Here is a 54563-nt window from a genome sequence, read left to right on the forward strand (position 1 = left end):
GGGTCGTGCAGTCCCTCGGCGAGGTCGATGAGTTCCGAGACGTCGGGGAGCAGTCCTTCCGGTGCTGCCGCGTCGGGCGGGGGTGCCGTGTCGAGGGTGTGGGCGCACAGTTCGGCCAGTGCTTCCAGCTGGCGCTGGATCTGCGGGGGCTGCGGGGGCAGGGGCTGCGGCCAGCAGACTTCCAGTACGCCGTGTACGCGCCCGCCGGTGCCGGCGGGGACTGCCATCCGGCCGCCCGCGGGCCATTGGAGGTGTCCGATCGAGGGGATGCCCTCGTGTCCCGGGTCGGCGATGGTCACCGGGGTGCGTTCGCGCAGGGCGAGGCGGGGGACGGTGGCGACGCCCGGGGGTACGTGCCGCCAGCGGGAGGCTTCCTCGGCGGGGAATCCGGCGTGGGCGGCGAGGGCGAGCGAGCCGTCGGGGGCCGCGGCCCACACGGCGACGGCGACGGCCCCGAGCGGGGTCAGGGCGTTGGCGAGCAGGGATTCCGCGACGGCCTGGGTGTCGGCGGCCGCGGCGAGGACGCCGCTCTCGGCGGTGCGCAGGCGTACCGAGAGGGTGGAGGGCCGTGCGGTGGCCGGCGCGGTGGCGGTGCGTTCGACGAACTCGGCCGCGACCTCGCTGACGTGGTCGCGGGCGGCCTGGTTCACGATGTCGGCGGCGAGTTCGAGGGGGGAGAGCCCGGCCTCGCAGCACAGTTCGTCGAGCTGGCGGGCGGCCGCGGCCGGGGTGCAGTTGAGCCGCCCCATCAGGATGCCCTTGGCGAGTTCGACCAGGGCCCGGCCGTCGGCCGCCGCGTGGGCTTCGCGTACCTCTCGGCGCAGCCGTTCGACGGTGGCGACGAGCCTTCCGAGCGGGGGCGGTGCCTGGTTCGGCAGGGAGGGCGGCGGCGCTTCCCCGACCCGCCCCTCGGGGGTGCGGGCGGTGTGCGGGCGGGTCACCGGGCGGCCTGCCCCGCGTCGCGGCGGCCGGGTTCGGTCAGCCAGTGGCGGACGCGGCCGATGAGGTCGTCGGCGTCCACGGGCTTGGTGACGTAGTCGCTGGCGCCGGCGGCCAGGCTCTTCTCCCGGTCGCCGGGCATCGCCTTGGCGGTGACGGCGATGATGGGCAGGCCGGCGTGGGCGGGCATGCGGCGGATCTCCTCGGTCGCGGCGTAGCCGTCCAGCTCGGGCATCATCACGTCCATCAGGATGAGGTCGATGCCGGAGTTGCGGGTGAGCGCCTCGATGCCCTTGCGGCCGTCCTCGGCGTGGAGCACGCGCACTCCGTGGAGTTCGAGGATGCCGCTGAGGGCGAAGAGGTTGCGCGCGTCGTCGTCGACGACGAGGACGGTGCGTCCCGCGAGGTCCCCGTCGGGCGCGGTGCTCTCCCCGGCGCTGTGCGCCGGCGCCCCCGCGTGGGGCCCCGGCTCGCCGGGCCGGTCGGCGGACAGGTGCAGGACGATGCGTTCGCGGAGTTCGTCGAGGCTGCTGAGGAGTTCGACGCGGTGGGAACCAGCCCGCTCGCGCAGGGCGTCTTCCCGGCCGTGCCCCAGGCGGGGGTTGCTGTGCGCGAGGACCGGCAGCGTGCTGAGCGCCGGGTCCCCGTCGAGGGCGTCGAGGAACCGCAGGGCCTCGCCGCCGGGCATGTCGAGTTCGAGGACGACGCAGTGGAACGGCTCGGAGGCCAGTACCGCGGCTGCTTCGCGCGAGCTGGTGGCGCCGACCACCTGGACGCCGCCGTGCTCCTGGCCGGAGGCCGGAAGGGGTACGAGTTCGCGTTCGGCGCTGGCGGCGACGAGGGAGAGCAGGCCGCCCTGGCGTTCCTCGATGACGAGGAGGCGGCGGGCCTGGCGCTGCCGGCCGCCCGGGGTCCCGCTCTCGCCTTCGCGCCGCTGGTCGGGGAGTCCGCGGCGGGCGGGGGCGGGATCGAGCACGGGGGAGGTGGTCTGGAGGGCGGGGCCGTCCTCGAACTCGGCGTGGCTGACCGGAAGGTAGAGGGTGAAGGTGCTGCCCTGGCCGGGGGTGCTCTCCGCCGCCACGGCGCCGCCCAGCAGTTGGGCGATCTCACGGGTGATGGAGAGGCCGAGCCCGGTGCCCCCGTACTTGCGGCTGGTGGTCCCGTCGGCCTGCTGGAAGGCTCCGAACACGGATTCCAGCTGCTGTTCGGGGATGCCGATGCCGGTGTCGCGGACCCGGAAGGCCATCACGCTCCCCCGGCGGAGCAGCCGGGCGGGGACTTCGGCGTCGGTGGCCCGTTCGATGCGCAGCTCGACGCCGCCGCGCTCGGTGAACTTGACCGCGTTGGACAGCAGGTTGCGCAGGACCTGGCGCAGCCGGGAGTCGTCGGTCAGCAGGTCGGCGGGGGCGTCGGGGGCGGTGGTGACGGTGAAGTCGAGGCTCTTCTGCGTGGTCATGGGCCGGAAGGTGGCCTCGACGTAGTCCAGCAGCTGCGGCAGGTGGACCCGTTCGGGGTGGATGTCCATCTTGCCCGCCTCGACCTTGGAGAGGTCGAGGATGTCGTTGATCAGCTGGAGGAGGTCGGACCCTGCGGAGTGGATGATGCCCGCGTACTCGACCTGCTTCGCGGTGAGGTTGCGGGTGGGGTTCTGGGCGAGCAGCTGGGCGAGGATGAGCAGGCTGTTGAGCGGGGTGCGCAGTTCGTGGCTCATGTTCGCGAGGAACTCCGACTTGTACTTGGAGGCCAGCGACAACTGCTGCGCACGGTCCTCCAGTTCCTGCCGGGCGTGTTCGATCTGCAGGTTCTTGGCTTCGATGTCGCGGTTCTGGCTGGCCAGCAGGGCGGCCTTCTCCTCCAGTTCCGCGTTGGAGCGCTGGAGTTCCTCCTGCTGGTCCTGGAGTTCGGCGGAGCGCGCCTGGAGTTCGGCGGTCAGGCGCTGGGACTCGCCGAGGAGTTCGTCGGTGCGGGCGTTGGCGACGATGGTGTTGACGTTGACGCCGATGGTCTCCAGCAACTGGCCGAGGAAGTCGCGGTGGACGGGGGTGAACGCGGAGAACGAGGCGAGTTCGATCACCCCGAGGACCTGGTCGTCCACGACGATCGGCAGGATCATCAGGCTTCCGGGCGCGGTGTGGCCGAGGCCGGAGGAGATGACGTAGCCGGCGGGGACCTGGTCGGTGGTGATGGTCCGGTGGCTGCGGGCCGCCTGTCCGACGAGGGACTCTCCGAGGGCGAAGCGGACGGCGACCCCGTCGGCGGCGGAGCGGCCGTAGGAGCCGACGAGCGTCAGCACCGTGCCGTCGGGGGTGTCCTCCGCGAGGTAGAAGGCGCCGTACTGGGCGGCGACGAGCGGCGTCAGCTCGTCCATGACGAGTTCGGCGACGACCGCCAGGTCGCGGTGGCCCTGCATCAGGCCGGAGATCCGCGCGAGGTTGGACTTGAGCCAGTCCTGCTCCTGGTTGGCGCGGGTGGTCTCCCGCAGTGAGCCGACCATGGAGTTGATGTTGTCCTTGAGGTCGCCGACCTCGCCGGGCGCTTCCACGGTGATGGAGCGGGTGAGGTCGCCCTCGGCGACGGCGCTGGTGACGGCGGCGATGGCCCGCACCTGTCGGGTGAGGTTGCCGGCGAGCTCGTTGACGTTCTCGGTGAGGCCCTTCCAGGTGCCCGCCACGTTGGGCACGCGTGCCTGGCCGCCGAGGCGGCCCTCGGTGCCGACCTCGCGGGCCACGCGCGTGACCTCGTCGGCGAACGCGGACAGGGTGTCCACCATGGTGTTGATGACCCCGGCGAGGACCGCGACCTCGCCCTTGGCCTCCACGGTGATCTTCTGCGACAGGTCGCCTCGGGCCACGGCGGTGGCGACCTGGGCGATGGAGCGCACCTGGCCCGTCAGGTTGGACGCCATCACGTTGACGTTGTCGGTGAGGTCCTTCCAGGTCCCCGACACCCCGCGGACGGTGGCCTGGCCGCCGAGGTTGCCCTCGGTGCCGACCTCGCGGGCCACGCGGGTCACCTCGTCGGCGAACCCGGACAGCTGGTCGACCATCGTGTTGATGGTCGTCTTCAGCTCCAGGATCTCGCCGCGCGCGGTGACGGTGATCTTCTGGGAGAGGTCTCCCTGGGCGACGGCGGTGGCGACCTGGGCGATGGAGCGCACCTGCGCGGTGAGGTTCCCGGCCATGAAGTTGACCGAATCGGTGAGGTCGCGCCAGGTGCCGGAGACGCCCTTGACGTCGGCCTGGCCGCCGAGCAGTCCTTCGGTGCCGACCTCGCGGGCCATGCGGGTGACCTCGCCGGCGAAGGAGGACAGCTGGTCGACCATCGTGTTGATGGTGTTCTTCAGCTCCAGGATCTCGCCCCGGGCGTCCACGGTGATCTTCTGGGAGAGGTCCCCCTGGGCGACGGCAGTGGTCACCTGGGCGATGTTGCGCACCTGGTCGGTGAGGTTTCCGGCCATGAAATTGACCGAATCAGTGAGGTCCAGCCAGGCTCCGCCGACGCCGGGGACCTCCGCCTGACCACCCAGCGTGCCCTCCGTGCCGACCTCGCGGGCCACCCTCGTCACCTCGGAGGTGAACTGGGAGAGCTGGTTGACCATCCCGTTGAAGACGGTGGCGATCTCCCCGAGGAGACCCTCCGCCGCATCGGGCAGTCGCGTACGGAAGTCCCCGTCCCGTACGGCCGTCAGCCCCTCCAGCAGCAGGCGCAGCTCCGATTCGGCGATGCCGCCCTCGCCCGGTTCCACCGACGCTCCGCCCGGTGCAACCGCGCCGGTCCGCTCAGCCATCGCCAACCCCACTTCCGCCGTACTTGACGGGTGAAGGCTAACCCTCTCCCCCGGGGCGCCCGGGAGCGTCAGGGGCCGAGGGCGTCCTGGACACCGGGGTGGAGCGAGAGGACCGTGTCCGCTCCGGTGAGGGCGAACAGGCGGCGCAGCTGTTCACCCGGAGCGGCGATCCGAAGCACCGTCAGGCGGTGTACGCGCAGCAGCAGGTTGAGGAACGAGGAGTCGCCGAAGGTGACCGAACTCGCGTCCAGGACCACCATCGCGTGCCGGTCCGCGGCGGCCGTCAGGGCTTCCTCCAGCGCGGGCAGGGTGTCCTGGTCCAGCTCGCCGCGCGTCTCGACGACCCAGCCGGGCCCGGCCCGGTAGCCGTCCCCGACCACGCTGCCGCCCGGCGCGTCCCCTGCTCCGGTCATGTCCGCCTCCCCGGATCTCACCTGTACGGGTTCCGGAATGGAGTATGCACGGTGGATCACCGGGGGCCGACGGCCCCCGGTGGAGCGGGCCGGTGTGGCGGGCGCCACGTCTCGGTGTGCGTAGGACGCCGATCCGGGGGCAGGAGCGCGGCGGCAGCCATCGACAACAGGGAGGGACCCGCCACCATGCCTCGTTCGGCAGCAGTCGTAAGCCCTGATCGTGCGACGGACCACCGGGCGCCGGCTCCCGCCCCGGCCGCGGGCGGGGCGCCGTCCGCCGGATCGCCGCTGCCCCGTGTGGAGCGGGCCCGGGAGGTCGCGCCCGCGGACGCCCGGGAGCTCTCGCGGCTTTTCTTCCGGGAGCTGCGCTCCCTGGAGGAGGGCACGCGGGACTACCAGTACGCCCGGAACACGCTGATCGAGATGAACCTCTCCCTGGTGCACTACGCCGCACGCCGGTTCCGTACCCGGGTCGCCGGGGGCGGGCTCGACCTGGACGACATCATCCAGGTCGGCACGATAGGCCTGATCAAGGCCATCGACCGCTACGACCTTGACCGCGAGGTCGAGTTCTCGACGCTCGCGCTCCCCTACATCACCGGTGAGATCAAGCGGCACTTCCGCGACACCACGTGGGCCGTGCACGTCCCGCGCCGCCTCCAGGAGATGCGCTCCGAACTCGCCAAGGCCCAGGAGTCCCTCACGGAGACCCTGCGCCGGGCCCCCACCGTCAAGGAGGTCGCCGGGCACCTCGGGCTGTCCGAGGAGGAGGTGATAGACGGCCTGGTCGCCGCGAACGGCTACACCAGCGGCTCGCTCGACACCGCCGACGACGCCGAGGAGGCCCAGGGAACGGGCCGTCCCGCCCGCGCGCTGGCCGAGAAGCTCGGCGAGAGCGATCCCGCGATGGAGCTCTTCGAGGACTTCCACACCCTCGCTCCGCTGCTGCGGGAGTTGCAGCCGAGGGAACGGCTGATCCTGAGCATGCGGTTCGGGCAGGAGAAGACGCAGGCCGAGATCGGCGCGGAGCTCCACATCTCACAGATGCAGGTGTCCCGGCTGCTCTCCCGCACACTGGCCCGTCTGCGCGCCGGAATGCTCAGTTCCTAGGAGTCTTGGTGGCCCTGACAGCCGTACCGCCGTGCCGCGCCGGAGGCCGCAGCACGATCTCGGTTCCCGCGGCCGGCGGCCCCGGGGCCTTCGTCCACCGCGCGCTCCTGTGCCGCGGTCCCGACGAGTACCTGTCCGGCGTGGGCGGTTTCGTGCGTGCCGCCCTCGCCGCGGACGAACCCGTCCTGGTGGCGGTTCCCGGGCCCCGGCTCGGGCCGCTGCGGGAGGTCCTCGGCGGCGGGGCGGGCGTCGAGTTCGTGGACATGGCGCGCCTGGGCCGCAATCCCGGCCGGATCCTCTCCGCCCTGCGGGATTTCGCCGGGCGGCACGAGGGCCGGCCCGCCCGGATCGTCGGCGGGCCGGTCTGGCCGGGCCGTACGCCGGCCGAGGTGCGGGAGGCCAGGCGCCACGAAGCCCTCGTCAACACCGCCTTCGCGGGCCGCGACGCCACCGTGCTGTGCCCGTACGACGTGGACGCCCTCTCCCCCGGCGTGCTCGACGGCGCCCGCCGTACGCACCCCACGCTGATCGAGGGCGGGCGCGTGCTGGCGAGCCCCGACTACACGGACCCGTCCGTGGTGAGCGGCGCGTGCGACACCCCGCTGCCCGAGCCGGGCCCGGGTGCGGTCGGCCTCGAGTACACGGGCGGAGACCTGGCCCGGGTACGCGAGTTCGCCGGGGCTTGGGCCGACGGGTCCTCCCTCGCCCCGGAACGCCGGGGCGACCTGCTGCTCGCCATCGGCGAGGCCACCGCCAACTCCCTCGCGCACGGCGGGGGTCGGGGCACCCTGCGGCTGTGGCGGACCCCGGGGGGCCGGGGCGTCGTGGCCGAGGTCCGCGACGGCGGCCGGCTGGCCGACCCGCTCGCGGGCCGCTTCCGTCCCCCGCTCGCCTCCAGCGACGGCGGGCGGGGCCTGTGGATGATCCACCAGCTGTGCGACCTCGTCGAGATCCGCTCCACGCCCTCCGGCCTCACGGTGAGACTGCACATGGCCGACGTCTGAGAGCCCGGCCGCCGTAAACTGTCCCGGCACTCGACGTCACCGGAAGGTGGCCGGCGAGCCGGGACAAGCCGGAACGCGGGCGGTCGCCACGCGAAGAGAGCCGTACCAACGGCGGGGGTGAGCCACAGTGAAGAGCAGCGGACCTCAGACCGGTCATCCACCACGGCCCGGCGCGGCCGGCCAGCGCCGGCTCCTGGCACTGACCGGCGTCCGGGGCCAGGTCGCGAAGGGCCGCGACTTCGCGCGGCAGGCGCTGCGGGACTGGGGGTGGGACGGGACCGAGACGTCCGAGGACACCCTGCTCGTCGTCTCCGAGCTGGTGACCAACGCCGGCCTGCACGCGGGCGGCTGCCTCCAGCTGGTCCTCACCGGCGGTGAAGCCCTCCGCATCGAGGCGTACGACGGCTCCACGGCGTTGCCGCACCGCCAGACCTCGCCCCGGCCGGGCACCCCCGGCGGCCACGGGCTCCACATCATCGACCGCCTCTGCGACCGCTGGGGCGCCGAGGTCCATGAACGGGGCAAGGTGGTGTGGGCCGAGATCGAGGCGGCCCGACTGCTCTCCGGCCGGCCCGCGGGGGCCTGAGCCGGCCGACGGGGCCGTTTCGTTTCGAGGACGGGCGGCGCGGATCCGTTCGCGCAGCGGCTTTCGCGCGGGGGCCCGGGCGGCTGGAGTGGGGACACGCCTTCCACTCCTCCCTCAGCGACCCGGGGAGGAGCTGCGCGGGATCAGCGCGCCGGGAACAGCACGGGAGGGCTACCTGTGCCTGGTCAAGGTGGCCACCAGGACGACGAGGGCGAAGGCCGTCACCAGCAGGTGCGGCCACACGGGTCCGGATCCGGCGGCCTGGGCGAGCGCCGCGCTCGTATTCGGTGTCATGTGGGCGCGCTTGCCCGCGCAGGGGCGACCGACACGGTCGGGGGCGGTCCTGTCCCGGGCCGGCCCCGGCGGGCTCGGCCGCCCGCCGGCAGTCAGCTGGACGGGGTGATCGTGACCTTGTACGTGGTTCCGGTCCTGTCGTGGGTGGTCACGGCGGCGGTCCGGCCGTGGCCGTTCCACCTGGCGTTGCCGCCTTCGACCGTGACGCGGTAGCCGTTCGGGTAGGTGTCCTCGGGCACGGTGATCTGGGTGGGCCCCCCGGCGTTGGCGCGGGTGCGGAAGGTCAGGGTGTAGGTGCGCGTGGCCGGGTCGTACGCGGAGCCGAGCGGGTCTCCCGCGACGGCCCGTGCGTAGGGCTGGATCAGGAGCCGGGCGTTGGGCTTGACCGCACCCGTCTGGTCGAGGAAGCAGTAGCCGCCGCCCCGGCACCACTGCCACCAGGCCCAGCCGCTGGAGAAGCGGTCCATGGCGGCCGTCATGTCGGTGACGAACTGGCGGGCGTGCGGCACGTAGGGGTTTCCGCCCCATTCGCCGACGATCACCGGCATCCGGTTGCGGGTCGGGTAGTCGCCGATGGCGGCCTCGTAGGCGCGGACGAACGTGCCGTCGGGGTCGTAGTCGGCGCCGGTTTCCATCCCGGTCTCGTAGAAGTGCGGTGCGTACGCGGCGTGCGGGTCGTCGATGGGGCCCATGCGGGTGGGGACGCCGAGGCCGACGATGACGGTGGGCTCGACGAAGACCCACGACGTGCGGTCGACCAGGCGGATGGCGCGGGCCAGGCGGTTCCACATCTCGGTGAGCTCGCCGGCCTCGAAGCGGGCCGCGGCGGCGGGGAGGTCCTCGCCCTCCAGGAACTTCGCGAAGGGCTCGTTCATCAGGTCGTAGCCGAGCAGGGCGGGGTGACCGCCGAGGGAGGAGGCGACCGTCGTCCACATGCGGGCGTGCGCGGCGCGGAGGTCGGTGTCCTTGTACAGGTGGTCGAAGGCGGCCTGCACGGACGGCTCGAAGTACTGGGAGAACCAGTCGTCGGGTATCGGCGTGAACGGCAGTCCGTCGTCGCGGGTGGCCCAGCCGGGGATGCCGCGGGCGCCGAAGTACGGGCCGTACACGTCCTGGTGGGCGTCGAGTACGACCTTGACGTGGTAGCGGTCGGCCCAGTCGAGGATGCGGCGCATCTTGGCGAGGTAGCCGCGGTCGTAGTGGCCGGGGGTGGGTTCGAGGTCGTCCCAGAAGAACGCCAGGCGGGCCAGGTTGAAGCCGCGGGCGGACATGTCCCTGAGGTCGCTCTCGTGGATGTCGGCGAACGCGTTCGCGCCCCGGCTGCTCTTGTCGGCGAGGTTGAAGCCGCGCCACTGCAGTGCGCGGCCCTGGCCGTCGGCGATGTAGGTGCGGTCCCCGACCGTGACGCGGTCGGGGGTGCGGTCGGGGCGGGTCTGGGCCTGCGCCGGGACGACGCCGAGCAGGAGGGCCGCCACGGCGAGGGCGACGGGGGCGAAGCGGGAGGTCCGGCGCATGCGGGAGGGCCTTTCGAGGGTGGCTTCTCGGAGGGCGTGCTACTGGCCGGTCGGATGTTACTGATGGGTGGGTCAACTTCCCACTGGTGCGCATGGGTTGGCGAGGAAGGCTGGTCCTCGGGGCTCCGGCCCGGGACCGCGGGGCCGGACCGGAGCCCCGCCACCGAGCCGTCAGGGGCCCTGGTGGAAGGGGATGGGCATGTCGTGCGCGTTCAGGGTGAACAGCTCTGCCTCGGTGCGTTCCATCCGGTCGTCCAACCTCAGGCCCGCCCTTTTCTCCACGCGCGGCCCGGCTGATTCCGTGCGGAACGAGCGCGGGGTCACCGGATGCCGGGGAGCCGTTCGCTCCCCGGCGGGGCGGGCTGCTGGTGAGGTGGTGGGGCGGTCAGCCGCAGTGGCCGGGCTCGCTGGTGACGGTCACGCTGCCGATCGTGCCGGCGAAGGCGATGCAGCTGTTGCGGCCGTCGATGTAGACCGGGCCCGCGTACTGGGTGTAGGAGCCGTTGTCGACGTCGCCGCCGCCCGTGGCGAGGCGGGTGACCCAGACTTCCATCCACACCGCGGGGCCCGTGCTGTTGCGGATGGTGACGGCGCAGTTCTTGCCGGTGGAGGCGTTCCACGTGAGGTAGACCTTGCCCAGCGAGCCGACGTTGAGCGTTTCGACCACGTTGTATCCCGCACCGCAGACGCCGGGGCCGACGGCGTGCGCCGTGCCGGTGGCCGCGAGGGTCGCGGCGGCGGTCAGGGCGAGCGCCCCGGCGGCCGATGCGGCGCGCCGCCGCAGCGCGTTCACCGGGCGCCCGCCGTCCGGTTGCCGCAGTGGCCCCAGCCCGAGGTGGCGGACGTGGAGGCGACCTGTCCGTTGAACAGGACGCAGGTGCCGCGGGCGTCGAGGCGGACGGGGCCGGCGTAGTACCTGTAGTCGCTGCGGCTGTCCCAGACGCCCTTGTTGTCGCTGGCCCGGAACAGGCCCACGGCCATGAGCTGCGGGGTGCCGCTGCCGCTCTTGGGCGCGGTGAACGCGCAGTTCTGGCCCGTCGCGGAGTTGTAGTAGAGGTAGGTGTAGCCGGTCGCGAACTCCAGGGTGTCGACCCTGGTCCCGTCGCAGACCGCTGCGGCGGCCTGTGCGGTGCCGGCGGTGCCGATCACCGCCCCGGTCAGGGCGAGGACGGCGGCGGCCGCCGCCACCGCGCCCCGCCGGATCACTTTGCCCGTTCCCTGCTGCGCCGCGCGTAATCGGGAAGACACGTTCACAACTCCTCGTCCAGGAGGCGACAACGTCGCGGCATTCCCTCACGCGGGGCCCGGGGTCACAAGGCGCTCCCGGCACCCACACCCCGAAATGACCGGAATCAGGTGGAGGTGGGGCTTATTCCGGCAGATGAGAGCGCGGACGCCGCCCGGTCACCGTCCGGTGGCCGGCTCGGTCGCGTAGCGGCCCATCGTGTCGATGTTGGCCTGCGGGGTCAGCGGGCTGCCGTCGGCGAGCGTCTTGTGCAGGTCGCGGAAGTAGCCCACGTACAGGTCGGGGGTGAAGGTGCTGAGCATGACGGCGGGCTGGTCGGTCAGGTTGGCGAAGGTGTGGGGGGTGCCGGGGGGAACCATCACGAGGGTGCCCGTGGTGGCGTCGTGGTGCTCGTCGCCGACGGTGAAGCGGACGGTGCCGGAGAGGACGTAGAAGCCCTCGTCGTGTTCGGCGTGGCGGTGCTGCGGCGGCCCCTGGGTGTGCGGGGCGAGGACGGACTCGGCGATCGCGAGGCGGTGCCCGGTGTGGGTGCCGTCCTCCAGGACGCGCATGTGCGTGGTCCCCAGGACGATCGTTTCCCCCTCGCCGGGGCCCACCACCGATACGGCGGGGGTGGTCGGCGGGCGACTGCTGGTGTGCGGTTGTTCGGTCATGTCCACGAGTGCACCGTCCGGGCCCCCTCGGTGTCCAAGACCCGTTCCGCGGGCCCGATACCCCGTGGGTATCGTTGCAGCGTGGAGCTGAGGACCTTGCGCTACTTCGTGGCGGTCGCCGAGGAACTCCACTTCGGGAGGGCCGCCACCCGACTGCACATGACCCAGCCGCCGCTGAGCCGGGCGATCAGGCAGCTGGAGGCGGACATCGGCGCCGTGCTGTTCGCCCGCTCCCCCAGTGGGGTCGCGCTCACCCGGGTGGGCGCGGTGCTGCTCGACGAGGCGCGGGCCCTGCTGGAGCACGCCGAGCGCGTCCGCGTACGCGTGGGTGCGGCGGCCGGCGTCGCGACCCTGACCGTCGGCATCCTGGGCGACGGCACCGACCCGGGGGTGTCCAGGCTGGCGGCCGCCTTCCGGCGGAGCCACCCCGGCGTCGACATCCGCGTCCGCGAGACCGATCTGACCGACCCGACGTGCGGGCTGCGGGCCGGGCTGGTCGACGTCGCCCTCAGCCGGGCGCCTTTCGACGAGACCGGCCTGACGGTCCGTGTGCTGCGGGCCGATCCGGTCGGTGCGGTCCTGCGCGCCGACGATCCACTGGCCCGCCGCGGCCGGCTGCGGCTCGCCGACCTGGGCGAGCGCCGCTGGTTCCGGTTCCCGGAGGGCACCGACCCCCGCTGGCAGTCGTACTGGAGCGGCGGCGAGCCGCGCGGGGGTCCCGTGGTGCGGGCCGTACAGGAGTGCCTGCAGGCCGTGCTGTGGAACGGGACGGTCGGTCTGACGCCGCTCGGGCACGACGTGCCCGCGGAGCTGGCCGTGGTGCCGCTGGCCGACATGGGGCCGAGCCGGGTGGTGGCGGTGTGGAACGAAGGTGACGCCAACGCGTTGGTGCGGTCCTTCGTCGAGCTCGCCGCGGTCGCCTACCGGGGCTGAGGCCAGGGGGCCGCTCAGCCGACCGGGCTCGTGGCGGGCCGGCCGCCACCCGGCCAGACCGGCGGGTGAGCGGGCTGTCGCCGGCCCCGGACCTCGTACAGGAGGAACCAGGCACCGGTGGCGCACGTCATGGCGAAGGACGCCAGGACGACGGCCGGCCACCAGAGGTTGTCGGTCCCCGCCGCGAGCGGCCAGATCAGCGCCGCGCCGGCCGACAGGACCGGGAGCAGCACGCTCCTGGCCCACAGGGGCAGCCTGCGGCTCGCCAGTACCAGGACGAATCCGAGGAGGACGGCCGGCAGCACGACGGCGCCCAGACCCACGGCGACGATGAGGAGCAGGATGATGATCATGCGGCTGGCCTCCGTGGCGCGACGGACCGGGCACACGGGCGTGCGCGGACGGACCGGCCCGTCCTTGGGGGGCGGGTCCGTCCGCCAGATCATCCTGCCAGAGGGTTTGAACGCGTTCAATGCCGGGTCGGCCGGGCGCGGAGCTCAGAGAAGGTTCAACGATTGACGCGGCAACCACTCCTGGGCGCCCGCCCGTTCGGCTGAGCGGGTTGCCGGAGCCTGTGCCCATACTGGATCGGGGAGAGGGTCGCGACGTCCGAGCGGAAGGGTGTGGACGAGGAGGCGAGCCGAGATGACAGTGGAGCAGTTGTCACGGACCGACAAGGGCTTCATCGAGCAGATGGAGGACGCCAGTCGGCGCTACGCGGCCCGTGCCGCCGAACGTGACGGCCACAGGGAAGCGCTGGAGCGGCACGGCATCCTCTTCGCCGACACTCCCGAGCGGGTGAACAGCAGGCTCAGCCGGCTGGGCGTCGACTGGGCCATGGCCACGGCGGTCGAGCGGACACCGGGCACCGCCACGACCGGCACCAGCCTGAACCTGGACCGCGAGCTGGTCAGCACCGACCTGCTGGCCCTGGAAAGGTTCATGGGCCGCAACGACCTCATCGGAATCGACTACCTCGAAGGCGGCTCGCTCGCCGCGCGCTCGGTCGGCCGCATCACCGTCCGGAGCCCCGGGTCCGTCCTCCACGGAACCGGGTTCCTGGTGTCCCCGTCGCTGCTGATCACCAACAACCACGTGCTGGGCTCCGCCGAGGAGGCGACCGCCGGAGTGGTCGAGTTCAACCTCCAGGCGGGCACGGACGGGCGGCCGCTGGTTCCCGTCGTGTTCCAGCTCGATCCGCAGAGCTTCTTCGTCACCCACCGCGACCTGGATTTCACCGTGGTCGCGGTGTCCGGACGCTCCCGGGACGGCGAGCCGCTGACGTCCTTCGGGAGGCTGCCGCTCAAGGAGGCCCGGGGAAAGGCCGTCATCGGGGAGCTCGTCAACATCATCCAGCACCCCAACGGCGAGCCCAAGCAGCTGGCCCTGCGTGACAACCAGATCGTGGACGTACTGGACGACCACCTGCACTACTCGGCCGACACGGCGCACGGCTCCTCCGGCGCCCCGGTCTTCAACGACCAGTGGGAGGTCGTCGCCCTGCACCACTCGGGTGTGCCGCGCAGGGACCTCGACGGCAACGTGCTGGCCGTCGACGGCACCCTCTGGCAGCCGAGCATGGGCGAGCACCGGGTGGACTGGAAGGCCAACGAGGGCGTACGGATCAGCCGCATCCTCGGCACGATCCAGCAGTTCCCCCTGTCCGGCGCCGCCGCGGCGCTCCGGGCGGAGCTGTTCGCGGCCGGCTCCTCCCTGCACGCCGTGGAAGTCCCGCCGTCGCCCGCGACGGTCCTGACCGGCCGGACGAACGGCTCCGCGCCCCAGGGCCCGGCGACGGACCATGGCGGTCAGCAGCACCACGCCACGGCCGGCACCATCAGCTGGAGCATCCCCCTCCACATCAGCGTCGGCCTCGACCCCGCGGCCCCGCAGCCGCAGGTAGCGGTGTTCGGCACGGCACCGGCCCGCCCTGCGGCCACCCCGTCGCACGTCGGGGCGCCGGCCGGGACCGGGAGCATCGACGGCCGGTCACCCGCGGAGCGGGACCTGGCAGCCGCCCTGCTCAACCTCGCGGCCTCCAGCACCCTCCCCTACTACGACCAGGCCGGGGACCAGGCGGCACGCGAGGCCTACTACGCGGGCATCGGCGTCGACGACCCCACGGCGCTGCGCCTGGCACTGACCCAGCGCCTGGAGTCGACGCACGAGCACCGCCCGGCGTACAAGCCGATGCGCATGCTCTACCCGTGGGTCGACCTGCACCCCGACAAGCTCCTCCACGGCATCTACTCGGGCAACTCCTTCACGCCGCAGGAACTCATGGAGGCCGATGCGGCCGCGGAGGCGGCCCGGATCGGACGCTGGCAGGAGTTCATGCTGCACGAGAGCGCACCCGGACCGGAGGCCATCGAGGCCGAACTCGACCTCCTGGAGGCTTCGCTGCCGTTCAACTGCGAACACGTCGTGCCCCAGTCCTGGTTCGCCAAGAAGGAGCCGATGCGCGGCGACCTGCACCACCTCTTCGCCTGCGAGCCGCCTTGCAACAGCTTCCGCGGGAACATCCCCTACTTCGACTTCCCCGACTTCGAAGAGGCCGTCATGCAAAGCTGCGGACGGCGGGAGACGGGGAAGTTCGAACCCTCGAAGGGGAAGGGGCCGGCAGCCAGGGCGACGCTCTACTTCCTGCTCCGCTACCCCGGCAGGATCGGCGACGAGGCGCGCGAACTGCAGCGGGGCGCCCTCCAGATGCTGCTGAACTGGCACCGGGACCACCCGGTGGACCTCTACGAACAGCACCGCAACGCGGCCATAGCCGAGATACAGGGCAACCGGAACCCGCTGATAGACCACCCGGAGTGGGCGGAGCGCATCGACTTCGCGGGTGCCTGGCCCTGACGCCCTCGTTCAGCCCTTGCGGGTCAGCGGGCGGCCGGTGAAGGACACCCCCGCCAGGCCGTGGGCGATGAGGTTGCGGATGTTGCCGTGATCGGTGCCGTCCGGCGTCGCCAGCACGCCGCGGTAGTACTCGCCGAACGCCAGCAGCGCTTCCTCGTCGCTCAGGCCTTCCAGCACGGCCAGTCCCAGCGTCTTGCAGGAGCCCTCGTTCTCGCCCGCGGCGTTCTCCAGGTCGCCGTTGCGGAACGCCTGCGGCTGGTAGTCGTAGTGCGCGGCGACGAAGGCCAGGGTGTCGGCGAACACGTGCTCGCCCGACGCGAGGCTTGCGCGCAGCGAGGTGAGGTCGGTCATGGTGGTTCCCTCGGGTTGGACGGTGGACGGACGGTCCGTTGCCGTCCGCGACCGGATGACGATACCCCCTCGCGGCCGGCCTGCAGGGATCGCGCCACATAGCGGAACGGGCGGCGTTTGCGCAGGTCACGGCGTGGCGACGAGGTCCGGGTTCAGGTCGGCGTGCAGCAGGTGGTGGTCCGAGTGGGGGCTGGGGCGGACGCTGTGCGTGCGCGCGGTGACGCCGCGCAGGAAGACGTAGTCGAACTTGCTGTTCCAGTCGGTCGTCACCGTGCACGCGTCGGTGTTCGAGGGGCGGCAGCCGGGGTCCGCGTCCGCGGCCAGGGCCCACATCGGGCCGAGTTCGGGCGCCTGCGGGACGGCGTTGAAGTCGCCGAGGACGATCGCGCGGTCGTGGCGGGCCACCTCCGCGGCGAGCACCCGCACCTGGCCCACCCGCACCTCGCCCTGCCGGCGCTGGGCGAGGTGGGTGTTGAAGACGCGGACCGGCCTGCCGCCCACCAGTGTGGTGACGGCCAGGTAGCCGCGGGCCTCGGAGCCGCCGTCGGGGTACGTGACGCTCACCCGGTCCGTCATCGGCGCCGCCGAGAGGATGGCCTGGCCGAAGCCGCCCGGCCGCCACGGCAGCCCCCCGCAGCGGTTCCAGTTCCGCAGGACCGACCCGTACTCGACCCGGTAGGCCAGGCCGTAGACCTCCTCCAGGTACGCGCGGATCTCCTCGACGTCACGTACGCACGCCTCCTGCAGGCCGATGACCTGCGGCGCAGCCTTGGCGATCTCCGTCGCCCGGCCGAAGTTGTGCCCGCTCCCGCCGCACGGATTGCACAGGTTCCACGTGCCGGCCCGGTCCGGTACGACCTCCTCGGCGGCGAGGCGGGTGCCACCGGTCGGGGCGCTCGGGCCCAGGAGCAGCAGCATGCAGGCCGCGGTCATCGCGCCCGCGGCCCACCGCGCGCCCCTTCTCAGCACCATCGCCTCCCCGGATCGGACGGACATCATCACACGGCGTCCTCGACCCGTGATCGAGGTGCGGCCCCTCTCCCATCGGACCCCATCCGTGGAGGGCGACGGGTAGCGTGCCGGTATGACGAGCGGACAGATGCCCGTGACGGTGCAACAGATCGCTGCCGCCCTCGGCGCGTTGGGCGCCTACGAGGGCGAGAACACGCCCGCCGAGCACGCCGGGAGATCGGCGGGGCTGGGCGCTGACGTCTACCGGCTGCGGTTGCTCAACACCCTGCTGGGCGCGGTGCAGAAGCAGGCGCAGTTCGCCGACGAGACCCGGGAGGACAGCGAGGAGCTGTTCAGTGCGTGGGGCGAGCAGCTGAAGGCCGCCGTCGACCCGGAGGACGCGGCGAAGCAGATGGGCTTCCTGGGGTGGCAGGTCCGGCGGGCGGGCGTACCGCTGTACTCGGTCGCCCAGGACCCGGAGGCCGGGCCCGGCGTGGTCGCGGCCTCGCGCGCGGGCGAGGCGCTGCACACGCTGCTGGGGGTGATCGTGGCGGTCGACGAGGCGCTCCCGAAGGGCGACGTCGACACCGTCGTCCGCCAGTACGGGGTGCTGCACATCGCCCGGGAGTTCCTGGTGGACGCCCTCGACAACCTCGACACCCTGCTGGGGATGGTCGAGGCGGGCCAACCGTAGTCTCCCCTTTCGCCGTCCCGGCGGCAGCGTGCCGCCGGGCGGGGGTGGATGATGTGCCTCCGGCCCTGACAGGGGGCGCCCGGCGCCGCACAATTGTGCTGAACCGGGCGATGGGGAGGCGCTGATGGGTCGGGCTCTTCGGATGGGCGTGCCTGCGGGTGTCGTGGTGCTGGTGGGGTGTGCGCCGTTGTACGCCCCCTACTACTCCACCGTTCTGGTGTGGGAGCTGCGCAAGCTCTTCGCCTGGCTGGCCCTGCCGCTGCTGGCCTTGGGGCTGGTCGCGCTGGTGGGGATCGTGCGGTGGTTCGTGCGCAGCCGGCGCGGCGGGGGCGGGGCGGGGGGTGCGGCGGGGGTCCTGGGCTGTCTGGGCGCCGTCGTCGGACTCGCGCTCGCCGTGTGGTGGCTGGTCTACGGCGCGTACCTGCAGGACCGCGGCTACATGGCGGCCACCGAGGTGGTGACCGAGCCGGTGCCCGTGCTGGCACCCCGCTCCCCCTACCTCGTCGGCAAGGCGCAGGCCGCGCCGCACCTGGGTGATGTCACCGGTGAGATATCCGACACCACGTACCTGCCCGACTCGGACCGTTTCGCCACCCTCGTCGAGCGCAGGGGCTGGCTGTCCGGGTACGAGGTCGGCCTCGTGCAGGAGGTTCCGCTCGGTGGCAGCGGCCGTGCGCAGCAGCGCTGTTCGTTCGACGTGGACGTGGCGGACGCCCGGATCGGCGGCTGGTTCGGCCACAACCTGGGCCGGAAGATCTCCGCGCAGAAGCGCTGGGTCCGCTTCGAGGCGGACGACGCGTACGTGACCTGCTCGGGCGATGTGCCCGTCGTGGTCGTCCCCCTCAAGCGGCAGACCGGGACCCTGGTCGTGACGGAACGTCCGGCGGGGGTCGCGCTCTACGACGGCCGGACGGGGAAGGTCACCGTCACCACGGAGACGGACGCCGTTCCGGGCCCCTCCTATCCGCTGAGCCTCGCCGCCCGTCAGCGGGAGGCCGTCGCCGCCGTCGGCGGCTTCACCGACTGGTGGTTCGAGCGCAGCGGCTGGGACGCCTCGGAGGACGGCGCGAACGAGGGGAACGACTCGGAGTTCACCCTGCGCCAAGCCGATGCCGGCGGCCGCAGCGTGTACGTCACCCCCCTCACCCCGCAGGGCGAGGCCAGCTCGGTCGTCGCCGTCGCGACGGTACCGGCCCGCCACCAGGGCGGCGGGCTGGCGCCGCTGACCGTCCACCGGCTCGATCCGACCTGGTCCTCCCCGCAGGCGATCATCGCGCTGATCAAGGCCGAGTACCGGGACGTGTGCTGCTACAACGACGACCGGGTGTTCGAGGTGGTCCCCACGGGCGGCACCACCTGGACCGCCACGATCGGCAGCGAGCAGCACATCCGCTACCGCGTGGAGGGCCGGGGCCAGGTCGCGGGCCGGGAGGCGACCTGTCTGAAGGCCGCCGACGGCGCGCTGATCCGGTGCGCGTTCGCGGCGCCCGGCTCACCGGAGGAGCAGGAACTCAAACGGCGCGAGGAACGGGCGAAGGGCAAGCCCCGGGCCGAACCGCCGGACCTCGGCGACCTCACCGCCTACACCCCCGAGCAGCTGGCCGAACTCAACCGGCGCATCGGCGAGGAGGTCAACCGCAGGCTCAAGGGCTGACGGGGGCGCCGGGGCGGGAACGCGACCGGCCCGGCTGTCCGAGGAGCGTCTTGACGGCGGGAAACCCGGCGAGATCCACTGAAGGCATGACACCCGCCCATATGGGCGGGTACCGGTGGGGTTTCGTCGCATGGGGGGCGAGGGGTGGGTCTTCGGCGTGCGCGGGGGTTCGCGGTGAAGGCCACGGCGCTGTTCCGGCTGGCGCACCTGATAGCCGCGGCGGGCGTGGTGCTGGAGCCGGACCGGGTGGACGGGCGGAGCGTCGCCCTGCTGGCCTGCGTCTGCGCCCTGTCGGTGGTGCTGTACGTGCCCGCCCTCGTCCGCGGCTGGTTCCGCGGGCCGGGGGTCTGGGCCGACGTGCTGGTCACCGGGTGCGTGCTGCCGTGGATCGCCGTCGCCGTCATCGGCGAGGGGCCGGCCGTGGAACCGCACGGCTGGCTGATGGTGCAGAGCCTGTCGGCCGCCGCGGCCGCGGTGGTCGCGTTCGGGCGGTGTGAGGCCGCCCTCGCGGTGGCCCTGCCGCTGGTCACCTCGCCGGCCGTGCACGGGGTGCTGCCGGAGCCGGACGCGGCGGGGGTCTTCGATCATTTCAGCGCGGTCGCCACCAGTGTCGCCCTGGCCGGTGCCGGCTGGTGGTACACGCGGCGCCAGGGGGCGCTGCTGGACGCCGCGCACGACCGGGCGGTGGCCACCGAGGCGGCCCGCGCGCGGCAGGCCGAGCGCATGGCGCACCACGCGGCCCTGCACGACACCGTGCTCGCCACCCTCACCACGATCGGGGCCGGCCGGGTGGACGCCAACGCCCCGGCGGTGCGTGAACGCTGCGCCCGCGAGGCCGCGTACCTGCGGCGGCTCGTCGAGTCCGAGGAGGGGTACGACGACCGGCCGGACGGGCCGGCCCCGGGCGGGGCGGAGGGCGCGCGCGCCGCGCTGGAGGAGGCGGTGCGCCGGGCGGAGGGTCTCGGGCTGACCGTGAGGGCGCAGTACCACGCCGTGCCGGACCTGCCCCGGGAGGTCTCCGAGGCCTTGGCCGCCGCGGTGTCCGAGGCCCTGAACAACGTGAGCCGGCACGCCGGAACCGACACGGCCTACGTCACGGTCGTCGGGAGCGCGCGCGGCGGTGCGGAGGTGACGGTGGCCGACCGCGGCATCGGTTTCGACGTCGGCGGGCCCGGCCGCCGAGGTGCGGGCGGCGGTACCGGGCTGCGGCGTTCCGTGCGCGGCAGGCTGGCCGCCGTCGGCGGGGTGGCGGACGTGGACAGCCACCCCGGTGAGGGGACCGTCGTCGAACTGCGGTGGCCGGCGTGATCGACATCGCCGTGGTCGACGACGACCGGATGCTCCTCGACGGGCTGGGCTCCTGGCTCACCGGCCGGCGGGAGCTGCGCCTCGTCGGTACCGCGGCCACGGTCGGCGAGCTGCTGGCGCAGCCGCGGGCGCCGGCCGCGGTGGTGCTGCTGGACCTCGTCCTGGGCGACGGGTCCGCTCCGGAGGCGAACGTACGGCGGGTACGGGCGGCGGGGAGCAAGGTGCTGCTGATCAGCACGGTGACGGACCGGGCCCGTATCGTGGCGGCCGTCGCGGCCGGAGCGGACGGCTACCTGACGAAGGACCACGCGCTGGACGCCCTCGTCGAGGCCGTGGAGACCGTGGCCGCGGGCGGTACGGCCCACTCGCCGGAACTCGCCTTCGCCTGGGCGAACGACACCGGTCCGGCCCGGCCGCACCTGGCGCCGCGGGAACGCCAGGTACTGCGGGACTACGCCTCGGGGCTGACGCTGAAGGCCGCCGCGCGCCGGGCGGGCATCAGCTACCACACCGCGAAGTACTACCTGGACCAGGTCAAGGAGAAGTACCGGCAGGCCGGCAGGCCCGCCCGTACGAAGATCGAACTGGCCCGGCGTGTGCACGAGGACGACCTGCACCGCTGAGGCCGTTACGCGGTGCGCGGTGTGGGTTCCGGCGGGGCCGGCGGCAGGGGGGCGGCGGTGCCGTCCTCCTCGGTGCGCGGCCAGTAGCGTCCTTCGAGGGCCTCCGCGCTGCGGTTGAGCCGCACCAGGACGTCCTCCAGCTCCCGCACCTCCTCGGGGGACCAGCCGGCGACGATCCGGGCCAGGCAGGCCCGGTTGACCTCGCGGTCCCCGCCGAGCCGGCGTCCGCCCTCGGCGGTGATGCGCAGCTTGCGGGCCATGCCGCCGTCCGGGTCGGCGACGCGCTCGGCCAGTCCGCAGCGCAGGAGTGCGGCCGTCTGGCGGTTCACGGTGGAGGTGTCGAGCCCGAAGGCCTCCGCCAGCTGGCCGATGGACATGGGGCCCTGGGTGTCGATCCGGCTGAGGAGCAGGTACGCCGACCGTTCCAGGCGCTCGGGGTCGCGTTCGCGCCGGCCCAGCACCTGGTGCCGCGAGAGCAGCATCAGCTCCCGCTCCAGTTTCTCCAGCACTGCGCCTCCCGCTCCCTCCGGCGGTCCATTATCGCCGCCCCCGGACCGGCATCGACCGGCGGGCCGCCGCCGGGGTGGAGCGGGCTGGGGCGAGCCCTGCAATATGCATGATACACAGCATGTGTACTATGCACTTCTCGTTGCCGTCCGACGAGCCACAGCCTCAACCCGGAGGACCCGCATGACCGTCTCCACGTCCACCGCCTCCCGCGCGGCGGAGATCCTGTCCCGGCCCGTCCAGCTGAACGGCCTGACCGTCCCCAACCGCATCGCGATGGCTCCGATGACGCGGATGTTCTCCCCCGGCGGCGTGCCCGGCGAGGACGTGCTGGCGTACTACGCCGGCCGCGCCGCCGCGGGCGTGGGCCTGATCGTCACCGAGGGCACCTACGTCGGCCACGAGTCCGCCGGGCAGAGCGACCGGGTTCCGCGCTTCCACGGCGAGGAGCAGCTGGCGGGCTGGGCGAAGGTCGCGGCGGCCGTGCACGAGGCGGGCGGCACGATCGTTCCCCAGCTGTGGCACATAGGCATGGTGCGCAAGCAGGGCGATGACCCGTACCCCGAGGCGCCCGCCGTCGGCCCGTCCGGCATCCGCGTCGACGGCACCGAGGGGACCGGCAGGGCGATGACCCGCGCCGACCTCGACGACGTCATCGGCGCGTTCGCCGACGCCGCCGCGGAGGCCGAACGGATCGGCTTCGACGGCGTCGAACTGCACGGCGCCCACGGCTACCTGCTCGACCAGTTCCTGTGGGAGCGCACCAACCGCCGCACCGACGCCTACGGCGGCGACGCGGTGGCCCGTACGAAGTTCGCCGCGGAGGTCGTGGCCGCCGTCCGCGAGCGCGTCTCGGCCGAGTTCCCGGTGATCTTCCGCTACTCGCAGTGGAAGCAGGAGGCCTACGACGGCCGGCTCGCGCAGACCCCGCAGGATCTGGAGGCCATCCTGGCCCCGCTGGCCGAGGCGGGCGTCGACGTCTTCCACGCCTCGACCCGGCGTTACTGGATCCCGGAGTTCGAGGGCTCGGACCTGAACCTCGCGGGCTGGACCAAGCAGCTGACCGGGCGTCCGGCCATCACCGTCGGCTCGGTGGGCCTCGACGGGGACTTCATCCGCTCCTTCGCCGGCGAGGGCGCGGCGCTCGGCGACATCGACAACCTCCTGGACCGCATGGAGCGCGACGAGTTCGACATGGTCGCCGTCGGCCGGGCGCTGCTCCAGGACCCGCAGTGGGCGGCGAAGGTCCTCGGCAACCGCTTCGACGAGCTGAAGCCGTACGACGCGGCTTCGCTCGGGTCGCTCAGCCGGTAGCCGGCAGCCGACGGTCGGACGGACGGTCGGTCGGTCGGTCGGTCGGTCGGAGCGCGAACGCCTCGCGGGGCGTTCGCGCTCCGTCATGGCCGAAACCATATCTCCCGGGCATGTGCCTCATTGACCCCGCAGCACCGTCGCGATTGCATGCTCTGGCCTTCGGCAGGGAGCCGGAGGCGGGACTTCGTCCTGGCTGGGGGGAACATGAGGGGAACCACGAGCAGGGTCACCACCAGACGCGTACGGGCCGCCCTGGGCGCGGCCGTCGCGGTCTGCGCGGTCACGGCCGCCTTACCCGGAGCCGCCTGGGCCGGACCCGCGGGGGCGTCGGGTACGGCGGGTACGGCCACCGTGGGCGTCGAGAGGATCAGCGTCGCGCCCGACGGCACCCAGGGCAACGGCGGTTCCGGCGCCGCCTCGATCACCCCCGACGGCCGCCGCGTCGTCTTCTCGTCCGCGGCGCGCAACCTCACGCCCGACGGTGCGGCGGGCAACGAAGCCGTGTTCGTCCGCGACCAGCAGACGGCGCTGACCAAGCGGATGGGGACGTACACCCCGCTCCAGCCCCCGGCGATCAGCGGCAACGGGGCGTACGTCGGCTACTCGCTCCAGTGGATCAACGACGTGCGCATCCGCCAGTACCAGGTGAGCAGCGGCGGGACGGCCTCCGCCAACTGCTCGGCCTACAGCTGCGACCAGCCGTCGCTGAACGGGGACGGCCGGTACACCGCCCTCGCCCTCCTCATGAGGAAGCCGGCGCCCACCAACCGCCAGCGCGTGGAGGTCCACGACTGGAACACCGGCGGGGTGGTGACCGTCGCCTCCTTCGAGCACACCTACCCGGCCCGGCCGTCCATCAGCGGCGACGGGCGCTACGTCGCCTACCAGGACGGCGCGGCGAAGGACGTCTTCGTCTGGGACCGGACCACCGGCACCAGCACCGGCCCGGTCGAGGGCCCGGCCACGACGGCCTCGCTCCTCCAGCTCAGCGACGACGGCGGCACGGTCGTCTACCTCTCGGGCTCCGACACCCACGTCCGCGACCTGCGTTCGGGCACGACCCTGACGGTCCCCGGCGTGAAGGGTCTGGCCATCGATCCGACCGGCCGGCACCTGCTGTACGCCCCGGACGGCACGGGCGGGCCGTCGCTGGTCCTGCGCGACCTGGAGACCGGCACCGACCAGGTCGTCTCGGACCGGCCCGCCACGGCGGGGATCGACGCGGTCAGCACGGGAGGACGCGACGTGGTCTTCCAGTCCGCGGCCGACGACATCGTGCCCGGCGACACCAACGGCACGTCGGACGTCTTCGTCCGCCACCTCTTCTGACCGGACCGGTCGGATCTCGCCTTGTCCGGTCAGGCGGACGGGCGGGAGAATCGCGGCATGTCCAGCGACCGGCTCATGCGCATCCACAGTCCCGAGTTCCAGGCCATGGCCGAGAGGGTGCTGGAGGTCACCCGGCTCACCTCCCGCCTGAACGTCCTGCCCTTCGAGGACGAGGAGGCCAAGGCCGAGCTGTTCGAGCGGATCCTCGGCAAGCCGTTGCCGCCGAGGGTCACGGTCTATCCGCCGTTCTACACGGACCACGGTCTGCGTCTGGAGCTCGCCGAGCGCGTGTTCATCAACCAGAACTGCACGTTCCTGGACTACGCCGGCATCCGGCTCGGCGAGCGCGTGATGGTCGGCCCGAAGGTCACGTTCATCACGAGCGGGCACCCGGTCGACCCCGAGGAGCGGCGGCTGTACCTCACCGGCGCGCCCATCGACGTCGCGGAGAACGTGTGGATCGGCGCCGGTGCCACGATCCTGCCCGGTGTCAGCATCGGCCGTGACGCCGTGATCGCCGCCGGCGCGGTCGTGGCCGAGGACGTTCCGCCGGCCACCCTGGTGGCCGGCGCGAAGGCCGCGGTGAAGCGTCAGTGGTGACGGGAGGGCCGCGCGGTGGTCACCGCGCGGCCCGTCCGGTTCCGGTCAGGAGCGCGGCGAGAGCTTGACGATGGCCTCGATCTCCACGAGCTGGTCGGGGACCGACATGTCGGAGACGCCGACGATGGTGTCCGTCGTACGGTGCTTGCCGACGTACTCCTTGTGCAGGCGGGCGGCCGTGTCGAAGTTCTGGCGCAGGTCCTTGGTGAAGATCTTCATGCTGATGATCTGGCTGCGCGGCACCTTGTAGTGGGCCAGGACCTTGTCCAGGTTGCCGAACGACGTGCGCACCTGCTTCTCGAAGTCGCCGGCGCCCACGAAGTTGCCGGCGGCGTCGTGGGAGACCTGGCCCGAGATGTAGAGCACGTCCCCCGCTCTGATGCCCTGCGAGTACCCGTACGACTCCTCCCACGGCACACCGAAGGTGAAGTGGTCCCAGCCCCGGCGCGCCGTCTCGTGCGCACTGGCGCCCTGCGGTCCCGTGAAGGTGATCGTGGTGGCCACGACCGCGGCCAACACGGCGCCAATGCCGAACCTGCGCCTTGACTTGGTCATTCCTCGTGTCCTTTCGTCCCCGGTTGAGCCCGTGACCCCGAAGCTGTCAGAGCGGAAAGGAGAACGCCTCGAACGGGGATGGACCGGTGGACCGGCCGGGGCGACGGGCGGGTTCGTCAGGGGGTTCCGGGGCTCGGGGCGGTCTCGGTGGCGGTGATCGTGCGGCGCAGGAGGCGGCGTGCGGTGTCCAGGTCGGCGGCCCGCCGGTCGAGGACGTCCAGCTGGTCGCGGAGGCTGCCGAGGACGCCGGGGCAGGGGCGCAGCGTCGCGTCGCCGGAGGTGCAGGGCAGGAGCCGGCGGATGACGCGGGTGGGCAGGCCGGCGGCCAGCAGGACGCGCACGCGCAGCACCGTGTCCACCGTCCGCTCGTCGTACTCGCGGTAGCCGTTGGCACGGCGCTCCGAGTGGATCAGCTCCATCCGCTCGTAGTAGCGGAGCAGGCGCTCGCTCACTCCCGTACGACCTGACAGCTCGCCGATCAGCACCGGGCCGCCCCTTTCTCCGACTTGACCTTCCAACGGTGTCAGGGAGCAACAGTGTGCCGGTCGGCCGCATTCCGGGCGTGCCGTCGAGGAAGGGAACGACCGTTGATCATCGATGCGCACAGCCACGTCCACGATCCCGTCGGGGCGCACCTCGCGCTGCTGGACGAGGCCGGGGTCGACCGCGCCGTCCTGTTCGCCACCCGCCCGCATCCGGAGCGGGCGCGTGACCTCGTCTCGCTGCGCCGGGAGATGGCGGTCCTGGACGAGGCCATCGGCGGCCGGGCCGGGACGGTGGAGGCGTACCAGGGGGCGTGGCGGGAGCTGGACGCCGCGCTCGCGGCGCGTCCGGAGCGGTTCATCGGCTTCCTGTCCGTGCCGCTGGACCTGGAGCCCGGCCGGATCGCCGCGGTCGTGGAACGGGAGGTCGTCGGGCGGGGGATGCGCGGGATAGGCGAGCTGACGCCGCCGCCTGGCGGGGCGGGGCTGATCGAGCCGGTGCTCCGGGCGGCGGCCGATCACGGCGGGCTGCCGGTGGTCGTGCACGGATCCGCGCCGGCCACGGCGGACGACGTGCGGACGCTGGCCGCGCTCGCCGCGCGGTATCCGTCGGTTCCGCTGGTGGTGAGCCAGCTCGGCGGGCTGAACTGGATGGAGGCCGTCGAGCTGGTGCGGGAGACGCCCAGCATGTACCTGGAGCTGTCCACGGCCGGCATCGTCTTCGCGGTCCGCCTGGCGATCGGGGAGGTCCCGGAGCGGACGCTGTTCGGCTCGGACGCCCCGTACGGGGATCCGGTGCTCTCGCGGGCCCTGGTGGAGCGGGTCACCGGCCCGGGTGAGGTCCGTGACCGGGTCCTGGGCGGCACGATGGCCGCACTCGTCGGCCTGGGCTGACGCGTTCCCGGGCGCAGCGGCGGGACTGGCTTGATTCCGGCGCCTGCGGATGCCGGGGAGGGTACGGGGCTGGCAGCATCTGCTGGTGCTCGGAAAACGTGGTGTCGTACTGACGGTGGTGGCGGCCGCGTACGGCATGTCCTCCATGGGGGACCAGATGGCGCTCGTCTCCCTGACCCTCCGGCTGCACGACCAGGGGGGTTCGGGCGTCGCCATCTCGGCCCTGGTCATCGCCGGGGTGCTGCCGCTCGTGGTGGTCGGGCCGCTGGCCGCCCCGCTGGTCGACCGGGTCGAGAGCAGCCGGCTGGTCGTCGCGGTGACGGTGCTGCAGGCCCTGGTCAGCGCGGGGCTGGTGGTCGTGACCGACCTGGCCGTCACCCTGGTCCTGCTGGTCCTGCTCGGGACCGGGCTGGCCCTGGCGTCGCCGGCGCTGCTGCTGCTGGTGCCGCGGATCGTCGGTGCCGACGACACCGCTCGCGGCTACGCCCGGCTCGACGCCTTCCGGTCCGCCGGCAACGTGGCCGGGCCGGCGCTGGCCGGAGCCCTGATCGGGGTGTTCGACGTACGGGTGGCCCTGCTGGCGAACACCGCCACCTTCGTCGGCCTGGCCGTGGTGCTGTCCTGCCTGAAGGTCCGGCGCGAGCCGGTGGAGGGGGCGCGCGGGAGCTGGCCGGCGCAGGTCCGCGAGGGCGTGCGGGTCCTGGGCGGGGACAGGCTGCTGCGTACCGCGATCCTCGCGCTGGCGTCGGCGATCGTGTTCACCGCGGTGTTGAGCGTGGCCCGGGTCTTCTTCATCCGGGACGACCTGGGCGTGTCCGGCAGCGGGTACGGCTTGCTGGTCAGCGCGCACACCGTGGGGATGCTGGCCTCCTCCACGCTGATCGCGCCGCGCGTCCCGCTGGGGTGGCAGCCGCGGGTCCTGGTCGGGGCCGGGGTGCTGATGGGGACCTCGCTCGCCGTCGGGGCGGCCGTGCCGGTCTTCGCGCTCTCGCTGGTGTCGTTCGCCCTGACCGGCGTCGCCAACTCCCTCCAGGGGCTGGCGATCCGCAACCTCATCCACGCCCGGGTCCCCGAGCAGGTGCGGGGCCGGGCCTTCGCCACCTCGGGGGCGACGCTGAACGGGGCCAACCTGGCCGGGACCGCCCTCGGCGGACCGGCCACCGCACTCCTCGGCGGAGCCGGCGCCCTGGAGCTGGCGGGGGCGGGGACGCTGCTCGCCACGCTGGCGGGCAGTCCGGTGCTGCTGCGCCGCCGCGTCGGCGCGGACGCGCCGGAGGGCGCGCAGGAGCGGGCGCGGGAGTAGGAGCGGGGGCGGAAGTAGGCGCGGGGGCGGGAGCGCGCGGGCACAGGGACAGGCGCAGGGGTGGGTGCTGGAGCGCGTGGCCGGTTTGCGCTGCTGCGCGTTGACGGGTCGGCGAGGCGTCCCTAGCGTCGAAAATCGACCGGTAACGGTCGAGTACGTCGTGTCTCTGATCTCAGAGGGTGCCAGGCGGGGCCTGCCACCCATCAGAGGGGGAAACCCATGTCCAGCACGATACTTCCCGGCAATCCCGTCATCCGAGAACTGGTGCTCCTGGGCGACTCCGCGCCCGGACGCCGGGGTGCGCGCACCATCATCGCCCAGTCCCACTGCGAGATCGACCTCGGCTCCGACGAGGCTCTGGAGCGCTGCGTCCGGGCGTTACGCGCCTCCGACGAGCGCCTCGCCGAGCAGTCCGACGGCCCGTACGACTGGCAGCGGACCTGGGTGGAACGAAACGGCCAGGCCGGCGGCAAGGTCATCTTCGACGTGGCCTGGTACAACGAGGAGTTCTTCCAGGAGAAGAAGGACACCTTCCTCGCTGCCGAACACCTCGCCATGTACGCGAACATCGGCGCCGAGGACGGAGCGGTGCAGGTAACCCACTGGCACAAGGTCGACTGACGCACCGTCGGCAGCCCCCGGTGGGGGCCCGGCCCGGACTCCGGGCCGGGCCCCCACCGTCGCGATCGCGTCCCTTGCGCCGATCGGGTTGGACGGGGCGGCACGCGGGGTGGGCGGCCGGGGCGCGGGCACAGGAAGCGGTGGGAACCCACACTTCGCAAGCCGCACACCTCGGAGGCGCTCCACATGTCCGTGCTCTTCTTCGACATCGGGGCCACGCTGGCGGATGCCCGGCTGGAGCCCGACGGCTCGCTGACGCTGCGGCCCCGGCCCCGCGTGGCCGAGGTCCTCGACGGCCTCGCCGGCGTACCCAAGGGCATCATCTCCAACCCGGGACCGGGCGCCGGCGCGGCCGGACGGGCGGCGGCGGCCCTCGAAGGGGCGTTTCCCGGACGGTTCGCGGAGCCGGGTCTCGTGCACTGGGCAGTGAAGGACAGCCGCGGGCCCTTCGACCTGGCGGTCGCGAGCGCCGGGGGCGTGCCGGCCGACGGCTGCGTGTTCGTCGGCGAGGACGCCGGGGAGCGGGGGTTCGCGCGGGAGTCGGGGATGCGTACGGCTCCCCATCCGGTGTTCGCCGTCGCCGCGATGGAGGGTCGTCCCGTGCTCTTCGCGCGGGTCGGCCTGCCGGAGGGGCGGGGCCTGCCGGAGCTGGCGGCCGTGGCGGACACGACCGAGGTCGTTCCCGTGCACGTGGCCTCGGAACGGCTCGTGCTGGTGATGGCGAGCGCGCTCGGCGCGGAGGTGCTCGAACGCGCCGGGTTCACGGTGGACCTGCGGGATCCGGTGGAGGACAGGTCGGCCTTCCTGATCCGCGACCAGGGCTCCGCCGGGGCCGCGGAGCCGGCCGGAGCGGGGGCGGGAGCAGGAGCGGGAGCGGCGGACCGGCGGGCCTCGGCCGTGTACGGCGCGGTGGCCGACGCCCTGGCCGCGAGCGGTGCACCGCCGGCCCTGCCTCTGGGGCCCGCACCGGGTGGTGCGTACCTCGCCGTGACCGCCGGTGCGCGGGTCGAGGAGGTGCACCTGCCGGGTGCCAGGCCGGGAGACACGGAGTGCCTGCTGCCGGACCCGGCGCTCCTGTGGCGGCCGGGCGGGCCGGCCGGGGGCCCGCGTTCGCAGCCGGGCCTGACCGGTGCGGAGGCCGGCGGGGGCCTGCCGTCCCCCGAGGTGATCGCCGCGGTGCGGGCGGGGGTGACCCCGGAGGTCCTGCGGGGGCACGTGGCACGGATCTCCGGGGCCGAGCCGCTGGTCGAGGGCGGATCGTCGCGGGTCCGCAGCAGGGACGCGGCCGCCGAGGACAACGCGCTGGTCGTCGAGGCGCTGGCCGACCGGTTCGGGGAGCTGGGGCTGCAGGTCCGCAGGCATCCGTTCCGCTGGCGGGGGCGGCAGCTGTTCAACCTGGAGGCCGAGCACCGGGTCGCCGGGGCGGACTCCGCGGTCCTGATCACGGCCCATCTGGACTCGACCGCGTCCGGCGGCGAGTTCACGGACGGCGACGGCGGTCCCCGGCCCTACGACCCGGCGGTGGACCCCGCGCCGGGGGCCGATGACGACGGGAGCGGGACGGCGGGGGTGCTGGCCGCGGCCGAGTGTCTGGCCTCCCTGCTCGCGGACGGCGGGCGGCCGGCCCACAGCGTGCGCTTCGTGCTCTTCAACGCCGAGGAACAGGGGCTGGTGGGCAGCAAGTTCTACGCACGGGCCGCCGCGGCGGAGGGTGACCGCATCGCCGGGGTCTTCCAGATGGACATGATCGCGGGACGGCAGCCGGGCAGCACGCCCAGGGTCGAGATCCATGCCGGGTCCGCCGTGCCGGGCCCGGTCGTGGGGGCTTCCGACGCGCTCGGCGCCCTGGTCGCCCGCACCATCGCGGCCTTCGACCCCTCGGTGACGGTGCAGCAGCTCACGGGGCCCGGTGATCCGGCGGTGGGCCGCAGCGACCACGCGAGCTTCCACGAGCGGGGATGGGCGGCCGTCGCGGTGTCGGAGGACCTCTTCTCCACCCCCGAGGGAGCACCCGGGACCGGAACCCGGCAGTACCACACGCCGGGTGACACCCTCCTCGACCAGGACCACGACTCCGGTTTCGCGGCCGTGATCGCCGGCTCGGTGGCCGCGACGGCGCTGTCGTTCGCCGGGCTGTAGGCCCTGGCCGCCCGAACCCGTACGTACACGGCCTAGCGGGGGTCCTCGGGGTGCGGGCCCGTGGCGTACGGGTTCGTCTCGCCCTCCGCGAGGACGCCCACGAAGGGGTCGCCCTCCCCCGCGAAGGTGTAGGCGCCGCTCTCGATCCGTTCGATCAGGCCGCGGGTCCATGCCGCTTCGCTGTCGGCCGAGTGCACCCACATGTTCATGATCTCGCCGATGTGCCCGAGCTGTCCGGGGCCGCCTTCCGGCGTGTAGTACTCGGTGACCGAGGCCCGCCACTGCCGGAGCCGCTCGGTCCGCTCCTTCAGGAGCGCGACGGCCTCGTCCCGCGGCAGGTCGACGATGAATCCGATGCCGGCCGAGAGGACGTCCGTCTTCTGGTCGTACGAGGTCAGCGCCTGGCGCAGCAGGGCGAGGTACTCCTCGGTGCCCCGGTCGGTGATCTCGTACTCGACGCGGGGCGGGCCGCCGGCGGTGCTCGGCGCGACCTCGTGGGCCAGCAGGAGGCCTTCCTTCGCCATCTGCTTGAGGGCGTGGTAGATCGAGCCGGGCTTGGCGTTGGACCATTCGTGGGCGCCCCAGAACTCCAGGTCGTTGCGTACCTGGTAGCCGTGTGCCCGTCCGTGCTGGCGGACCGCGCCGAGGACCAGCAGCCGGATCGCTGACATGGACGTCTCCCTTCAAGACAAGTTTGACTAGCTTATGGCTCCGCGTGTCCGTTCCGAGCGTCCAGCGCACGTAATCAAGTTTGACCAATCGGGTCCGGCCTCGTACGGTTCGATGGTAGTCAAGTTTGATCAGTGAATGGGAGAGCGCCCCTGTCCCCCACCTCCGGCCACGACCGCCCCGCGCTTCGATCACGTACCGAGGGAGAATCCGTGCCCCTGCCCGAACCCGTCTCCGGTGGTTTCACGACCGCGCTGCCCCCGCTCGCCGTCCAGGCCGAGCGCCTGATCGAGCTCGGGGTGCCCGAGCTCGCCGGGATCCCCGCCGCCGGGCTGCGGGCCTTCGCGGACCGGGGAGGAGACGACGTGCTGCTCGCCGTGCACCCCGACCGGATCCCCGCCTCCGCCCTCGCACCGCTGCTCCGGCGGGAGGGGAAGCCCGGGTTCGTCGTCGCCGACATGCACGACGTCGACCGGTTCGCGCCCCACCAGGTCGAGCTGCCCGACGCGCCCCTCTACCTCGCGGCCGGCCCGGACCGCGGCGACCGCATGTCCAACTGGAGCCCGGACGAGGCGCTTCCCGTCCTCGCCGAGGAGGGCCGCACGCCGCTCCTGCTCACCGAAGGCATCCACTGGGTGCTCCAGCAGCCGGCCGTGCTCGACCGCAACCACTGTTTCATGACGATCGGATCGCGCCTGGTCAAGGCCAACGGCACTGCGGATGCCCGCACTCCGGCGATCTGGATCAGCAACGGGACGGGCCGGGACGGCCGCGAGCGGCGCAACGCGCCCAAGGTCGGCTGGTGTTGGTGGAACAACCGGCACACCTGGCTCGGCTTCGCAAGCGCCGCGCAGCGCAGGGCGTAGCCACGAGGAGGGCATGCCGTGCGCCGCCCTCGGGCGTTGGCCGGGCGGCAATCCTGCTGCTCATGGCCAAAGTTGCGACCCTCCCCCGTGGAGATCGCTGCCCTCGGGCGGCGCGTACAGCCATGAGGAAGGCCCCTCGCGAGAGCGGGGGGCCGCCCCATCGGCGGCATGGGCAAGATCCTGCTCCACCATCCCCCGAGTGTCAACAATAGTTTTCACATCCCTCAACTCCCGGCCCGGTCCTGTGCCTTGTCCGCCACTGCGCGCCGGAACCGGCCACCGCCGGGCCGGTGTCGACGCAGAGGGCTTTAGGCCCTTCCCAGTCACGGTGAAAGCGGCGATGATCGTCGCACTCGCCGTCCCGGCCGCCGAGCGCGCCCGTGCCGGCAGCCGATCGAACGAGCAGGAAAGAGACCGATGAGCGGCACGGGGGACGAACGGGCGTCGCTGGTCTCGGCACGTCTCGGGTTCCTGTTCGCGCACGTCTTCCCGAAGAACGGCGGTCCCCAGTCGGAGGACGACGTCAGCCTCGCCACGGGCGTCCCGGTCGCCCTCCTGCGGCGCCTGCGGGCGGGCGAACCCTTCACGGAGGACGTGGACGGGGACCCGTTCACCACCAGGCTCGAACACCTCCTGAAGACCCGGATGACCGCCGAGGGCAAACCGCACACGATCACGGACGTGGCGAAGGCCTGCGGAAAGTCGCGGACCTGGCTGTACAACCTGCTGGACGACAAGAGCAAGCCGAGCCTGGAGTCCACCAAGCTGCTCTGCAGGATCTTCGGGGTGGACCCGTCCTTCTTCACGGACGGCCCCCTGGAGGCCCTGGCCCGGCACTTCGGCATCGAGGCAGGGGCGCGGTTCTTCGTACTCCCCGATGACGACGACCTGGTGCAGGAGACGAAGAGCCAGGTGGAACTCGTCGCGCTGCTGAGGGAGGTCGGCGCTCCCGCGGTACTCAGCCGCTACCTCGGCACCCTCCCCGCCTCGCCGGCCGCGCGGAGGCCCGACTCCGGGGCCTGACCATCCGGTTCGCCCGGGGCGGGGCCCGCTCCCTTACCCTCAGGTCGTGTAGGAGGTCCTGTAGGAGGAGAGGCCGTGGCGGGAATCAGGGCGACCGTCGGGATCGTCGCGGAGACGGTCCGGGAGGTCCGCACCCTTCGCAGGTTGCGCAAGACCTTCCGCTCCCGGCTGGGGCTGGCCGCGCACCCGACCATCGACGAGGTCGTCTCCGCCGTCTCCGGCCACCGCGGGCTGCCGATCCGGATCCTCCACCTGCCCTTGAAGTACCCGCTCACCGGGGGGTTGTTGCAGGGACCGGGGGAGCTGATCCTCGTGGTCGACAAGGACTCGCCGAGCATCCTGCAGAACTTCGTCATCGCCCACGAACTGGCGCACGCCTTCCTCGGGCACGATCCGGAGACGGCGGGACACGACCTCCAGGACGAGCTGCTCGCCAGCCTGGCGCCCGCGCTCAACCCGAAGGTGGCCCGGATGATGCTGGCCCGCACGTACTTCGACGGGGCCGAGCCCGCGCACCCGCACGGCCAGGGCGCGCCCGAGCGGGAGGCCGAGACCCTGGGGCGGGTCATCATCAGCATGATCACCAATACCGGCGGGGACTCGGCGACATCGGCGAGCTCCGCCCTGCGTCACAGGGGGACCGGTGTCTGAAGACGCTGCGAACGTCGTGTACCTCATCGTCGCCGCGATCGCCTCGTGCACCACCCTGGCGAAGTTCGTCGCGTGGCAGCGGGAACGCTCCCCCGCCCTGCGGCTGATCGCCGTGTGCTCCGCGGTCGGGGTGGGCGCCTTCGTGTTCGCCACGCCCGTGGTCTACCGCGGGATCGCAGGGCTCACCGGCTCGCAGAACCTCGCCGAACTCCTGGTCTTCTGCTGCATCCTCGGCTTCTTCGCCCACACGCACGTCATGTCGCTCGTGTGGCGGCCCCTCGCCGAACCCGCCTCCGGGCGGAGCCCTTTGGCGTTCCCGCTCCGGGTCTACGGCCTGGTCACCGTGGCGATGCTCGCCGGGTTCCTCGCCGGCGGCCTCGACGACGCGCCGCACCCGCTGGACTTCAACATCGCCTACGGCCGGGATCCCGGCGCCCTGGTCATGCTGGCCGCCTTCCAGCTGGGCCTCGGCTACGCGTCCGTCTCCACCGCCCTGCGCTTCCGCCGCAACGCCCTTTCCGCCCAGGACGATCCGCGGCTGCGCCGGGCCCTGCAGCACATCGCCGTCGCCACCTGGTTCATCGCCGGATACGTGGCCTGCGTCGGACCGGCCACCCTGGCGGGCGCCTTCGGCTGGAGCGGTCTCGACGCCCTGCACAGCCTCGGGCCGGTCTCCGGCACCATCGGAGCGATCATCATCAACTGGGGCTTCTCCGGCGCCGCGATAGCCACCTGGCGCACCGACCGCCGGGACTACCTGGCCCTGGCCCCCCTGTGGCAGCTGACCCGCCGCCCCGACCCCCGGATCGCGCTGACCGAGCCGAACCGGGTGGCGCAGCTCGGCCTCGTCTACGTACGGGACTGGCACCTGGTGACGCGCATGGCCGACATCCTGAGCGGGATCCGCAGCCTGTACCCGTACTTCAGCGACGCCCCCGTCGACCGGATCCGCAGGGCCGCCCCGGGCGCCGGCTGGTCGCGGGACGAGGAGCACGCCGCCGCGGCCGCCGCGGTCCTGCTGCGCGCGGTGGCGCTCGCCGAGAGCGGGGCCGGCACCCTCAGCGAGAGGGGCCGCCCGCTGCCGGGCTCCGGCCTGGAACCGGCCGCCCAGCGCGCCCACCTGGTCCGCATGGCCCGCCACCTCGAACACCCCGACGTCCTGACGGCGGCGGGGGTCGACGCGCAGGGGCGGCTGCTCCCCGGTTAGCGGCGACGGGTCAGCGCGCGCGCTGGGCCCGCAGCGCCATCGCGACGCGCCACAGGAACTCCGGGGTGCGCAGGTCCGCCGGCCGCCTGCGCATGTTGACGACGTCGAGGAACCGCTCGTTCACCCACGCGTCCGTGGTGGAGGCCCGGGCGATCCAGTCCGCCGTCTTCCTCGCCGCCCGGTAGCCGCGCGGGTAGGGGCCCGTGACGTGCGGCTGCGCCAGGTCGGAGAGGGTCGAGACCTCCCATGCCGCGTCCACGACGACCCTGATGCGGCGGAAGTAGGCGTGGGCGGGCGCGTGCAGGTCCGCTCCCCCGCCCAGGTAGGCGGCCAGGCAGGAGGCGTGCAGGAAGGCGCTGGTCATCCCCTGCCCGTACACGGGGTTGAAGGAGGCCACGGCGTCACCCGCGACGAACAGGCCGCCCGGAAGCCGGTCCAGCGCCCACCAGTTGCGGCGCAGCGAGTGCGGCATGCCGTACGTGTCGACCTCGCCGATCATCGCGCACCGGTCGGCGACGACCCCGAACGGCGCGGCCTGCATCGCACGCATGCGGCGCAGGAACTCCGCGGGGTCTCGGGAGGGGCGCTTGTCGGCGTAGGCGACGATGACCGCCATCCACTGGCCGCCCTCCACGGCGGCCATGGCCCCGGTGTCGGGCTGCTCCGCGGCGCCGGCGCCGGAGGCCGGGCCGGGCAGCTGGTGGGCCACGCTCACGCCGGGGAGTTCCGCGCCCCGGCGGAAGCGGGCGGTGGCGTAGCCCAGGTCGATGCGCATGCGGTCGACCGGAGGCTGCGGCCACCCCTCCGCCGCCAGCCAGGACGTCAGCCTGCTCGAACGGCCGGTGGCGTCGACGACCGCGTCGGCGGGCAGCGGCGTCACGTCCGCCGAGCCGGTGGCGCGTACGCGGACGCCGGCCACCCGTCCGTTCCGGATGTCCAGGCCGCACGCCCTGCCCGCGCTCACGCGTACGCCGTCGTCCAGGAGGGTCCGGCGGCGGACGTGCTCCTCGAGGAGGGTGCGGCTCACGCCGATCAGCTCGTTGCCGGGAACGCTGATCTTGCGGGTGCCGTTCTCGAAGAGCTGGATCTCGCTGCCGGATCCGAGGACCGCGCCGTCCGCCACCAACTCCTCGGACAGGCCGGGGAACCAGCGCTCCGCCTGCGTCCGGCCCATGTCGAGCAGCGCGTGGAGCTGCCCGCCCTGCGGCACACCGCTGCGCGCTCCCGTCGCGGCGAGTCCGTCGGGCTCGACGACGGTGACCTTCACGCCCCGGCCGCGCAGGGCTCGTGTGGCTGCGAGCCCCGCGATGCTTCCGCCCAGGACGACTACGTGTCGCACGTGCTTGCTCCCCCTCTTCCGCCGGCCGGCGTTCCCGGTCCGGCGCCCCGCGCACAAGAACTCCGGCCCAATCTAAGGCCGTTCCGCTTGACCACCAACGCGGGAAGGGGCGGGGCATCAGCTCCCGGAGGGATCGGGCAGCCTGCGGAGTTCGAGCAGGGCCATGGCGATCTTCACTCCGGTGGCGATCGTCAGGGCGTGGAGGAAGGGCATGCCGGTGAGCCAGAGGGCCACCATCATCACCGTCAGGACCAGGAACGCGGGCAGCAGGTTGGTTCGTGTCACCGCCGCCTTCAGGTGCCCGGCCATGCCGGGGCGTACGGCGAGGGCTTCCTTCTCCTCTTCGGCTTGCGGCATCGGCTGGTCTCCTCGGGTCGCGGTCCTGCTCGCGGTCGTGCTCGTGCTCGCCCCCGGCAACGAGCCTCCGGTGTGCCCGGACCGGCTGCCACCGCTGCCTCCCGCCCCGCCGCCGTCCGGCGTACAGGTTCACCGCACCGGGCGACACCGCTCCCCGCCCGTGACGGCCCGGCCGTGGTGCGCGAAAATGCCAGGCGCTCCTGGCCCGACGTGCGTGATCATGGCCGGATGGACTCGCGTTTCCTGGGTATCCCCGAGCTGGCCGAAGCCCCCGCCGCGGCGGTGGTGGTCGATGTCATGCGTGCCTTCACCGTGGCCGCCTGGGCCTTCGCCCGCGGCGCCGAGAAGATCGTTCTCGCCGAGTCGCTGGACGAGGCACTGGAGCTCAAGGCCCGCCATCCGGAGTGGGTGGCGCTCAAGGACGGTCCGCCGGCGGCCGGCTTCGACGCCGTCAACTCACCGGCCCTGCTGCGGTCCGCCGACCTGGTCGGGCGGACCGTCGTGCAGAAGACCACGGCGGGTACGGTCGGCGCCCTCGCGGTCAAGGAGGCTCCGCTGGTGCTGTGCGCCGGCTTCGTGGTGGCCGGGGCGACGGCGCGGCTCCTGCGGGAGCGGGGGTGCGACAGCGTCACGTTCGTGGTGACCGGCGAGGAGGGGCGCGCCGAGGAGGACCTGGCGTGCGCCCAGTACATCGCCGGGAGGGCCGCCGGGGCCGGGACGGACGCGGCCGGCTTCCTGCGCCGCGCGGCCGGTTCGCGCGCCGCCGCCGAACTGGCCGAGGGCGTACGCCAGGGCTCCCACCCGGATGACGTCGCGCTCTGCCTGGAACTCGACCGGTTCCCGTTCGCCATGGTGGCGGCGCCGGAGGACTCGTACATGGTCCTGCGCCCGTACGACGTGCCCGTGCCCGTCGGGGACGCTCCGCACTGACCGGCTACGGAGCCGTGCCGCGCAGGTCGGGGCGGTTCCGGGGGCAGGCCCAAGCCCGCCATCTCCTTCTCCTCGTAGGACAGGAAGCCCAGGCTCCGGTAGAAGGCGTGGTTGCGCTCGCCCTCGGCGAGGACTCGTGGTCCGTCGAGAGGAGGAAGAACCGGCAGTGCGAGTAGCGCCGCACGAGGTGCTCGACGAGGGCCCGGCCGACGCCCTGCCGGTGGTGCGCGGGGTCGACCACGACGTCCTGGACGTAGCAGATGTGCTCGTCGTCGGAGACGGTCCGGGCCAGGCCGTACCGCCCGTGCGGCGGCCCGTACCGCTCCCCCACGGTCAGCGGCCGAGGGTGTTCATCAGGATGATGGCGGTCAGGTTCAGGAGTACGACGGTGATCACACCGGCGATCATGAGCCAGGCCCTGCGCGATTCGTCCACGTCCGCCACCTCCGGGATCCGGCTCTCCCCGCCATGGTGGCGCGCTTCCCCGCGCGGCACACCTCGGGGCCCGGAAGGCCTTCCGGGCCCCTCCGCCGCTCGGCCGTCACGCGGGGCGGTCGAGACCCCACGTCTGCAGGACGAACGGCCGCCCCTTCTCCTCGCCCGTGATCGGCGGCACGTCGAGCAGCGCGAAGCCCGCCTTCTCGGCGACGGCGACACTGGCCGCGTTCTCGGCCTCCAGTTCCAGGATGACCTGCTCCGCGCCCATCTCCTCGAACGCGTACGCGGCCATCACCCGCACCGCGCGGGCCGCCAGTCCCCGGCCGCGGTGCGCCGGGCCGACGGCGTAGCCGATCTCCATGCCCTCGGGGGCGCGCCGCAGCATGATCTCGCCGAGCGGTGCACCGCCGTCGACGGTGATGGCCAGCAGGACGGTCGTGCCCTCCTTGCGCAGCTGCCGGTCCCGGGCCAGGCGTGCGTGCGCGGCCGCCTCGTCGAAGGGCGCCACGATCGGCGTCCAGTACGCGATGTCGGGGTGGTCGAACAGCTCCGGCATCGCGGCCAGGTCCGTCTCCGTCCAGTCGCGCAGGACGAGCCCCTCCCCCGACAGCCGGATCTTCTCGGGCAACGACGGCGACGTGGCACTGCTCATGCTGTGGGACCTCCCGGGGCCGGTTCAGGACGAGGCAACATAACCGGAACGAGCCACGGCCGCACGCGCATTTCCCCCGGGGCGGTCGCCGTCAGCGCCCGGTGTCCGGGGCCGGGGTGTCCAGGCCTGCCAGGAGGTGGAGGGCGTCTTCGGCCGGGGTGCCCGGGGGTGCGGACAGGACCAGGAGTTCCACGCCCGGTTCGTTCGGCAGCCCGAAGTTCTCCTGGTGCAGTTCCAGCAGGCCGACCAGCGGGTGCCGGTAGGCCTTGCGGCCGTGGGTGCGGGCGCGTACGTCGGCGCGGGCCCAGAGGCGGCGGAAGCGCTCGCTGCCCATCGCGAGCTCGCCGATGAGGGAGGCCAGGCGGGGGTCGTCGGGGTGCTGCCCGGCGGCCAGGCGCAGGTGGCCGACCACGTCGCGGGTGCAGCCCTCCCAGTCCGCGTAGAGGCCGTCCTCGGCCTCCTCCAGGAAGACGTGCCGGGCGATGTTCAGGCCCGGCATGGGCCGGCCGAAGAGGAGGCCGGCGAGGCGGTTCCCGGCGAGCGCGTCCAGGCGGTGGTCCATGAGGAGCGCGGGTGCGTCGGTGACCAGGCCGAGGACGCGCAGCAGTTCCGGCCGGACCCGTCCGCCCGGTGCCTTGGCGCGCGGCCGGCGCTGCCGGGCGAGCCGGTGGAGGTGGCCGCGTTCGGTCTCGTCGAGGCCGAGGACGCGGGCGAGCGCGTCGAGGACCTGTTCGGAGGGCTGGGTCGCGCGGCCCTGCTCCAGGCGTACGTAGTAGTCGACGCTGACTCCGGACAGGTGCGCCACCTCTTCGCGGCGCAGGCCCTCGACCCGGCGGCGGCTGTCGGTGGGTATGCCGACGGCGGCCGGGGCGACCCGGGAACGCCGGGTCCGCAGGAAGCCCGCGAGATCGTCCATGCCCTCCAGTATGGCCCCGGCGGTGCGCGCGAGGGTGGTACTGCCGTTCCCAGGAAGGCCGTTCCGACGGAAGGGGCGTCCCTGAACGCCGGGCGCCGCGGCGCCCAGGATGGGGGCATCCGATCCGAAGGAGTTCCCGTGAAGACGCTGATCGTCCACGCCCATCCCGAACCGAAGTCCCTGAACGGCGCGTTGAAGGACCTGGCCGTGTCCACGCTGGAGGGTGCCGGGCACGAGGTGCGGGTGAGTGATCTGTACGCGATGGGCTGGAAGGCGGCCGTGGACGCCTCCGACTACGGCCCCGAAGCCTCCGGTCCGCTGAGGGTGGCCCTGGACTCGGGCCGGGCCTTCGAGGCGGGGACGCTCACCCCGGACGTCCTCGCCGAGCAGGAGAAGCTGCTGTGGGCGGACACGGTCGTCTTCCAGTTCCCGCTGTGGTGGTACTCGATGCCCGCGATCCTCAAGGGCTGGGTGGACCGGGTGTTCACGTACCGCTTCGCGTACGGGGTGGGCGAGCACAGCGACACCAAGTACGGCGAGCGATTCGGCGAGGGCACCCTGGCGGGCCGCAGGGCGCTGCTGTCGGTGACCGTCGGCGGCCCCCGGTCGCACTACTCCGCCCGGGGCATCAACGGCCCCATCGAGGACCTGCTGTTCCCGATCCACCACGGCATCCTCTACTACCCGGGGATCGAGGTCCTGCCGCCGTTCGTGCTGTACGGCGCCGACCGGATGGGCGACGAGGAGTACGCGGAGGCCGCCCGGACCTGGGAGCGGCGCCTGCTGACCCTGGAGTCGACCGAGCCGATCGCCTTCCGGCGGCAGAACTTCGGCGACTACGAGATCCCCTCGCTGCACCTGAAGGAGGGATTGGAGCCCGCGGGCCGCTCGGGGTTCGGGCTGCACGTACGCGGCTGAGCGGCTCGGCGCCGCGCGTCTCCCCCGTACCGGCCCACCGGCGTGTTTTGGCTTGAACTCGCCGTGCGGCAGGGTTCCGGGGCCTCTTGCGGCCGGGGCCGGGGGCTCCGGTGCGCCTCCCTACGGGAGCAGCCGCTCCGGGGACGTCGCCCACCAGAACGTCAGCTGGGGCACCGTTTCCAGCCCCAGCGCTTCGCGCAGCTTCGAGACCTGGGCCGTGACGGTGCGCTCGCTGAGCCCGAGGTTCTCCCCGATCTGCCGGTGGCTCCGGCCGGCCACGATGCCCCGTACGATCGACCGCTGGATCCGCGAGGTCTTGGCGTCGGCGTCGGTCTTCCCCGCGCTCCCCTCGGCCTCGCCCGGCAGCCACGGGTCGGCCCGCTCCCACTGCTGCCAGAAGTGCGCGGCCAGCACCGCGCACACGCCGCGGTCCTGGGTGTACCAGGCGGCCGCCGGCTGGACGGTGCCGTCGTCGCCGTAGACCTCGAAGAAGGCGTGCTTGCGGTCCACGATGATTAACCGCAGGAAGTCCTCGCCGAGGGTGCGTACCTGGGCGCCGGCCCGCGTCATGGTGGCGACCCAGTCCCGCTGGGTCGGGTTGGACCGCCCGTTGGTCCGGTAGATCGTCCTCACCGTCACTCCGCGCTGGGCCGCCTGCAGGTCGCGGGGCAGCGCGCCCTTGAGGACCTGCGGTTTCCGGTGGCCGGGCTGGGCGGTGAGGATCTCGGACTCGGCGGACTGGATGGTGCGTATCGTCTCCGCGTTGACCTCCGGGACGGTGCGGAGCAGCAGGGTGCCGACCGGGCCGGGGCTGTAGTGGTGGCGCTGCTGCTCGGCTTCGAGCTCGCGTACGTGACCGGGGACGGCGGCCAGGGCCGCGGTGACGCCGGTGAGCGCCTTGAGGACGGCGTCGGTGAGCTGCGTCTCCAGGTAGCGGGACGGCGCGGGGACGTACGTACCGGGTTCGTGGGTATTGGGGAAGAGTATGTCCCGCGCGAGGAGCGAGGCGAGTCCGGGCTCGTCGTCGGGCAGCTCCTCGCCCCTCAAGGCCCTGCGGTAGGTGCGCAGTTCCGCCTCGGTCAACCGGGAGGTGTCGGGGGCGGCGGCTATTTCCCGTTCCGTCATGAGATCTGTCTTCCTCTTCCTGAACTGCGGGTGGACGCAGTATCGCGAAGGTTGATCGCGCCCCTCACCCGGTACAGGCTTGATCCGTGCCACAGGGCCCGTGGCGCGGAGAAGGCCCGACTGCCCGCATCGTCCGCGGGGGTGGGGCCGGCCAAGGGAGGAACACCTTGATATCGATCAACATCCGGTCAACCATCACCGCCGTGCTGCTCGCGATCCTCGCGGTCACCGGACTCAGTGGTGTCGCGGCGGCCAGTGGCCCCGCCGGCGCCAATTGGGGAATCGCAGCCATGGGAGAGGTGGAGCAGCGGGCCGACGCCACCGGCGTGTCCGCGGATTCACTGATCCAGCCGCCGGACTCCGACTGGGGATGATCCTCCCGCGCTGCGGCGCACAGCACCCGGTGCAGCGGTAACCCCGCCCTGCCGGGTGCAACGCCGTGTCCGGGGGTGGTCCGCCACGGGGAGATCGCGCGTCCTCGTGGCGGGCCGTCGAGGAGCGGGCCGTCGAGGAGCGGGCCGGCCGTCGCTCCGGTCTGGCGGAAGGGACGAACGCATGTGGTCGCGGGTGCCGTTCGGGAGCGGGTTGCGGGCCGAGCTGGGCGTGCCCGGTCGGTCGCGCAGGCTGGGCAGCAGCCCCCGGTCGCGGGTGTGGCGCGTCGAGCTGGCGGACGCGACGGTGGTGGTGAAGCAGGCCGTCGACGGGCCCGACGCGGATGAGCGCTACGCCCGTGAGGTGACGGCGCTGCGGCTCGCCGCCCGGGGGAAGGTCCCCGTGGTTCCGGCGCTGCTGGCCGCGGACCCCGGCGAGCGGGTGCTGGTGCTGGAGCATCTGGAGCACCGGCGTCCGGGCGGGGACTGGATCGTCGGCTACGCGGGCGCGTTGGCGCGGCTGCACGCGGCCGCGGGCCCGTCGGACGCCGGGGCGCTGCCCCGGTGGCGGGGGCCGGGCCCGGCGGACGTGGACGCCTTCCTGGGGCTGGCCGCCGCTCTGGACGTCCCCGTCATGCCGGGTGTCGCCGGTGAGCTCCACGGGCTCGTGGAGCGGCTCGGCCGGGTGGAGGGGCACGCCCTGCTCCACGGGGACCCCTGTCCCGGCAATGACCTGCACACGGCGGCGGGGGTCAGGTTCATCGACTTCGAACAGGCGTCGCTGGGCAGCGGCCTGACGGAACTCGCCTACCTGCGCATCGGCTTCCCGACCTGCTGGTGCGTCACTTCGGCCGCGGAACCGCTGCTGCGACGGGCCGAGGGCGCGTACCGCGACGCGTGGCGCGCCGAGACCGGTTCCGATGCCCCCGGCGACCTCACCGACGCGTGCGCCGGGTGGCTGCTCCGCGGGGACGCGCTCGTCGAGCGGGCGCGCCGCGAGGGCGCCGATCACCTGGCCCGGATTCCGCGCCGGGACTGGACGTGGGGCACCGCGACGGCCCGGCAGCGGCTCGTCCACCGGCTCGGTGTCGTCGGCGGGATGGCGGCCGGCCACGGTTCGCTCGGCGGGTTGGGCGATCTGAGCGCGGCCATGCGCCGGAGCATGCTCGCCCGCTGGCCCGGACTCGGGCCGGTTCCGGCGGAGCGGCCGTAGCGGGGCGGGCGGCTCGCCGGTCGCCGCCTATCCGAGCCAGACGACGTCCAGGACGGACAGGCGGCGCAGGGGCCGGTTGACCCAGTAGACGACGGACAGGGCGCCGGCGGACGCGATGCGTACGTCCTCGCCGTCCGGGTCGCCGGCGTCCCACTGGTGGAAGCCCCACGGTCCGGCGGAGGCGGCGTCCAGGATGTCCCAGGCCGTCTCCTCGGCGTGCCCGGGCAGCGCGGCGAGCACCTCCGCGGCGTGCGGGGACAGCCGGATCGCGTACGGCTGGCTGGTCATCGGCCTCTGCTCCGCGGTTCCTCGGGGTCATCCGCATTCTGCCGCACGGCGGTCCCCGCCCGTGCGGGGGAGGCGCTCGGCCCCGGGGAGGATCCGCGGCCGCCGGAGCTCGGACGCCGGTCGAGGCGTACGCGTCGACGTCGCTTCCCTATGCTGGGCGGCCGGGATGGCGGCCTGGAACATCGGGGGCGGAAATGTCAGCGGACGAGAGCGCGCCGGGCGCGTTCCACCGGATCAAGATCCGTGTCGCGGGGCTGGTCGTGGACGGACGGGACGTGGCGCTGATCCGGCGGACGAACGCCCGGGGGGCGACCCACTACTCCCTGCCGGGTGGCAACGTGGAACCAGCCGAGCCCCTGCCCGACGCCCTGTGGAGGGAGCTGCGGGAGGAGCTCGGCCTGGCTCCGGAGGACCTCGCGGAGGCACCGCGCTTCATGTGGCTGATGGATGCCATGGTGAGCCGACCCGGATCCGCTCCCCCGCGCAAGCTGCACCTGGTCTACCGGGTCCGTCTGGGCCCGGGAGTCCGCGCGGAGTTGAGGACGTTCGAGGACGACGACGCGGTCGGCCGGGGGGACGTCGTCTGGCTGCCCTTCGAGCAGACCCGGGACCTCGCGCTCTTCCCGCCCGTGCCCATCGCCGATCTCGGGCTCGCCGAAGACACCGGCACCGGCCCCGCTCTGCTTCCGCCCCTGGACGACACCAACTACGAGTGGGTCTGACCGGGGCCGCGGTGTCCGGCGTGGCACGTTCCAACGAGGGAGGGGCCGTCACTACCCTCGGCGCATGGCAGACACGTTCGATCACGCTCCCGCGGTCTGGACCGCGAGGCAGCTGCGCTCCGCCCTGGCCGACGTACCTGACGACGCCCCCATCAGCATCGGCGTCGCCGGAACCCCCGGCGACTTCGACGAGTACGACGAGTTCGTGCTCGTGGGCGCCGAACCGGTCGAGGTCGACCCCGGCGACGGCGAGGACCCGGGCACGCCCCAGGTCGAGTTCACCCTCTTCGCCGACGCCAAGGCAGGGCTGTACTACCTGGACATGGAGTGACGCAGGCCCGGTCCGCGGGCCGGGTCAGGCCGGCTCGGTGTGCCACGGCCACGCGGCCCCGCGGCCGGCTTCGATGAGGCCGACCGTCCGGAAGGCGGCGTCCGTGAGACCGCCGAAGGTGTGGCGGTGCGGGCCCCCGGGGCCGTGGGCCGGGTGGTATCCGGCGAGGTTCCACGTGTAGACGGGGACCTCGGCCGGGACCGGTTCCGCAGGCCCTCGGGGGCCGTGGGGAGCCGCCTGCTCGTCGGTGACGATCAGGACCCGGTCGTGGTCCCGGTAGTGGGCGCGCACCGCCTGGGTGGTCTGGGTGCCGCCCAGGCTCTGGAAGCGCTTCAGGACGTCGAGCACGGGCTCGTCCCGGGCGTACGGCACCTGCCTGCTGCTCCAGCCGAACTCCACCAGATCGGCCCGCTCGGCCCGCATGGCCAGCGCCGTGCCGAAAACGGCCGCGGCGTCGGCCCGGGTCAGCTTCGACCGCTCCGAGACGGTGTCCCAGAACATCGAGTCGGAGCGGTCCACCAGGATCAGGGTCCGGCCGGGCAGGGACGGGACGTTGGCCAGGGAGTGGCCCAGTGCCCGTTCGAGCGCGTCCGCCCAGCGCCGCGAGGGCGCGTGCTGGTGCGCGGCCAGGTAGCGGAAGGGGAACTGGCGGGACCGTGCCACCTCGGCTGGGTCCGAGAGCCGTGCGGCGACCCGGGCCGCGAGTTCGTCCCCGACCCCGGCCTCGTCGAAGTTCCTCAGGTTCCGCAGCAGTGCCATCGGGGCCATCGCCGGTATGACGGCCTCCCAGACGGCGGCGTCCATCGGTCCGTGGAGCCAGCCCGCCAGGGCCTCCCACGTCATGCCCGCCGCGGCGAGCCGCTCGGAGCCGCCGGGGCCGGTCACCACCGCACGCCGCTCGTCCGGGGCGGTGCCCATCAGCTCCCGGTGTGCCGTCAGCAGCTGGTCGGAGGGTGGTGGAAGTGCCTGCTCCGGTCGGTGGCGGCGGTCCAGGGCGTACCGGAAGAGCGCGGCCTGCCAGGGTTTCGCCGGGTCGGGCGAGGCGTGGACGAGGTTGAGCACGTCGCCGAAGCGGAAGGCCTTCGACGCGGTGTCGTACTTGAGCAGGGACCGGGAGGTGTACAGCCGGCGCACGGCGTCGGCGATGCCGCGTTTCACCGGCTGCGGCACGTTCCGCCCGTGGGCCGGGATCCAGTGGGCGAGCAGCTCGCCTGGCTCGTCGGCGCGCTGGAGGACCGACTCGATCACGGACCGGTTGGACGGGCCCGCGGTGGCCCCGGCCGCCAGCCGGGCCTTCACGTACGCGGCGGCACCCACCAGGGACGCCGTACGCATGTTGCCCTCGGCGCGGAGCCAGCGCAGCAGGCCGGCGGTCCACTCGGGGTCCTGGACGGCGAGTTCACCGACGAGGCGGGCGTACCGGTCGTCCCGGTCCGCGCCGCTCTCGTAGAAGGTCTGCTGGGAGACGAAGTTGCCGACGGCGAGGAGGAAGAGCTCCTCGCGGGGTTCCCTGACGAAGGTCAGTCCGCCTTCGTAGGTGCGGCGGCGCGCCCCGAAGGGGCGGTGGTGGACCAGTGGCGCGGGCGCGGAGCGGGCAGCGGCGGCGATGTGCGGGGCCACCAGCATCTCGGGCCAGGTCTTGGAGACGCGCGGGGTGTGACGGGGCAGCGAATCCCCCCGGATTCGAAGGAGTGGAAGGAGTGGAAGACCGCGCCCGCAGAGATCGGAAGTGGCGGCGGCGTCACTTTGGTGTCAGAGGAAGTAGCCGCAGCCGGGCGCATCGCGGGCGCGGTCGCGACGCCAAGCTACAAGGGGCCCGGCGCCGTGCACCACCGATTAACGCTGGGTCGTCCCCGCCTTGCCTCGCCTATCGAAATTCGATAGATTCGCGTCGTGATTCGATAGAAGGAGGGGTCATGGGAAAGCTGACGGTGCAGGCCCTGCGCGCGGTGCTCCTGGTGATGCTCGCCGGCACGGTGTTCGTGCAGGCGTTGATGGTGTGGGCGCTGGCCGCGGACCCGGAGGAGGGGACGGCGCTGCCGCTGACCCCGCTCCGCGTGACCGTGATCCTGGGAGCGGTGACGGTCCAGGTCGTCCTCGTCTGCGTGTGGCGGCTGGTGTCGATGGTGCGGCGCGGCACGGTGTTCTCGCACGCCGCGTTCCGGTACGTGGACGCCGTCATCGGCGCGTTCGTGGCGGCCGACCTGCTGGTGTTCGCGGTCTTCCTGCTGGCGCGCCCGCAGATGGAGCCGCCCGGGTTCCTGTTCCTCGGCGGGATCGGCATCGGGCTCATCGGTGTCGCGCTCATCGTGCTGGTGCTGCGGATGCTGCTGGCCCAGGCCGTGGCGCGCGACGCGCAGGCGGCGGACATGCAGGCGGAGCTGGACGAGGTGATCTGATGCCGATCGTCGTCGACATCGACGTGATGCTGGCCAGGCGGAAGATGTCCGTGGGCGAGCTGGCGGAACGCGTCGGGATCACCCCGGCCAACCTCGCCGTGCTCAAGAACGGCCGCGCCAAGGCGGTGCGCTTCTCCACGCTCGCCGCGCTCTGCGAGGTGCTCGCGTGCCAGCCGGGCGACCTGCTGCGCTGGGAAGCGGAGGACGCGGTGGACGAGTCTGCTGCATCCTGGGCCTGAGCCGGACCGGGGGGAGCGGCCGCGGCGGGCCGGCCGGGGCCCGCGGGCCCCGCGGTCCGCGACGGCCTACCTTCCGGGAGGATCCAGGTGAGTTTGAGCGGGCTGCGGGCGGGGGACCCGCAGCGGATCGGCGAGCTGACGCTCGTCGGCCGGCTGGGCGCGGGCGGCATGGGCGTCGTCTACCTGGCACAAGGTCCTGACGGGCGGCTCGTCGCCGTCAAGCGGCTGCGCGAGGAACTCGCCTCGGACGGCGGGTTCCGGGCACGGTTCCGGCGGGAGGCCGCGACGCTGCTGCGCGTCCAGGGCGCCTGCACGGCGAGGGTGCTGGCGGTCGAGGCCGAGGCGGGCACCCCGTACGTCGTCATGGAGTACGTGCAGGGCCCGACGCTGTCGGAGTACGTCGGTGAACACGGCCCGCTGCAGGGCGACATGGCGCGACTGTTCGCCGTCGGGCTCGCCGAGGCGCTCGTGGCGGTCCACCGGGCGGGCATCGTGCACCGCGACCTCAAGCCCGGGAACGTCCTGCTGGCGGAGCAGGGCCCGAAGGTCATCGACTTCGGCATCGCGCAGGCGGCCGACGCGACGGCGCTGACCCGCACGGGGGTCGCCGTCGGCACGGTGGGCTACATGGCGCCGGAGCAGCTGCGCGGGCAGGCCGGCCCCCCTGCCGACGTGTTCGCGTGGGCGCTGACGGTCGCCTACGCCACCACCGGGCGGCCCCCGTTCGGCACGGGACCGGCCGATGCGGTGCTCTACCGGATGCTGCACGAGGAACCCGACCTGGACGGCGTCCCCGCCGGGCTCAGGGCGCTGCTGGCCTCGGCCCTGGCCCGGTCACCCGAGCTGCGTCCCGCTCCCGGGCAGCTGCTCTCCGAGCTCACGGGCGGCGGGGTACCCGCGGCGGAGCTCCCCACCGAGACCGTCGGCACGGTGCTCGCCACGGCGTGGCGGATGCCCGGGGCGGCCCTGCCGCCGGTGCGGGTGCCGAAGTGGCGCATCCCGCGGAACGTCGCCGCGGGGGTGGTGGCGGTGGCGCTCCTCGCCCTGACCGCCGGGATCCTGTGGGCGGTCCTGCCCGGCGACGGCCGTACGACGGCCTCGGGGCCGACCACCCCTCCGAGCCGGGCGCCGGGCACGGCCCCCTACCCGGCCCTGAACACGGCAACGGCGCCCGCCACTTCGGGAACGGGAGGCGCGTCCGCAGCCCCCGGCCCGACGGCGGCCCGGCCTTCGCCGCCGGCGCCGCCTCCGTCGCCGTCGCCGTCGCCGTCTGCGGTGACGGGCTCGATCGCCAACGCCCACAGCGGGCTGTGCGTCGACACCAACGGGCCCCAGCGACCCGGACTGGACGTGGTGCTCCGCGCCTGCGGGAACTTCAGTGGCCAGATCTGGCACTACGACGAGACGGGCGCGCGCCTCACCAACACTCCCAGCGGCCTGTGCCTCGACACGGCCGGGAAGCCCGCGGGCGGGGTCGGAGCCGTGCTCAACACCTGCGGCGCCCACACCGGCCAGCAGTGGCGCTACGACGCCGCCACCGGCCGGTTCGGCAACCCGGCCAGTGGCCTGTGCCTGGACACGAACGGCCCCCCGGCCGTCGACGTCGGCCTGCTGCTCACCCCCTGCGGGCACTTCACCGGCCAGTACTGGCGGGTATGAACGGAGCGGGCCGCCCCACGGGGCGGCTTCGACTCCTTGCTCCCGTGGCGAGAAATGTGCCCATAGTGAGCGCCGCGCGTCCGGCGGATTTGACCAGTTCGCCATCACGCGCGCACCAACCGGCGGTCGGGGGAACAGAGTTGCCGCCATGGGGGACGGGTGCTGCCGCCATGCCGCACAACCGGCTCGCCGGGCGGTGTGGCCCCACCGCACCCCCCGAGCCGCCGTCGCGCACGTCCTGACGGACGACGGGTACGAACGCCCTCCGGGCTCGGAGGCGGCCGTCGTGTGGGAGGACACCCGCCGGATGCTCGACTCCGGGCTGTCCGACGCCACGATCACCTCGCTGTGGCTGGCCGCGACGGACCGGGGCCACGGCATCGACCGGTTGGGCATCGGCGGCCGGGAGTGGCTGGAACAGGTCGTCGAGGTGTGCGAGCAGCACCTGGCCGAGGTGGCACCCGCCTACGTCCCCGTCCTCCCGGCCGTCCGCACGGACGACCGGGAGGCGGTCCTGCGGGAGCTCTGTGCGTCGTCGGGGCTTAATCGGTGGCGTCGTCCGGTGTGGCGGGGAGAATGCGGGCATGCGTATCAGAGCCGTGCGTCCGGACGAGCTGCCGCTGCTCCAGTACATCGAGAGGGCCGCCGGGGAGTGCTTCCGGGACATCGGCATGGCGGAGGTCGCCGACGACGAGCCGCTGCCCCTCGGTGAGCTCGCCCGCTACCGGGACGCCGGGCTGGCCTGGGTCGCGGCCGACGGGGACGACGTGCCGGCCGGCTACCTGATCGCCGACCGGGTCGACGGGAACCTGCACGTGGAACAGGTCTCGGTGCACCCGCGCAGCTCGCGGCGGGGTGTCGGGCGGCTGCTGCTGGAGCGCCTCGCGGACCGTGCCGTGGGTGAGGGGGTGCCCGCCCTGACGCTCACCACGTTCGTCCGGGTGCCGTGGAACGCCCCCTACTACGCGCGCTGCGGGTTCCGGCTCGTCGACGACGAAGACCTCACTCCCGGTCTGCGGCGGATCCGCGAGCTCGAAGCGGCCCATGGGCTGGACCGGTGGCCGCGGGCCTGCATGCGCCGGGCGCTGTGACCTCCCCGGCGGATACCCGGCCGGAGTCCAGCGGATCTCCAGTTGATCCTGAGAGGGCTCGTGCCCGGATCGCCGGATGGGACTGGTCACACCACCGCAGAACTCCGGGGACGAGCTCGCCGGGTACCCCGCCGCCTACTGGACCGGCGTCGCCTACGAGTCGCTCATCGCGTACACCCGGGCCCGGCAGGCCGAGAAGGGCTACCCCAGCCCCAGTTCTGGCTGCTGCGGCACCTGTCCGTGAACGACATCTCGCCCGACGGCGGGGGCATGACCCTGCCCGAGCTGCGCGAGGCCATGGCCTCCTACGTGCGGTCCGAGGACGATCTGGCGGCGGAGGCCGCGGTGCTCGTGGAGCGCGGCCGGCTGCGCGGGGACGACGAGGACCGGCTGTGGCTCACCGAGGAGGGGGAACGGGCCCGCGTCGACCTCTCGCTGAACGGTCCCGCGATCCGCGCCGCCCTCCACGAGGGCATCGAGGAGGCGGACTACGCCACCGCCGTGCGGGTGCTCCGGCAGCTGATCCGCAACGCCGGCGGGACGGCCGACTGACCGGCGGGGTCAGGTGCGCGGGACGGTCAGGGTGCGCGTGAAGTGGTCGGCGAGGCGGGGCAGCCAGTCGGCGCGGACGTTGCCGAGCAGGTGGTCGCCGTGCGGGACGCCGAGGTGGGTGCCGTGCGGTGCCAGGCGGGCCAGGGGCTCGCCGTTCGTGACGCCGGGGATGACGTCCGCCCCTCCGTCGACGGCCAGGAGCGGGGCCGTGATCCGGGGTGCCAGGGCGGAGAGGTCCACGTGCCGTACGAAGGCGCGGGCGGCGTCGGTGCCGCCGGTGCGGCGGGCCAGGACGTCCCTGACCGGCGGGGGCAGTTGCGCCCAGTCGAGGCGGAAGGGCCCGCTGACGGTGGCGACCGCCGCCACCCGTGGCTCCAGCGCCGCCGCGCGGGCGGCGAAGTAGCCGCCCAGGCTGAGGCCGACGAGGCCGACGCGGGTCGCGCCGAGCGCGTCCACGACCCGGCCGACGACCCGTTCGTACTCCGGCTCCAGGGTCGTCGTCGCCGCGAGGACGCCCTGTCCCGGGCCGTCCATCGCGAACACGGCCAGCCCCCTGGCCAGGAGCGCGTTCGCGAGGTCGAGGAACTCCTCCTTGGCGGAGTCCAGTCCGGGGACGACGACCACGGTGGCGGGCGCGTCGTCCGGGCCGCGCAGCCAGCCGGTGAAACCGTCGCCGCTCACCCGGCGCGCGCCGGGCTCCAGCAGGGTGAGGGCGCGGCCCAGGGCCGCGTCCGCGTCGGAGGCGGCACGGGCGGCCTGCGGGTGGGGGGCGAGCGTGGCCAGGTGGAACCACCGGGCCGCCGTCAGCAGGTGCTCGCCCGCGGAGAGGGGCGAGGCCACCCCGTCGGCGCGCGCGAGGTGGGTGTGCGCGGTGCGGACCAGGACCGGGCCCCAGTCGTCGACGGAGGTGAGGGCGGCGGTGACGCGCCGGTACTCGTGGGGGTCGACTCCCGCTCCGGTGGCGCGGGTCCACTGGGCGGCCGCGAACTCGCGGGCGTTCATCGTGCGGTTCCTCCGGTCGGCAGGACGGCTCTGCCGAGGATGCAACACCGGGGGCCGCCCGCTGATCCAACAACCGGCACGCGCGGCCGACAACCGATGGTTGTCGCCTATGGTGAGGGCCATGGATCTTGATGTGGCGCAGGTACGTGCCTTCGTGTGCGCCGCAGAGGAACTGCACTTCGGGCGGGCGGCCGGGATGCTCTCCATCTCCCAGCAGGCGCTGTCCAAGCGGATCGCTCGGCTGGAAGCGCTGCTCGGCACCCGGCTGTTCGAGCGCGGCGGCACCGGTGTCCGGCTCACGGAGGCCGGCGGGCGTTTCCTGGGGCCGGCGCGGCACACCGTGGCGGCCTCCGACGCCGCGGTCGCGGCGGCCGCCGGGACCGGACGGCCGCTGCGGGTGGACGTCTGGGGGCACTTGTACGCGCCGATGCGCACGCTGGCCGAGGTCGCCGCGGGGGCCGGGGAGCTGGTGCCGGGGCACGGCCGTGATCTGCCGTCGGTCGCGGCGGCGCTGCTGGACGGCGCGATCGACGCGGCCTTCGGCCGGGTCCACCCTCCGCTGCACGGCGCGCTGGCGCACCGGCTCATCCGCCTCGAACCCGTGGACGCCGTACTGAGCACGGCGCATCCGCTCGCGTCCGCGGCGGCGCTGCGGCCCGGGGAACTGCGCGGCAGCGTGCTGTGGGCGCCCGGGACACCGGACCGCTTCGACTTCCTCCGGCAGTTCGCCGACCGCTTCGGCATCGCGGAGCGCGCCGGGGGCATCAACCTCGGGCTCGGGCACTTCCTCGCGGAGGTGGCCGGGGACCCCCGGCGGTTCTCGCTCGTGCCCGCCGACGTCCCCCTCCCGGACGTGCCCGGCCTGTGCTCGGTCCCGCTGGTCGAGCCCACGCCGCTGTACGCCTGGTCCCTGCTGTGGCGGACCGGCAACGGGCACCCGGGGCTCGGCCGCCTCACCGCGGCCTGTGCCGCGGAGGCGGGGCGCAGCCGCTGGCTGGAGTACGACCCGGCACGCGACTGGATGCCCGAGCCGCCGGCGGGCGGGACAGGGCCTACATTTCGTTAGGGGCTATAACTCCATGGGGGTGAGGGGCAATAAGGTGCGTGATAGCTTCTCGCCATGGTTACGGCGAGGGCGGAAACGCCGCGGGAGCGCTACCGGGCCCAGGTCCGGGCGGAGATCAAGTCGCACGCCTGGGAGCAGATCGCCTCGGCGGGCGCGTCCGCGCTCTCCCTCAACGCGATCGCCAAGCGGATGGGCATGAGCGGACCGGCCCTCTACCGCTACTTCGCCGGCCGGGACGACCTGATCACCGAGCTCGTCCGCGACGCCCACCGGAGCCTCGCCGACACCCTCCGGGCCGCGGCCGACGCGGGCGCGGACCTGGCCGGGCTCGCGCACGCCCTGCGCGACTGGGCCCTGGCGGACCACCAGCGGTACTTCCTGATCCACGGCACCCCCGTTCCCGGCTACCGCGCGCCCGAGGACACCACCGCCGTCTCCGCGGAGATCATGACCACCCTGCTCGACGCCTGCCCGGCACCCGCCCCGGCCGCACCCGGGGCCCCGTTCACCGCCCACCTGGCTCAGCACCGCGACTGGGCCGGCGGCCATCCCGCTCCGCCCGGGGCCCTCCGCACCTTCCTGGCCTTCTGGACCCGTCTGCACGGCGTCCTGTCCCTGGAGCTCGCCGGCCACTTCGCCCCGATGGGCTTCGACCCCGCCCTGCTGTTCGCCGCCGAGATCGAGGGACTCACGGCCCCCGGGAGCTGACGTTCCCCGGACGCACGGGGCGCTATGCCCTCATTGCGTGGATATCCTGTGAACTGTGATCGAGTCCGGACGGCCGCGGCTCCGTCGGCGCCCCGGCCCGGGAAGGCTTGTGCGGCTGTCGCCGGTCATCCTGACCGTCGTCATCGCCAGCCTGGCGTACACCACTCCGCCGGAGATGGCCTTCAGCCGCCTCCTGCCCGCCGCCCCGGCCCTCGCCGCCGCCATGTGGCCGGTGCTCCCCACGGTCCTGCTCGGCACGGTCTGCCTGCTCCTGATGATCGGCCTCAGCCTCGTCTTCCCCGACCTGGGGACGTGGTGGACGGCCGCCGGGATCATCGCCGTCACCGTCGCCGCCGCGTACGGGAGCCACCTGCGGCTCCAGCGCGAGCGCACCCTCTTCCAGGTGCGGCTGGTCGCCGACGCGGCGCAGCAGGTGGTGCTCAGCCCGATGCCCCGCCGCTTCGGCGACGTCGCGATCGAGTCCCTGTACCTGGCGGCCGCGGCGGAGGCCCGCATCGGCGGGGACTTCTACGAGGTGGCCGACACGCCGTACGGGGTGCGGCTGCTCATCGGTGACGTGCGGGGCAAGGGGCTGCCCGCGGTGGGGGCGGCCGCGGCGATCGTCAACGCCTTCCGGGAGGCGGCGTACGACGAGACCGACATGGTCGCCGTCGCCCGCCGGATGGACGCCAGCAGCACCCGCTACAACGCCGCCTTCCCCGCCGACGGAGCGACGGAGCGCTTCGCCACCGCCCTGCTCGTCCAGATCCCGCACGAGGGCGGGCACATCGACATCCTCAACTGCGGACATCCCCCGCCACTGCTCCTGAACCGCGGGGAACTGCGCGTCCTCGAACCCGCCGCCCCCTCGCCGCTGCTCAGCCTCGCCGAGCTGATCGGCGACCACTACAGCGTCGACAGCTTCGAGTTCGCCCCCGGGGACCTGCTGCTCCTCTACACCGACGGGATCGCCGAGGCCCGCTCCCGCGACGGCGAGTTCTTCCCGCTGACGTCCTGGATGCGCCGGCAGCCCCCGACCCCGCCCCGCGAACTGCTCACGGCGCTCCACCGCGACCTCCTCCACTACAGCAGGGGCCGCCTCGACGACGACGTCGCCGCCCTCGCCGTCCGCCTGTGCGACCCGTGAGGGTCCCTGCCCGCGCGGCCGCCG

General features: G+C 73.3%; 57 protein-coding genes and 1 pseudogene (1 of these 58 cut by a window edge). 34 read left to right on the top strand and 24 right to left on the bottom strand.

Features of this window, described 5'->3' with window-relative positions:
• The 3 genes from OG553_RS00505 to OG553_RS00515 all read right to left on the bottom strand — a co-directional run.
• A protein-coding gene (locus tag OG553_RS00505) for a SpoIIE family protein phosphatase (protein WP_405976996.1) crosses the window boundary here: on the bottom strand, positions 1-941 show its start. Its footprint begins 1471 nt before the window's first position; the window shows 941 of its 2412 coding nt (coding positions 1-941); the start codon lies at positions 939-941; the stop codon falls past the left edge of the window.
• Positions 938-4726, bottom strand: coding sequence for a HAMP domain-containing protein (locus OG553_RS00510; RefSeq protein ID WP_405976997.1), 3789 nt, complete (start codon positions 4724-4726; stop codon positions 938-940). The genes OG553_RS00505 and OG553_RS00510 overlap by 4 nt, the downstream gene beginning before the upstream one ends.
• Positions 4727-4794: 68 nt before the next feature.
• On the bottom strand, positions 4795-5139 hold the full coding sequence (locus OG553_RS00515; RefSeq protein ID WP_405976998.1) for an STAS domain-containing protein: 345 nt from the start codon (positions 5137-5139) through the stop codon (positions 4795-4797).
• A gap of 186 nt (positions 5140-5325) precedes the next feature.
• Between OG553_RS00515 and OG553_RS00520 the strand changes: the two genes are divergently transcribed.
• The 3 genes from OG553_RS00520 to OG553_RS00530 all read left to right on the top strand — a co-directional run bounded on the left by OG553_RS00520 (position 5326) and on the right by OG553_RS00530 (position 7839).
• Positions 5326-6249 (top strand): SigB/SigF/SigG family RNA polymerase sigma factor, encoded by a 924-nt coding sequence (locus tag OG553_RS00520; protein ID WP_405976999.1) that lies wholly within the window; start codon positions 5326-5328, stop codon positions 6247-6249.
• An 8-nt stretch (positions 6250-6257) separates the two neighbouring features.
• Positions 6258-7253 (top strand): anti-sigma factor RsbA family regulatory protein, encoded by a 996-nt coding sequence (locus tag OG553_RS00525; RefSeq protein ID WP_405977000.1) that lies wholly within the window; start codon positions 6258-6260, stop codon positions 7251-7253.
• A gap of 127 nt (positions 7254-7380) precedes the next feature.
• Positions 7381-7839 carry an ATP-binding protein gene (locus OG553_RS00530; protein WP_405977001.1) on the top strand — a complete coding sequence of 153 codons (459 nt, stop codon included), beginning with the start codon at positions 7381-7383 and terminating at the stop codon, positions 7837-7839.
• A 171-nt stretch (positions 7840-8010) separates the two neighbouring features.
• Here OG553_RS00530 and OG553_RS00535 read toward each other — a convergent pair whose 3' ends face one another.
• The 5 genes from OG553_RS00535 to OG553_RS00555 all read right to left on the bottom strand — a co-directional run bounded on the left by OG553_RS00535 (position 8011) and on the right by OG553_RS00555 (position 11546).
• Positions 8011-8133 (bottom strand): hypothetical protein, encoded by a 123-nt coding sequence (locus OG553_RS00535; RefSeq protein ID WP_405977002.1) that lies wholly within the window; start codon positions 8131-8133, stop codon positions 8011-8013.
• A 92-nt stretch (positions 8134-8225) separates the two neighbouring features.
• Positions 8226-9647, bottom strand: coding sequence for a cellulase family glycosylhydrolase (locus OG553_RS00540; protein WP_405977003.1), 1422 nt, complete (start codon positions 9645-9647; stop codon positions 8226-8228).
• Positions 9648-10032: 385 nt separating this feature from the next.
• The gene (locus OG553_RS00545; RefSeq protein ID WP_405977004.1) at positions 10033-10440 is read right to left on the bottom strand and encodes a spore-associated protein A; all 408 of its coding nucleotides are present in this window, start codon (positions 10438-10440) and stop codon (positions 10033-10035) included.
• Entirely contained in the window at positions 10437-10895 is a 459-nt protein-coding gene (locus OG553_RS00550) for a hypothetical protein (protein WP_405977005.1), read from the bottom strand. The genes OG553_RS00545 and OG553_RS00550 overlap by 4 nt, the downstream gene beginning before the upstream one ends.
• Positions 10896-11051: 156 nt before the next feature.
• Positions 11052-11546, bottom strand: coding sequence for a cupin domain-containing protein (locus OG553_RS00555; protein ID WP_405977006.1), 495 nt, complete (start codon positions 11544-11546; stop codon positions 11052-11054).
• 81 nt (positions 11547-11627) lie between these two features.
• Here OG553_RS00555 and OG553_RS00560 point away from each other — a divergent pair, with 81 nt between their 5' ends.
• Complete coding sequence (locus tag OG553_RS00560; protein ID WP_405977007.1) at positions 11628-12479, top strand: LysR substrate-binding domain-containing protein; 852 nt, start codon at positions 11628-11630, stop codon at positions 12477-12479.
• A gap of 14 nt (positions 12480-12493) precedes the next feature.
• On the opposite strand, the gene OG553_RS00565 is transcribed toward OG553_RS00560, so the two are convergent.
• Positions 12494-12832, bottom strand: a complete 339-nt coding sequence (locus tag OG553_RS00565) for a hypothetical protein (RefSeq protein WP_405977008.1) — start codon at positions 12830-12832, stop codon at positions 12494-12496.
• A gap of 292 nt (positions 12833-13124) precedes the next feature.
• Here OG553_RS00565 and OG553_RS00570 point away from each other — a divergent pair, with 292 nt between their 5' ends.
• Positions 13125-15335: an endonuclease gene (locus OG553_RS00570; RefSeq protein ID WP_405977009.1), complete on the top strand. Its 2211-nt coding sequence runs from the start codon at positions 13125-13127 to the stop codon at positions 15333-15335.
• Between the two features lie 9 nt (positions 15336-15344).
• On the opposite strand, the gene OG553_RS00575 is transcribed toward OG553_RS00570, so the two are convergent.
• Positions 15345-15686, bottom strand: coding sequence for a HopJ type III effector protein (locus OG553_RS00575; protein WP_405977010.1), 342 nt, complete (start codon positions 15684-15686; stop codon positions 15345-15347).
• Positions 15687-15812: 126 nt separating this feature from the next.
• On the bottom strand, positions 15813-16658 hold the full coding sequence (locus OG553_RS00580) for an endonuclease/exonuclease/phosphatase family protein (RefSeq protein WP_405977011.1): 846 nt from the start codon (positions 16656-16658) through the stop codon (positions 15813-15815).
• Between the two features lie 112 nt (positions 16659-16770).
• Between OG553_RS00580 and OG553_RS00585 the strand changes: the two genes are divergently transcribed.
• From OG553_RS00585 to OG553_RS00600, 4 genes are all read left to right on the top strand, one after another.
• Complete coding sequence (locus tag OG553_RS00585; protein ID WP_405977012.1) at positions 16771-17331, top strand: DUF6245 family protein; 561 nt, start codon at positions 16771-16773, stop codon at positions 17329-17331.
• A gap of 124 nt (positions 17332-17455) precedes the next feature.
• Positions 17456-18985 (top strand): hypothetical protein, encoded by a 1530-nt coding sequence (locus tag OG553_RS00590; protein ID WP_405977013.1) that lies wholly within the window; start codon positions 17456-17458, stop codon positions 18983-18985.
• A 144-nt stretch (positions 18986-19129) separates the two neighbouring features.
• Positions 19130-20293, top strand: a complete 1164-nt coding sequence (locus OG553_RS00595) for a sensor histidine kinase (protein ID WP_405977014.1) — start codon at positions 19130-19132, stop codon at positions 20291-20293.
• Complete coding sequence (locus OG553_RS00600) at positions 20290-20916, top strand: response regulator (RefSeq protein WP_405977015.1); 627 nt, start codon at positions 20290-20292, stop codon at positions 20914-20916. Before OG553_RS00595 ends, OG553_RS00600 begins: the two co-directional genes overlap by 4 nt.
• A 5-nt stretch (positions 20917-20921) precedes the next feature.
• On the opposite strand, the gene OG553_RS00605 is transcribed toward OG553_RS00600, so the two are convergent.
• A complete protein-coding gene (locus OG553_RS00605) occupies positions 20922-21398 on the bottom strand; it encodes a MarR family winged helix-turn-helix transcriptional regulator (RefSeq protein WP_405982910.1) in 477 nt (158 codons plus the stop codon).
• 208 nt (positions 21399-21606) lie between these two features.
• On the opposite strand from OG553_RS00605, the gene OG553_RS00610 reads away from it, so the two are divergent.
• The 3 genes from OG553_RS00610 to OG553_RS00620 all read left to right on the top strand — a co-directional run bounded on the left by OG553_RS00610 (position 21607) and on the right by OG553_RS00620 (position 24666).
• The gene (locus OG553_RS00610) at positions 21607-22737 is read left to right on the top strand and encodes an NADH:flavin oxidoreductase (protein WP_405977016.1); all 1131 of its coding nucleotides are present in this window, start codon (positions 21607-21609) and stop codon (positions 22735-22737) included.
• A gap of 204 nt (positions 22738-22941) precedes the next feature.
• On the top strand, positions 22942-24066 hold the full coding sequence (locus OG553_RS00615; protein WP_405977017.1) for a TolB family protein: 1125 nt from the start codon (positions 22942-22944) through the stop codon (positions 24064-24066).
• A gap of 57 nt (positions 24067-24123) precedes the next feature.
• The gene (locus tag OG553_RS00620) at positions 24124-24666 is read left to right on the top strand and encodes a DapH/DapD/GlmU-related protein (RefSeq protein ID WP_405977018.1); all 543 of its coding nucleotides are present in this window, start codon (positions 24124-24126) and stop codon (positions 24664-24666) included.
• A 45-nt stretch (positions 24667-24711) separates the two neighbouring features.
• Here the strand turns inward: OG553_RS00620 and OG553_RS00625 are convergent, their stop codons facing one another.
• Both OG553_RS00625 and OG553_RS00630 read right to left on the bottom strand, forming a co-directional pair.
• Complete coding sequence (locus OG553_RS00625) at positions 24712-25221, bottom strand: RidA family protein (protein ID WP_405977019.1); 510 nt, start codon at positions 25219-25221, stop codon at positions 24712-24714.
• A gap of 116 nt (positions 25222-25337) precedes the next feature.
• Positions 25338-25706: a MerR family transcriptional regulator gene (locus OG553_RS00630; RefSeq protein WP_405977020.1), complete on the bottom strand. Its 369-nt coding sequence runs from the start codon at positions 25704-25706 to the stop codon at positions 25338-25340.
• Positions 25707-25808: 102 nt separating this feature from the next.
• Here OG553_RS00630 and OG553_RS00635 point away from each other — a divergent pair, with 102 nt between their 5' ends.
• From OG553_RS00635 to OG553_RS00650, 4 genes are all read left to right on the top strand, one after another.
• Positions 25809-26597: an amidohydrolase family protein gene (locus OG553_RS00635; RefSeq protein WP_405977021.1), complete on the top strand. Its 789-nt coding sequence runs from the start codon at positions 25809-25811 to the stop codon at positions 26595-26597.
• A gap of 85 nt (positions 26598-26682) precedes the next feature.
• Positions 26683-27900: an MFS transporter gene (locus OG553_RS00640; RefSeq protein ID WP_405977022.1), complete on the top strand. Its 1218-nt coding sequence runs from the start codon at positions 26683-26685 to the stop codon at positions 27898-27900.
• Between the two features lie 219 nt (positions 27901-28119).
• On the top strand, positions 28120-28521 hold the full coding sequence (locus tag OG553_RS00645) for a hypothetical protein (protein WP_405977023.1): 402 nt from the start codon (positions 28120-28122) through the stop codon (positions 28519-28521).
• Positions 28522-28707: 186 nt separating this feature from the next.
• Positions 28708-30660 (top strand): M28 family metallopeptidase, encoded by a 1953-nt coding sequence (locus OG553_RS00650; protein ID WP_405977024.1) that lies wholly within the window; start codon positions 28708-28710, stop codon positions 30658-30660.
• 32 nt (positions 30661-30692) lie between these two features.
• On the opposite strand, the gene OG553_RS00655 is transcribed toward OG553_RS00650, so the two are convergent.
• The gene (locus tag OG553_RS00655; RefSeq protein ID WP_405977025.1) at positions 30693-31331 is read right to left on the bottom strand and encodes a PadR family transcriptional regulator; all 639 of its coding nucleotides are present in this window, start codon (positions 31329-31331) and stop codon (positions 30693-30695) included.
• Between the two features lie 216 nt (positions 31332-31547).
• On the opposite strand from OG553_RS00655, the gene OG553_RS00660 reads away from it, so the two are divergent.
• From OG553_RS00660 to OG553_RS00675, 4 genes are all read left to right on the top strand, one after another.
• Positions 31548-32195: a DUF5701 family protein gene (locus OG553_RS00660; protein ID WP_405982911.1), complete on the top strand. Its 648-nt coding sequence runs from the start codon at positions 31548-31550 to the stop codon at positions 32193-32195.
• A 417-nt stretch (positions 32196-32612) separates the two neighbouring features.
• A complete protein-coding gene (locus tag OG553_RS00665) occupies positions 32613-33218 on the top strand; it encodes a helix-turn-helix domain-containing protein (protein ID WP_405977026.1) in 606 nt (201 codons plus the stop codon).
• A gap of 75 nt (positions 33219-33293) precedes the next feature.
• A complete protein-coding gene (locus OG553_RS00670) occupies positions 33294-33869 on the top strand; it encodes an ImmA/IrrE family metallo-endopeptidase (protein ID WP_405977027.1) in 576 nt (191 codons plus the stop codon).
• Entirely contained in the window at positions 33862-35076 is a 1215-nt protein-coding gene (locus OG553_RS00675) for a DUF6545 domain-containing protein (protein WP_405977028.1), read from the top strand. Before OG553_RS00670 ends, OG553_RS00675 begins: the two co-directional genes overlap by 8 nt.
• 10 nt (positions 35077-35086) lie before the next feature.
• Here the strand turns inward: OG553_RS00675 and OG553_RS00680 are convergent, their stop codons facing one another.
• Both OG553_RS00680 and OG553_RS00685 read right to left on the bottom strand, forming a co-directional pair.
• On the bottom strand, positions 35087-36415 hold the full coding sequence (locus tag OG553_RS00680) for an FAD-dependent oxidoreductase (RefSeq protein WP_405977029.1): 1329 nt from the start codon (positions 36413-36415) through the stop codon (positions 35087-35089).
• Between the two features lie 117 nt (positions 36416-36532).
• Positions 36533-36772 carry a hypothetical protein gene (locus OG553_RS00685; RefSeq protein WP_405977030.1) on the bottom strand — a complete coding sequence of 80 codons (240 nt, stop codon included), beginning with the start codon at positions 36770-36772 and terminating at the stop codon, positions 36533-36535.
• Between the two features lie 228 nt (positions 36773-37000).
• Between OG553_RS00685 and OG553_RS00690 the strand changes: the two genes are divergently transcribed.
• Positions 37001-37702: a 2-phosphosulfolactate phosphatase gene (locus OG553_RS00690; RefSeq protein WP_405977031.1), complete on the top strand. Its 702-nt coding sequence runs from the start codon at positions 37001-37003 to the stop codon at positions 37700-37702.
• A 4-nt stretch (positions 37703-37706) separates the two neighbouring features.
• Here the strand turns inward: OG553_RS00690 and OG553_RS00695 are convergent, their stop codons facing one another.
• The 3 genes from OG553_RS00695 to OG553_RS00705 all read right to left on the bottom strand — a co-directional run bounded on the left by OG553_RS00695 (position 37707) and on the right by OG553_RS00705 (position 39708).
• Entirely contained in the window at positions 37707-38033 is a 327-nt protein-coding gene (locus OG553_RS00695) for a GNAT family N-acetyltransferase (protein WP_405977032.1), read from the bottom strand.
• Between the two features lie 210 nt (positions 38034-38243).
• Positions 38244-38792 carry a GNAT family N-acetyltransferase gene (locus tag OG553_RS00700; protein WP_405977033.1) on the bottom strand — a complete coding sequence of 183 codons (549 nt, stop codon included), beginning with the start codon at positions 38790-38792 and terminating at the stop codon, positions 38244-38246.
• A 91-nt stretch (positions 38793-38883) separates the two neighbouring features.
• Positions 38884-39708, bottom strand: coding sequence for a helix-turn-helix transcriptional regulator (locus OG553_RS00705; protein WP_405977034.1), 825 nt, complete (start codon positions 39706-39708; stop codon positions 38884-38886).
• A gap of 138 nt (positions 39709-39846) precedes the next feature.
• Between OG553_RS00705 and OG553_RS00710 the strand changes: the two genes are divergently transcribed.
• Complete coding sequence (locus OG553_RS00710; protein ID WP_405977035.1) at positions 39847-40626, top strand: NAD(P)H-dependent oxidoreductase; 780 nt, start codon at positions 39847-39849, stop codon at positions 40624-40626.
• A gap of 120 nt (positions 40627-40746) precedes the next feature.
• Here the strand turns inward: OG553_RS00710 and OG553_RS00715 are convergent, their stop codons facing one another.
• Positions 40747-41751 carry a LuxR C-terminal-related transcriptional regulator gene (locus OG553_RS00715; RefSeq protein ID WP_405977036.1) on the bottom strand — a complete coding sequence of 335 codons (1005 nt, stop codon included), beginning with the start codon at positions 41749-41751 and terminating at the stop codon, positions 40747-40749.
• A gap of 167 nt (positions 41752-41918) precedes the next feature.
• On the opposite strand from OG553_RS00715, the gene OG553_RS00720 reads away from it, so the two are divergent.
• Both OG553_RS00720 and OG553_RS00725 read left to right on the top strand, forming a co-directional pair.
• Complete coding sequence (locus tag OG553_RS00720) at positions 41919-42125, top strand: hypothetical protein (protein WP_405977037.1); 207 nt, start codon at positions 41919-41921, stop codon at positions 42123-42125.
• Positions 42126-42306: 181 nt separating this feature from the next.
• The gene (locus OG553_RS00725) at positions 42307-43335 is read left to right on the top strand and encodes a phosphotransferase family protein (RefSeq protein ID WP_405977038.1); all 1029 of its coding nucleotides are present in this window, start codon (positions 42307-42309) and stop codon (positions 43333-43335) included.
• 27 nt (positions 43336-43362) lie between these two features.
• Here the strand turns inward: OG553_RS00725 and OG553_RS00730 are convergent, their stop codons facing one another.
• A complete protein-coding gene (locus tag OG553_RS00730) occupies positions 43363-43623 on the bottom strand; it encodes a hypothetical protein (RefSeq protein WP_405977039.1) in 261 nt (86 codons plus the stop codon).
• Between the two features lie 194 nt (positions 43624-43817).
• On the opposite strand from OG553_RS00730, the gene OG553_RS00735 reads away from it, so the two are divergent.
• Together OG553_RS00735 and OG553_RS00740 are read left to right on the top strand one after the other, a co-directional pair.
• A complete protein-coding gene (locus OG553_RS00735; protein WP_405977040.1) occupies positions 43818-44345 on the top strand; it encodes an NUDIX hydrolase in 528 nt (175 codons plus the stop codon).
• A gap of 64 nt (positions 44346-44409) precedes the next feature.
• On the top strand, positions 44410-44676 hold the full coding sequence (locus tag OG553_RS00740) for a DUF6225 family protein (protein WP_125817431.1): 267 nt from the start codon (positions 44410-44412) through the stop codon (positions 44674-44676).
• Between the two features lie 24 nt (positions 44677-44700).
• Here the strand turns inward: OG553_RS00740 and OG553_RS00745 are convergent, their stop codons facing one another.
• The gene (locus OG553_RS00745; RefSeq protein WP_405977041.1) at positions 44701-46302 is read right to left on the bottom strand and encodes a TROVE domain-containing protein; all 1602 of its coding nucleotides are present in this window, start codon (positions 46300-46302) and stop codon (positions 44701-44703) included.
• Between the two features lie 290 nt (positions 46303-46592).
• On the opposite strand from OG553_RS00745, the gene OG553_RS00750 reads away from it, so the two are divergent.
• The 5 genes and pseudogenes from OG553_RS00750 to OG553_RS00770 all read left to right on the top strand — a co-directional run bounded on the left by OG553_RS00750 (position 46593) and on the right by OG553_RS00770 (position 50616).
• Positions 46593-47075, top strand: a complete 483-nt coding sequence (locus OG553_RS00750) for a DUF2975 domain-containing protein (protein ID WP_405977042.1) — start codon at positions 46593-46595, stop codon at positions 47073-47075.
• The gene (locus OG553_RS00755; protein ID WP_405977043.1) at positions 47075-47314 is read left to right on the top strand and encodes a helix-turn-helix domain-containing protein; all 240 of its coding nucleotides are present in this window, start codon (positions 47075-47077) and stop codon (positions 47312-47314) included. The genes OG553_RS00750 and OG553_RS00755 overlap by 1 nt, the downstream gene beginning before the upstream one ends.
• An 87-nt stretch (positions 47315-47401) precedes the next feature.
• Positions 47402-48973, top strand: coding sequence for a serine/threonine protein kinase (locus tag OG553_RS00760; protein ID WP_405977044.1), 1572 nt, complete (start codon positions 47402-47404; stop codon positions 48971-48973).
• A gap of 584 nt (positions 48974-49557) precedes the next feature.
• Complete coding sequence (locus OG553_RS00765) at positions 49558-50064, top strand: GNAT family N-acetyltransferase (protein ID WP_405977045.1); 507 nt, start codon at positions 49558-49560, stop codon at positions 50062-50064.
• Between the two features lie 76 nt (positions 50065-50140).
• Positions 50141-50616 (top strand): annotated as a pseudogene (locus OG553_RS00770) (MarR family transcriptional regulator).
• A 9-nt stretch (positions 50617-50625) separates the two neighbouring features.
• On the opposite strand, the gene OG553_RS00775 reads toward OG553_RS00770, so the two are convergent.
• Positions 50626-51618 carry an alpha/beta hydrolase family protein gene (locus OG553_RS00775; protein ID WP_405977046.1) on the bottom strand — a complete coding sequence of 331 codons (993 nt, stop codon included), beginning with the start codon at positions 51616-51618 and terminating at the stop codon, positions 50626-50628.
• A 121-nt stretch (positions 51619-51739) separates the two neighbouring features.
• Here OG553_RS00775 and OG553_RS00780 point away from each other — a divergent pair, with 121 nt between their 5' ends.
• From OG553_RS00780 to OG553_RS00790, 3 genes are read left to right on the top strand one after another with little or no spacing between them, the layout of a single operon-like run.
• A complete protein-coding gene (locus OG553_RS00780; RefSeq protein ID WP_405977047.1) occupies positions 51740-52684 on the top strand; it encodes a LysR family transcriptional regulator in 945 nt (314 codons plus the stop codon).
• Positions 52685-52738: 54 nt separating this feature from the next.
• A complete protein-coding gene (locus OG553_RS00785; protein ID WP_405977048.1) occupies positions 52739-53392 on the top strand; it encodes a TetR/AcrR family transcriptional regulator in 654 nt (217 codons plus the stop codon).
• Between the two features lie 55 nt (positions 53393-53447).
• Positions 53448-54539: a PP2C family protein-serine/threonine phosphatase gene (locus OG553_RS00790; protein ID WP_405977049.1), complete on the top strand. Its 1092-nt coding sequence runs from the start codon at positions 53448-53450 to the stop codon at positions 54537-54539.
• Positions 54540-54563: the final 24 nt, after the last annotated feature.

Source organism: Streptomyces sp. NBC_00158, from assembly GCF_045160885.1.
Lineage (GTDB): Bacteria > Actinomycetota > Actinomycetes > Streptomycetales > Streptomycetaceae > Streptomyces.

Coding starts and splice junctions, on each gene's coding strand:
- OG553_RS00780 (WP_405977047.1), top strand. CDS start 51,740: ATGGATCTTGATGTGGCGCAGGTACGTGCCTTCGTGTGCGCCGCAGAG.
- OG553_RS00515 (WP_405976998.1), bottom strand. CDS start 5,139: ATGACCGGAGCAGGGGACGCGCCGGGCGGCAGCGTGGTCGGGGACGGC.
- OG553_RS00725 (WP_405977038.1), top strand. CDS start 42,307: ATGTGGTCGCGGGTGCCGTTCGGGAGCGGGTTGCGGGCCGAGCTGGGC.
- OG553_RS00510 (WP_405976997.1), bottom strand. CDS start 4,726: ATGGCTGAGCGGACCGGCGCGGTTGCACCGGGCGGAGCGTCGGTGGAA.
- OG553_RS00700 (WP_405977033.1), bottom strand. CDS start 38,792: ATGAGCAGTGCCACGTCGCCGTCGTTGCCCGAGAAGATCCGGCTGTCG.
- OG553_RS00645 (WP_405977023.1), top strand. CDS start 28,120: ATGTCCAGCACGATACTTCCCGGCAATCCCGTCATCCGAGAACTGGTG.
- OG553_RS00575 (WP_405977010.1), bottom strand. CDS start 15,686: ATGACCGACCTCACCTCGCTGCGCGCAAGCCTCGCGTCGGGCGAGCAC.
- OG553_RS00745 (WP_405977041.1), bottom strand. CDS start 46,302: ATGCTGGTGGCCCCGCACATCGCCGCCGCTGCCCGCTCCGCGCCCGCG.
- OG553_RS00785 (WP_405977048.1), top strand. CDS start 52,739: ATGGTTACGGCGAGGGCGGAAACGCCGCGGGAGCGCTACCGGGCCCAG.
- OG553_RS00735 (WP_405977040.1), top strand. CDS start 43,818: ATGTCAGCGGACGAGAGCGCGCCGGGCGCGTTCCACCGGATCAAGATC.
- OG553_RS00740 (WP_125817431.1), top strand. CDS start 44,410: ATGGCAGACACGTTCGATCACGCTCCCGCGGTCTGGACCGCGAGGCAG.
- OG553_RS00570 (WP_405977009.1), top strand. CDS start 13,125: ATGACAGTGGAGCAGTTGTCACGGACCGACAAGGGCTTCATCGAGCAG.
- OG553_RS00540 (WP_405977003.1), bottom strand. CDS start 9,647: ATGCGCCGGACCTCCCGCTTCGCCCCCGTCGCCCTCGCCGTGGCGGCC.
- OG553_RS00665 (WP_405977026.1), top strand. CDS start 32,613: ATGAGCGGCACGGGGGACGAACGGGCGTCGCTGGTCTCGGCACGTCTC.
- OG553_RS00625 (WP_405977019.1), bottom strand. CDS start 25,221: ATGACCAAGTCAAGGCGCAGGTTCGGCATTGGCGCCGTGTTGGCCGCG.
- OG553_RS00610 (WP_405977016.1), top strand. CDS start 21,607: ATGACCGTCTCCACGTCCACCGCCTCCCGCGCGGCGGAGATCCTGTCC.
- OG553_RS00750 (WP_405977042.1), top strand. CDS start 46,593: ATGGGAAAGCTGACGGTGCAGGCCCTGCGCGCGGTGCTCCTGGTGATG.
- OG553_RS00615 (WP_405977017.1), top strand. CDS start 22,942: ATGAGGGGAACCACGAGCAGGGTCACCACCAGACGCGTACGGGCCGCC.
- OG553_RS00655 (WP_405977025.1), bottom strand. CDS start 31,331: ATGTCAGCGATCCGGCTGCTGGTCCTCGGCGCGGTCCGCCAGCACGGA.
- OG553_RS00650 (WP_405977024.1), top strand. CDS start 28,708: ATGTCCGTGCTCTTCTTCGACATCGGGGCCACGCTGGCGGATGCCCGG.
- OG553_RS00555 (WP_405977006.1), bottom strand. CDS start 11,546: ATGACCGAACAACCGCACACCAGCAGTCGCCCGCCGACCACCCCCGCC.
- OG553_RS00755 (WP_405977043.1), top strand. CDS start 47,075: ATGCCGATCGTCGTCGACATCGACGTGATGCTGGCCAGGCGGAAGATG.
- OG553_RS00775 (WP_405977046.1), bottom strand. CDS start 51,618: ATGAACGCCCGCGAGTTCGCGGCCGCCCAGTGGACCCGCGCCACCGGA.
- OG553_RS00730 (WP_405977039.1), bottom strand. CDS start 43,623: ATGACCAGCCAGCCGTACGCGATCCGGCTGTCCCCGCACGCCGCGGAG.
- OG553_RS00520 (WP_405976999.1), top strand. CDS start 5,326: ATGCCTCGTTCGGCAGCAGTCGTAAGCCCTGATCGTGCGACGGACCAC.
- OG553_RS00585 (WP_405977012.1), top strand. CDS start 16,771: ATGACGAGCGGACAGATGCCCGTGACGGTGCAACAGATCGCTGCCGCC.
- OG553_RS00565 (WP_405977008.1), bottom strand. CDS start 12,832: ATGATCATCATCCTGCTCCTCATCGTCGCCGTGGGTCTGGGCGCCGTC.
- OG553_RS00590 (WP_405977013.1), top strand. CDS start 17,456: ATGGGTCGGGCTCTTCGGATGGGCGTGCCTGCGGGTGTCGTGGTGCTG.
- OG553_RS00620 (WP_405977018.1), top strand. CDS start 24,124: ATGTCCAGCGACCGGCTCATGCGCATCCACAGTCCCGAGTTCCAGGCC.
- OG553_RS00580 (WP_405977011.1), bottom strand. CDS start 16,658: ATGGTGCTGAGAAGGGGCGCGCGGTGGGCCGCGGGCGCGATGACCGCG.
- OG553_RS00690 (WP_405977031.1), top strand. CDS start 37,001: ATGGACTCGCGTTTCCTGGGTATCCCCGAGCTGGCCGAAGCCCCCGCC.
- OG553_RS00705 (WP_405977034.1), bottom strand. CDS start 39,708: ATGGACGATCTCGCGGGCTTCCTGCGGACCCGGCGTTCCCGGGTCGCC.
- OG553_RS00605 (WP_405982910.1), bottom strand. CDS start 21,398: ATGCTGCTCTCGCGGCACCAGGTGCTGGGCCGGCGCGAACGCGACCCC.
- OG553_RS00685 (WP_405977030.1), bottom strand. CDS start 36,772: ATGCCGCAAGCCGAAGAGGAGAAGGAAGCCCTCGCCGTACGCCCCGGC.
- OG553_RS00715 (WP_405977036.1), bottom strand. CDS start 41,751: ATGACGGAACGGGAAATAGCCGCCGCCCCCGACACCTCCCGGTTGACC.
- OG553_RS00765 (WP_405977045.1), top strand. CDS start 49,558: ATGCGTATCAGAGCCGTGCGTCCGGACGAGCTGCCGCTGCTCCAGTAC.
- OG553_RS00535 (WP_405977002.1), bottom strand. CDS start 8,133: ATGACACCGAATACGAGCGCGGCGCTCGCCCAGGCCGCCGGATCCGGA.